This is a genomic window from Nocardia sp. NPDC049935 (assembly GCF_055586645.1).
In genome coordinates, this window is the sequence record NZ_JBVJHV010000001.1 from 48,383 (window position 1) to 104,974 (window position 56,592).

Here is a 56,592-nt window from a genome sequence, read left to right on the forward strand (position 1 = left end):
CCGGTGTTGGGGCGGCCGACCCCGCCACACTCCTTGGGCCGCCCCCGCGGGGGGCAAACAAAACCACTGTGGTGAACCCCACTGGGGCTGCGTCCCCCACCACTGCCCGGTATCAGACTTTCTCGAAGGAGGCTCGCCCCCGATGGCGAACTACACCGCCGCTGACGTGAAGCGGCTGCGGGAGCTCACCGGCTCCGGAATGATGGATTGTAAGAACGCGCTGGTCGAGACCGAGGGCGATTTCGACAAGGCCGTCGAGCTGCTGCGCATCAAGGGCGCCAAGGATGTCGGCAAGCGGGCCGAGCGCACGACCGCGGAGGGCCTGGTCATCGCCAAGGACGGCGTGATGGTCGAGATCAACTCCGAAACCGACTTCGTCGCCAAGAACGCCGAGTTCCAGGCGCTGGCCGATAAGATCGCGGCGGCCGCCGCCGCGGCCAAGCCCGCCGATGTGGATGCCCTCAAGGCCGTGGCCCTCGACGGCGGGACCGTCGACGAGGCGCTGCAGGCGCTGGCCGCCAAGATCGGCGAGAAGCTGGAACTGCGCCGCGTCGTCTCCCTGGACGGCCCGGTCGCGACCTACCTGCACAAGCGGGCGTCGGATCTGCCGCCGGCCGTCGGCGTGCTGATCGAGTACACCGGCTCCGGTGACGCGGCCGCCGAGGCCGCCCGTGCCGCCGCCATGCAGGTCGCCGCGCTCAAGGCCAAGTACGTGACCCGCGACGAGGTGCCCGCCGATATCGTCGAGAACGAGCGTCGTATCGCCGAGCAGACCGCCCGCGAAGAGGGTAAGCCCGAGGCCGCGCTCCCGAAGATCACCGAGGGCCGGGTCAACGGATTCTTCAAGGACGTCGTCCTGCTGGAGCAGCCGTCGGTCACCGATAACAAGAAGACCGTCAAGGCGCTGCTGGACGAGGCCGGTGTCACCGTCACCAAGTTCGCCCGCTTCGAGGTCGGCCAGGCCTGACCTGCCACCCTGTGAACCCCCGCCGCGAGCGCCGCGACGGGGGTTTACTTCTGCGCGGCCGGTCCACCGGCCGGCGCGGTGCCCCCGCCCTCGGGCCCCGACGGCGGTAGGGCAGGATAGAAGCCGCTTTCTGTTCGCCTCGCCCGCCGCGGCGTACCGCGAGGGGCCGCGGAACCGGGTAGCCGCAGCGGCGGCCCCACAGGCGCGACAGCACCACGAATCGATACCGACCGCCGAAGGAGACGCCAGCCGATGACGCACCCGGGGACCGACCGCCCAGGATATCGCCGGGTACTGCTGAAACTCGGCGGTGAGATGTTCGGCGGCGGCATGGTGGGCCTGGATCCCGATGTGGTGCAGACGGTGGCGGAACAGATCGCGGAGGTCGTCTCCACCGGCGTACAGGTGGCGGTGGTGATCGGCGGCGGCAACTTCTTCCGCGGCGCCGAACTCGAGGAACGCGGTATGGAACGCGCCCGTTCTGATTACATGGGCATGCTCGGCACCGTGATGAACAGCCTGGCGCTCCAGGATTTCCTGCAGCAGCAGGGTGTGGACACCCGGGTGCAGACCGCGATCACCATGGGACAGGTCGCCGAACCGTATCTGCCACTGCGCGCCAAACGGCATCTGGAGAAGGGCCGGGTCGTCATCTTCGGCGCGGGGATGGGTATGCCGTACTTCTCGACCGATACGACCGCCGCGCAGCGGGCACTCGAGATCGGCGCCGAGGTGGTGCTGATGGCGAAGGCGGTCGACGGTGTGTTCACCGCCGACCCGCGTCTGGACCCCGACGCCACGATGTACCACGAGGTCACCCACAAGGAAGTGATCGAACGCGATCTGAAGGTCGCCGATGCGACGGCGTTCAGTTTGTGCATGGACAACCAGATGCCGATGCTGGTGTTCAATTTGTTGACCAAGGGCAATATCGCCCGGGCGGTGGCCGGTGAGAAGATCGGCACATTGGTTCGATCCTGATACCGCGGGCCCGCGGGTCATGACGATGACGACGCAGTGGAGGAAACGGTCGTGATTGATGAAGCGCTCTTCGACGCCGAGGAGAAGATGGAGAAGGCCGTCTCGGTGGCGAAGGACGATCTCGGCAGAATCCGTACCGGGCGCGCGAATCCGGGTATGTTCGCCCGGGTCGTGGTCGACTATTACGGAGCGCCGACCCCGATCACCCAGATGTCGAGTATCACCGTGCCGGAACCGCGGATGGTGGTGGTCAAACCCTACGAGCAGGCGCAGCTGGGGCCCATCGAAACCGCGATCCGCAACTCCGATCTGGGTGTGAACCCGACCAACAACGGCGATATTCTCCGTATCTCCATCCCGCAGCTCACCGAGGAGCGGCGCCGGGAACTGGCCAAACAGGCCAGGCAGAAGGGCGAGGACGCCAAGGTCGCCATCCGCAACGTGCGTCGTAAGGCGATGGAGGAACTGGGCCGCATCCAGAAGGACGGCGAGGCGGGCGAGGACGAGGTCGGGCGGGCCGAGAAGGAACTCGACAAGACCACCGCGCGCTACGTCGGCCAGGTCGACGAACTGGTGAAGCACAAGGAAGGCGAGCTGCTCGAGATCTGAGCAGGATCTCGGGTATATCGGCGGTACCGGTGGTGGTACCTTGCGCAGGCGCGCGGGGTCCGGCCGGGACGCGCAGGAGGGTCCGGCGGCACGAGCGGTAGGTGCCGGGCGGAATACGGTGCCGATTCGCAGGGGCACCGGTCGGCGGTTCACGTGACTCGGCGAGGTCGGTGGATGCCGCACAATGAGAACAGCGGACAACGCCCGCTTTCGGGTGGGGAACGAACGGAACGACGACGAGTTGAGCGACGGGACAATCGTGGCCGAGAAAGCCGCCGCGACCGGTGCGGCCCGACCGCAGCCGCCGGCCGAGGGCATATCCGAACCGACACCGGCACCGACCGGTGCGCCCGCGGGCGCCGCATCGGCCGATGCCCCCGCGGAGACGCAACCGACCGGTGTCTCCGCAGGTACCGCACCGGCTGATGCCCCCGCGGAGACCTCCGCCGCGGCCGCGGCGGGCGGCGGAGGCCGGGGGTCGCGCGCCGGACGTAACCTCCCCGCCGCACTCGCGGTGGGGCTGACGCTCGGCATCTCGCTGATCGCCATCCTGCTGTTCGTTCCCAAGGTGTTCATCGGTGTCGCCGGTGTCGCCGTCGGCATCGCGACCTGGGAGGTCGCCAAACGGCTGCGGGAAGCCGATGTGCTGGTTCCCCGCGTTCCGTTGATCGTCGGCGGTCAGGCGGTGTTCTGGCTGGGCTGGCCGTTCGGGGCGGGAGGAGTCGCCGGGTCCTTCGCCGCGACGGCGCTGACCTGCATGGTGTGGCGGCTGTTCGATCACGGTCTGCGGACCGCGCCGCGCAACTTCCTGCGCGATACCGCCATCACCGTGTTCACCCTGGCCTGGATTCCGCTGCTGGCCTCGTTCGCGGTTCTGCTGCTGCTCGAGGATCCCGACGGCAACCTGCGGGTGCTGACGTTCATGATCCTGGTGGTGTGCTCCGATGTGGGCGGCTACGTCGCCGGCGTGCTGTTCGGGCGCCATCCCATGGTGCCCTCGATCAGCCCGAAGAAGTCCTGGGAGGGCTTCTGCGGATCGCTGGTCTTCGCCATCATCGGTGGTCTGCTCACCGTGACCCTGCTGCTCGAGGCCAACTCGATGATCGGTGTCGTGCTCGGTGTCGGCCTGGTGGTCATCGCGACTCTCGGCGACCTCATCGAATCGCAGATCAAACGCGAGCTGGGGATCAAGGATATGGGCACCATGCTGCCCGGCCACGGCGGAATCATGGACCGGCTCGATTCCATGCTGCCGTCGGCCTTCGTGTCCTGGCTGGTGCTCAGCACCCTGATCTGAGCCCGGGGCAGTGGATCAGTCGCGGTGGACCGCCCGCCGCAACTGGATGATCCGCACACCACCCACCAGCGCCATCACCAGGGCTCCGGCGATCACCGAGAGCAGGATCGTCACGCCCAGGGGGAGCGAGAAGCTCCAGAACAGCATCTCCACCTCGGTGCTCTCGGAGTTCTGGATGATGAAGATCAGCAGCACGATACCGAGCAGGGCCGCGACGATCAGCGCGATCCAGGTGATGCCGACGCGGGAACGCCCCAGCTCATAGGGTTCGTGGGAGGCGGGCTCACCCCCGATCGCGGCAGGATCGGTGGAGCCGGGGAAGTCCGGTACGTCCGGCGGCTGGTTCTTCGGCAGCGCGCCGGTGTCGTGGGTTCGGTCGTCAGAGGTCGCCATATGTCGATGATTGCCGACAGCTATCGTCCCCGCACGGATTTCCGGTCAGCCCGTCGCCGCGAGGGCGTCCGGGGCCGGTTCGGTCGGCTCGGCGTGGATCACATCCGCCGAGATGACACACTGGAAGCACTATGACCGCCCCCCTGCCCCTGGTATTCGACGCCCCGCGCCGCGGTATGCCGCCCCGCCATCTCGCCGACCTCGACGCCGACGGTCGCCGGGCCGCGATGGCGGAGCTGGGTCTGCCGAAGTTCCGCGCCGATCAGATCGCCCGCCAGTACTACGGGCGGCTGCAGGCCGATCCGGCCCGGATGACCGATCTGCCCGCGGCGGTCCGCGACACGATCGCCGAGACCTTGTTCCCGCCCCTGCTCACCCCGCTGCGGCAGGTGGTCTGCGATGCCGGGGAAACACGCAAGACGCTCTGGCGTGCCGGTGACGGCACCCTGCTGGAAAGCGTGCTGATGCGTTACCCCGACCGCGCCACGCTGTGTATCTCGAGCCAGGCCGGTTGCGGGATGGCGTGCCCGTTCTGCGCGACCGGGCAGGGTGGGCTGAACCGCAACCTGTCCACCGCCGAGATCGTCGACCAGGTCCGTGCCGCCGCCGCGGACCTGCGCGACGGCGCGGTAGCGGGTGGGCCGGGACGGCTGTCCAATATCGTCTTCATGGGGATGGGGGAGCCGCTGGCCAACTACAAGCGGGTGGTGAACGCGGTCCGCCGCATCACCTCGCCCGCGCCGGACGGTCTCGGTATCTCCCAGCGCAATGTGGTGGTGTCCACCGTCGGCCTGGCCCCGGCGATCCGTAAACTCGCCGACGAGGATCTGTCGGTGACCCTCGCGGTCTCCCTGCACACACCCGACGACGAACTCCGCGACACGCTGGTTCCGGTGAACAACCGATGGCCGGTGCGCGAGGTCCTCGACGCCGCCCGCTACTACGCCGACAAGTCCGGTCGCCGGATATCCATCGAGTACGCGCTCATCCGCGATATCAACGATCAGCCGTGGCGGGCGGACATGCTCGGGTCGAAGCTGCACAAGGCGCTCGGCTCGCGGGTACATGTCAACGTCATCCCCCTCAACCCCACCCCGGGCAGCAAATGGGACGCCAGCCCGAAGCCGGTGGAACGGGAATTCGTCCGCCGGGTGGAGGCACAGGGCGTGCCCTGCACGGTCCGCGATACCCGCGGCCAGGAGATCGCGGCCGCCTGCGGCCAGCTCGCCGCCGAGGGCTGAGCGGAACGAATCGCTGGGGTGGTCCCGTCGAGGTGACCACACCGTTCGACGCGCCGGCGCAGCCGTAGGCCTGCGGCCGGCCCGGTCCGGATAGGAGAACGACGGATGGCCGACCGTGTCGTCGCGATCGTGGGGGCGGGAATCGTGGGGCTGGCGATCGGGCGGGAGCTGGCCCGCCGCCGCCCGGGGGACCGGATCGTGGTGCTGGAGAAGGAGGATCACGTCGGTGCCCATCAGACCGGGCACAACTCCGGCGTGGTGCACGCCGGGATCTATTACCAGCCGGGAAGTTTGAAGGCCGCGCTGTGCACGCGGGGACGGTCGCTGCTGCGGGAGTACTGCATCGAGCGGAGCCTGGCCTACGACGAATGCGGCAAACTCGTGATCGCGGTCGACGAGGACGAGCTACCGCGGCTGGAAGCGCTGGAAGCGCGCGCGGGCGAGAACGCGGTCCCGGGATTGCGCCGGGTGGACCGGAACGGGATCCGGGAGATCGAACCGTTCGCGGAGGGCATCGCGGCCCTGTATTCGCCGCGGACCGCGATCACCGATTTCCGCGGTATCGCGGAATCCTTCGCGGCGGATCTGGTGGAATCCGGTGGTGAGGTGCGATTCGCCAGTGCGGTCGACGGGATCACCCCGCACTCCTCGGGAGTCGAGATCGCCCTGGGCGACGAGCGGGTACGCGCCGACCGGGTGATCCTCTGCGCCGGATTGCACGCCGATACCGTGGCCGGTCTGGCCGGCGCCGAACGCGGTCCCCGGATCGTGCCGTTCCGCGGTGAGTACATGAACGTCGTTCCCGCGAAGGCGGAGCGGGTGCGGGGGCTGGTGTATCCGGTACCGGACCCGCGGTATCCGTTCCTGGGCGTGCATTTCACGCGACGGGTCTCGGGCACCGTGGAGGTGGGGCCCAACGCGGTCCTGGCGTTCGCGCGGGAGGGGTATCGGCGCGGGCAGTTCTCGGCCCGCGATCTCGCGGATACGTTGCGCTGGCCCGGTTTCCGGCGGATGGCCCGGCAGCATTGGCGGACCGGGATCGAGGAGGTGTACGGCTCGCTGTCGAAGTCGGCGTATATGCGCCGGGCGCAGCGCTATATTCCGGATATCGGCGCCGCGGATGTGGTGCGCGGTGGCAGCGGGGTGCGGGCGCAGGCTCTCGATGCCGACGGGACCCTGGTCGACGATTTCCGGATCGACCGCCTCGGCCCGGTCACCGCGGTCCGCAACGCACCCTCACCCGCGGCGACCTCGTCGCTCGCCATCGCCGAATACGTGGTCGACGTCATCGAGGGCAGGAACACCACAGCGCGCTGACAAGCTGCCCGATGCTGCATTCCCTGCACACTGCCACTTTCGAAACGGTATCGCGGTTGACACGAAGTCCGAGGTGGCGGATGATTCGGACCAGTACTTACGGGGAGTGGGTGCTTTTCCGGGAGGGGAAAAATGTTCAGTAGAGCCGTATTTACCTCTGTCCTGTGTGGGTTCGTATCCGTTCTCGGATCATTGGCTACGGAAACGACTGCCGCGGCACACATCCCGTCGGTCGGGCCCCACGATCAGTCGGTCGTTTCAGCGCCGGTCGACACAGGCTGGGAAGACGAGGTGCTCCGGTTGTACAACTCGTACCAAGAATGCAAGCACGCCCTGGATACCGGTGATTTCGGGCCGAATGCGGCTTGCGTTCCGTTGGACACCGGTGTCACGGCTTTGGTCGGCCGGCCACCCACCGCCTGATCGATCGTCGGTCCCTGCGCGGCATTGTAGGGAATCGCCCCCAAATGCTGCGCATGGTGGTGGTATCGCTCGCCTGCCGAGGGCGGCGCATCGCGATCGGTCGCGGGAGATTCGCTGATAGGGTCGAATTCATGGTCTGCGACAGCAGGTTGGCTCACTACCTCCGTGGGATCCGTCTCGGTGCCCACACGAATCATGGTTATCCATTCGATCTCCCCGCTGTGCGCTGGCTGATGCGCGCCGGAGGTCTGCCGCTGGAACCAGGGGTGACCTTTCTGGTCGGCGAGAACGGTAGTGGAAAGTCCACACTGCTCGAGGCCATTGCCGTGGCGGCAGGGCTCAATCCCGAGGGCGGCAGTCAAAATTACCGGTTCGCCACCCGATCCACCGAATCCGATTTGGGTGAGCACCTCATACTGCAGTGGGGTACCACCAAACCTCGCAGCCGTTTCTTCCTACGCGCCGAGTCGTTTTACAATGTCGCCACCGAAACCGAGCGGTTGGGACCGGAGCAGATTGCCGCGATCGGCGGGCGTTCGCTGCACGACCGTTCGCATGGCGAATCATTCGTGGAACTGCTGCGTCATCGGTTCGTTGCGGGTGGGCTGTACCTGATGGACGAACCCGAGGCCGCGCTCTCGCCTCGAGGTTGCATGACCGTTCTCGTCCGCATGTCGGAGCTGGTGAGGCAGGGGGCCCAGTTCGTGGTGGCAACCCATTCGCCAATCCTGCTGGCTCTGCCCGAGGCGACGATCTACCAGATCGACGAGGAAGGTTCGATCGAGACCGTAGCTTTCAGCGAGGCATCGCCGGTGAGCCTGACCCGGGAGTTTCTGGCCCGGCCCGAGCACTACCTGCGACACCTCCTCGACGGAGGCTGAGCGGGTGCCGATTTCGTACCGCCGCACCACGGGAAAGGTTGGCGCCGGCCGGATCTCTTTCCCGGCCGAATAACCATCAGGGAAAAAGCTGGATCGGATTGATGATGTCGGCGGCCAGGGTGAGCATCATGTAGGCGCCACCGATGACCACCGCGACATAGGTGAGCGGTAGGAGCTTCAGATAGTCGACCGGAGCTCCGGGTGCCTGCCCCTTCCATCCGCGTACGGTGTTCCGGAGCTTTTCGTAGAGCACCACAGCGATATGGCCACCGTCGAGCGGGAGAAGTGGTAGCAGATTGAATGCGCCCAAGAAGAAATTCAAGCTGGCCAGCACCATGATGAAAACGTTCCAGTACCCGCGCTCGGCGGTCTCGCCACCGATCTTGCTGGCGCCGTAGATGCTCACCGGAGTTTCGTCATCGCGTTCGCCGCCGGTAACCGCCTCCCACAGATCCGCGACCTTTGCAGGCATCTGGGCCAGCGACTGGAAGGTACGAATGAACATCTCGCCGGTGAATGCGGCCGATGCCGGAATCGCGGAGATCAGACCATACTGGGTGGGTTCTTTGTAGTCTTGGCCCACGCCGACCACGCTGACCTCTCGACCGGGGCCACCGTCTTTCGGGTACCGCATCGCGCGTTCGGGAACGACCTCGATATCCATCGACTGTCCATCACGCTCGACGGTGTAGGTGAACGGCCCGGTTTGTTCCTGCGTGCGGCTCTGGAACTCGTCCCAGGCGCTTACCTCCACGCCGTTGACCGCGGTGACCACATCACCACGCTGGAGACCGGCCCGTTGTGCCGGGCCGGGGCCGGTGCAGGCATCGAGGGTGCCGTCGGGGTGCTGAGTGGCCACGCAGCTCATATTTCCCAGGGCGGTGGCCGGCTGGTTCAGATCGGGCAGGCCCCAGCCGACCGCCAGCACAACGATCAGCAGGAAGCCCAGCACGAAGTTCATCGCGATACCGCCGGACATCACCACCAGGCGTTTCCAGGTGGCCTGCCGGTACATCGCGCGATCGACTTCCTCGGGTTCGAGTTCGTCGAGCGCGGTCATCCCCGCGATATCGCAGAACCCGCCGAGCGGGAGCCATTTGACGCCGTACTCGGTTTCGCCGCGGCGGAACGAGAACATCTTGGGACCGAAGCCGATGAAGTACCGGCGCACCTTCATCCCGGTCGCCTGCGCGGTCCACATATGCCCGCATTCGTGCAGTGCGATCGAAATCGTGATGCCGAGGGCGAACAGCACGAACCCCAACACGAACAGCATGTGGTCTACAGCCCTCCTGCGGTGCGCAGATCAGTGATCCCGGCCCGCACGAAGACCCCAGCGGCCGCGAGCACGTAACCACAGTAACCGCCCGCGCGGACTCCCTCGACCATCTGGGACACGGATTACCGGCCGATGAGGGTGCGGGCCCGGTCACGCGCCCATTCGTCGGCGGCGAGGACCTCGGCGAGTTCGGTGGGTTCGGCGCGCCATTGCCCGGCGTCGCGGACGGCCTGTGCCACGGTGCGCACGATCTGCGGGAAGCGGATCCGGCCATCGAGGAACGCGGCGACCGCGACCTCGTTGGCGGCGTTGTAGACGGCGGTCACACAGCCGCCCGCGGTACCGGCCTCGCGGGCCAGCTCCACCGCTGGGAACACCGTGCTGTCGACGGGTTCGAAGGTCCAGGTCGCGGCGGTGCCGAAATCGCAGGCGGCGGCGGCTCCGGGAACCCGGTCCGGCCAGCCCAGCGCCAGCGCGATGGGCAGTTTCATATCGGGCGGGCTGGCCTGGGCCAGGGTGGAGCCGTCGGTGAAGGTGACCATGGAGTGCACGATCGACTGCGGGTGCACGGTGACCTCGATGCGGTCGTAGGGGATACCGAACAGCAGATGCGTTTCGATGAGTTCGAGGCCCTTGTTCACCAGCGATGCCGAGTTCAGGGTGTTCATCGGCCCCATCGACCAGGTCGGGTGGGTTTTCGCCTCGGCCGGGTTCACCCCGTCCAGCATCTCGGTGGTCCAGCCGCGGAACGGGCCGCCGGAAGCGGTGAGGATCAACCGGTCGACCTCGTCGGCGCGACCGCCGCGCAGGCACTGCGCCAGCGCCGAATGCTCGGAGTCCACGGGTACGAGCTGCCCGGGTTTCGCGGCCCGGGTGACCAGCGAACCGCCCGCGACCAGTGATTCCTTGTTCGCCAGCGCGAGCGTCGCGCCCGATTCGAGCGCGGCCAGTGTGGGCTCCAACCCGAGTGACCCCACCAGCGCGTTGAGCACCACATCGGCCTCGGTGCGACGGACCAGTTCGGTCGCCGCGCCCGGACCGGCGAAGGGCACTCCGAGCGCGGTCGCGGCGGCGGGGTCGGCGACGGCGACGTTGGTGGTGCCGGTGGCGGCCATCTGCGCGGCCAGCAGTTCGGTGTTGCCACCGCCGGCGGCCAGTCCGACGATCTCGAATCTGTCCGGGTTGGCGGCGATCACCTCGAGCGCCTGGGTGCCGATGGAACCGGTGCTGCCGAGCAGGAGGACTCTGCGGAGATCTGACACCCGCCCATTGTCGCCGACCCCGCCCCTGCTGGCTACGACGGGCGGTCGTATGCCACGATATCCGCAGTATCCGTTCTCTCGAGGAGGAGCGATCGTGGCCGCCACGGAAATCGAGCCCACCACCGACAAGGTCATCACCAAGGTGGACCCCGCAGAGGTTCCGTCGGCCGCCTGGGGCTGGAGCGGTGAATCGCACAAGACCTTCCGGGTCGCGGCGGTGGTCGTGATCGTCATCCTGCTCGGCATGCTGATCGGCAATCATTCGGGCAAGGTCGAGGATCTCTACCTGGTCGGCTTCGCCGCCGCCCTGGCCGGAATCCTGATCTACGACGTGATCTACCGGCGTAAACCGCGCTGATCTGCGATTTCTCTGATCGCGCCTACTGTCCCGGGCGTCCGGTGGGTTACGCCCCGGTGACGTGCGGGTGGCGGTCGCCGCTGTTGCCCATGTCTCGGCGGCGCCCCGTCGCGGCCGGACTAGACTCGGCAGCGACCGGCCGGACCAGTACGAAAGTAGGCAGCCGAAAGTGACCAGCACAGTCGGATTGGGGATGCCGACCGCACCTGCTGCGGTGCTCGCACCGCGGCGCAAGACCCGTCAGCTGATGGTGGGCGGTGTCGGTGTCGGCAGCGACCACCCGATCTCGGTGCAGTCGATGACGACGACCAAGACCCACGATGTCAACGCGACGTTGCAGCAGATCGCGGAGCTCACCGCGTCGGGCTGCGATATCGTGCGTGTGGCGTGCCCGCGGCAGGAAGATGCCGACGCGCTACCCCTGATCGCGAAGAAATCGCAGATCCCGGTGATCGCCGATATCCATTTCCAGCCGCGCTATATCTTCGCCGCGATCGACGCGGGTTGCGCGGCGGTGCGGGTGAACCCGGGCAATATCAAGGAATTCGACGGCCGGGTGGCCGAGGTCGCCAAGGCGGCCGGCGCCGCCGGGATCCCGATCCGGATCGGCGTGAACGCCGGATCCCTGGACAAGCGGATGCTGGCCAAATACGGCAAGGCAACCCCGGAGGCGCTGGTGGAATCCGCGCTGTGGGAGGCGGGCCTGTTCGAGGAGCACGGCTTCGGCGATATCAAGATCTCGGTCAAGCACAACGACCCGGTCGTGATGGTCGAGGCATACCGGCAGCTCGCCGCGCAGAGCGACTATCCGCTGCATCTGGGCGTCACCGAGGCGGGCCCGGCGTTCCAGGGCACCGTGAAATCCGCGGTGGCCTTCGGTGCGCTGCTCAGCGAGGGCATCGGCGATACCGTCCGGGTCTCGCTGTCCGCGCCGCCGGCCGAGGAGGTGAAGGTCGGCGACCAGATCCTGCAGTCGCTCAACCTGCGCCCGCGCAAGCTCGAGATCGTGTCCTGCCCCTCCTGCGGTCGTGCCCAGGTCGACGTCTACACCCTCGCCAACGAGGTCACCGCGGGTCTGGACGGGCTCGAGGTTCCGCTGCGGGTGGCGGTCATGGGTTGTGTGGTGAACGGTCCTGGGGAGGCGCGTGAAGCCGACCTCGGTGTCGCCTCCGGCAACGGGAAGGGTCAGATCTTCGTCAAGGGCGAGGTGATCAAGACCGTTCCCGAGGCGCAGATCGTGGAAACTCTGATCGAAGAGGCCATGCGTATCGCCGAGGAGATGGGTGCGGACGCGGGAACCGGGGAACCGGTCGTCAGCGTCGGCTGACGGTCCGGATACGTTCGCCCGCGGGTACCGCGGGCGAACGCGCGCCGCGCCCGTTCGCGCCGGGCGGCGTGCGCTTTCCGGATATCCGTTCCGCGCGGGCGCGGTTCATGGCAGGCTGTTGTAGGTGCGGAGTCTGCTGGAGCCGACCCGGCGCGCGAAAACCGTTCCCGCGCGTCAGCTCGCCAAGCGGGACCTGGCGCAGGTGCTGCGGGTGCTCGACGACGATCCGGTGGCCGCCTGCATGGTCGCTGCCCGGCTACAGGAATACGGTCTGGACAACCGGTACGGCCACGGTGAACTGTGGAGCCACGGCGGTCCGGCCGAATCGCTGTGCTTCTCCGGGGTGAATCTCATCCCGCTGCGCGGTGGCCGCGACGCCCTGCGCGCCTTCGCCGACCGGGCGATCCGGTGGCCGCGCCTGTGTTCCTCCGTGGTGGGCCGCCGGGAACTCGCGCTGCCGCTGTGGGAGATGCTCGCCGACCACTGGGGTCCGGAACGGGAACTACGCGCCACTCAGCCCCTGCTGGCGCTCACCGATACCGCGTTGTCCGCGGCCGACTCCGCGGTGCGGCCGGTCCGGCCCGAGGAACTCGACCGGTATCTCACCGCCGCCATCGCCATGTTCATCGAAGAGGTCGGGGTGGATCCGCGGGCGGGCGACGGCGGTCGCGGCTACCGGCGCCGGGTCGCCGGGCTGATCGAGGCGGGCCGGGCCTGGGCGCGGTTCATCGATGGGGAGGTCGCCTACAAGGCCGAGGTGGGTGCGATGTCCACGCGCACCGGTCAGATCCAGGGCGTCTGGGTACATCCGGACCACCGTGGGCAGGGCCTGGGGACCGCCGGGACGGCCGCGGTGGCGAACGCGGTGCTCGCGACAGGCCGGACAGCCAGCCTCTACGTCAACGACTACAACGAGATCGCCCGGCGCGCCTATCGGGCGGTCGGATTCCGGCAGATCGCGACCTTCACCACCGTTCTGCTGGACTGATCGGAGCAGGATCCGGTGCGCCGCAGGTGATCACCGGTGTTGTGTGATTACCATCGGGGCCGATGACGATCCGTCCGGTAGTCGTAATCGTGCTCGCGGTCGCTGCCCTGGCCTCCGCGGTGACGGCCTGCGGTATGGGCGCCCACGGGCCGATCACCGCCGCACGGGCCTTCGTCGAGGCATTCGGCGCCCGCGATGCCGACGCCGCTGCCGCGCGGACCAACCGGCCCGAGAAGGCCGCCGCCGCGCTGACTTCGGTCTGGGAGGAACTGGCCGCCGAGGAACTGCGTCCGAAGACCGGCGCCGCCCGGATCACCGGTGATACGGCCACCGTCGACTACACCTACGAATGGCGGTTGCCGGGCGACCGCGTCTGGACCTACTCCGGGCAGCTGCCGCTGGTGCGCACCGGCGGCGCCTGGACCGTGCGCTGGAGCGGATCGGCCGTGCATCCCCGGCTCGGCGACACCCAGACCATGGCGCTGTCCATCCGGCCCGCCCCGCAGGCGCGGGTGAACGAGCAGTCCGGCAGCGATGTGCTGGTCCCGGGCACGGTCTCCCGGGTGACCTTCGACGCCGCGGACAGCCCCGATCCGCAACGGGTGGCGGCCGCGCTCGCCGCGGCGCTCGGCGATATCGACGAACGGCTCACGCCGGAGCGGATTCTGGATTCGGCGCGCGGCGCGGAGGGCGCGTACACGGTGATCGTGCTGAACGAAACCGAATTCGGCCGGACCGGCCCGCAGCTCATCGGGCTCCCGGGAGTACGGATCACCCAGGAATGGGATATGACGCCCACCGACCGCGCGTTCGCCCCCGATCTGATGACCCAGATCCGGCGGACGGTGATCGACGACGTGGACGGGCGCGCCGGCTGGCAGGTGGTGGCGCGCAACGCGAACGGCGCCGAGACCGGGGTGCTCTACGAGGTGGCGGCCCGGCCCGCGCCGTCGTTCGCGCTGAGTGTGGACCGGCGGGTGCAGAACGCGGCCCAGCGCGCGGTCGACGGCCGCCGCGAGCAGACCATGATGGTGGTGATCGAACCCTCCACCGGCGGCATTCTCGCGGTCGCGCAGAACGCGGCCGCCGACAGGGACGGGCCGGTGGCCACCATCGGCCAGTATCCGCCGGGGTCGGTGTTCAAGACGGTGACCGCCGCCGCCGCGATATCCGAAGGTCTGGCCACCCCCGATACCGTGCTGGCGTGCCCGAGTTCGATCACCATCGGCGAGCGGATGATCCCGAACTACAACGGATTCACGGTCGGCGACGTACCGATGACCACCGCCTACGCGCGCTCGTGCAATACGTCCTTCGCGAAATTGGCCAGCCGGTTGCCCGGCGACGCTCTGTCCGAGCAAGCGGCGGAATTCGGCATCGGGCCGGAATACACGATTCCCGGCCTGCCCGCGTTCTCCGGATCGGTGCCCGCCGCCGAGGACCGCACACAGCGCACCGAGGACGGTATCGGCCAGGGCCGGGTCGTCACCAGCCCCTTCGGTATGGCGCTGATGGCCGCGACGATCGCGCAGGGCAGTGCTCCCACGCCATTCCTGATCGCCGGCCAGCCCGCCGTGGTGAACGGGGAGCGGCCCGCCCTCGATCCGGAGGTGGTGCGGGGCCTGCGAACCATGATGCGGGAGGTGGTGGTCTCCGGGACCGCGAACCGGATCGCCGATCAGGGCGAGGTGTACGGGAAGACCGGTGAGGCCGAGGTGGACGGCGGTTCCCATTCCTGGTTCGTCGGATACCGCGGCGATCTGGCGTTCGCGACGCTGCTGGTCGAGGGCGGAAGTTCCGATAACGCGGTGGCCGTGACCCGGGATATGCTGGCCGCTCTCGCCGGCGGCGGGTGAACGCTGTGGGTCAGGGGCCGGTGCCGGTGGCCGCGGACGCGGTCGCGAAACGGTGGCCGATATAGGGGATACCGGTATCGGTGGTCACCGCATCGCTGACGCGGGCCGGCGCGACGACCGAGACGGTCCGGTCCGCGACCGGGGCGGACGAGGCGGTATCCGTTCCGAGGATTTCGACCACCCCGGTGCCGCCGAGAATCATCCCGGCGGTGATGAGAGCAACGGTGGAACGCTTCATTTCCGGCTCCCTCCGAATCAGAGGTTCGACAGATAACGAGCTCGGGAGGCTCCTGCGCGACCGGGCTCTGCGGAAGAGTTGTCTGATGATTTGCTGCTCAGGTCAACCTAAGCCGGGGGCGCGTGCCGAGACAAGATGGAAAGCTGAGGAAAATCGATGACGAGCAAATCGTGACCCGCCCCCCGAGATCCGTGATTCTTTCGTTACGGGCCGTTCAGATCTTCTGCAGGCTCGCGGTGAGGTGATGCTGTAGCGGCAGGCCCACCGCGCCCATCTGCAGGGTGTAGTCGATGGTCCGGCCGTGCATATGGATGGTGCGGCTGAGGGCGGTCACCGATTTGGCGGTACTGCTGAGCCCGACGGCGGTCGACTCGAGTTCGAGCCGTACCTCCTCCTCGCCCAGGGTCAGCTTGCCCTCGCAGATCTCGGTGATGCCGGTGGGGTGGGAGAGGATCAGTTCCACCCGGTCGGGGCCGGGACAGCGCAGATAGCCGGTCTCCACATGCAGCGGACGGTTGTCGTCGGCGTGCCGGGTGTGCTGGCGGTAGGTGAGGAAGGGCCGGCCGATATGCCCCACCACGATCTCCTCGAGGTAGCCGAACGGCTCGATCGTCGGGTAATCGCCCTGCCCCGCGCCGCGCCAAGTGCCCAGCAGACCGCTCAACGACGCGATCGCGGGATGCAGCATGGCGGGATTCTGCTCTTCGGCCACGGCGCACAAGCGTAGCCCCTCGGGCACCGATCCGGAATTTCCGGCCGCTCGTCCGCGCGGCGCGCCTATTTGTTCTTCCGGCGGCCGAAGGGCCAGAACGAGCGGCTGCGCCGCCGGGGCAGCGCCGCGTAGACCATCGTCATCTCGGCGAACACACCCGCTTCGCGTTCGCGGTCGGCGCCGAAATCGTCGCGGCCCAGGATCTGGGTGATCGACCCGGGGGCGATGGTCGCGAGGGCGTCGAGCAGGGCGGGGTTGAGGGCGCTGATCGAGATCCGGGTGGTGTCGGGGTCCTCGGCACCCGGTCCGCCGTGACCGAGCAGCATATGACCGATCGCGTGCAACACGATGTGATCGGCGTTGCGGCCGGACGCCGACGCGTCGTAGACGACGATATCGTCGTATTTGCGGGCGATCCACAGACCGTTGCCGCCGCAGCCCAGGTCGGCCAGGGCCGACCGGTGTGCCGGCTGCAGTGAGATCGGCCGCTTGCGGTGTGCGGCCACCTCGGCGAGGTAGGCGTTGAGGTCCCACGGGCTGGGCAGGGGCACCGACCCAGCAGCATCGCCGAACCTGGCGTCCATGCTTGTCATCGGCGCATACGTTACCGATCCCACGGGCGCTCGTCACTTCCACGAATTCCCGGTCGCCGCCGGGGAACACGGCGGCGGACCGGTCCACCGGGGCGCCGCTAGAAGTCGCTCCCCGGGCGCAGGGGTTTGACGTTGTGCGGTTTGTTCCAGAGCGCGGTGAAGGCCCACAGCACCACTCCGACGGCCAGCAGCACACCGGCGATGACGTACTGCTGCGGGTTGCGGTCGGTGAACGGCGTGGCCAGATACGCGCAGCACAGCGCGCCGAGCACCGGTAGCGCGGTCGGGGTGCGGAAATGATGGTGATCCACCTCGTCGCGCCGCAGCACCAGGACCGCGATATTGACGATGGTGAAGACCACCAGCAACAGCAGTGCGGTGGTGCCGCCCAATTCGGGGACCTCGTCGACCACCAGCAGCAGGCCCAGCGCCAGCACCGTGGTGAACAGGATCGCGACATGCGGTGTGCGGCGCGCGAGATTCACCCGGCCGAGGGCGCGCGGCACCACCTTCTGCTTGGCCATGCCGTACAGCAGGCGACTGGCCATGAGCATATTGATCAGCGCCGAATTGGCGACGGCGAACATGGTGATGAACGCGAAGATCTGGGTGGGGAAGCCGGGTGCGCCGATCTCGACCACGTGCAGCAGCGGGGTATCGCCCTCGGCGAGTTCGTCCGGCGGGACCAGTGCCACGGCGGTGATCGAGACCACCACGTAGATGGCGCCGGTGACCAGGAGCCCGGTGAGCAGGATCCTGGGAAAGATCCGGCTCGGCTCCTTGGTCTCCTCCGCCATGTTCACCGAATCCTCGAACCCGACCATGGCGTAGAAGGCCAGGGTCGTCGCCGCGATGACCCCGCCGAAGGCCGACCGGTCGCCGGTGTCGAATTCGAGGACCCGGCCGAAATCGCCGTTGCCGAAGCCGAGCGCCCACAACCCGATACAGATCACGATCAGCAGGCCGGACAGTTCCACACAGGTGAGCAGGACGTTGGCCTTGACGCTCTCGCCCACGCCGCGCAGGTTGATCGCGGCGACCGCCGCCATGAACGCGAGCGCGATGAGGGTGAGTATCAGCCCGTCGCCCACTCCCTCGAATTCGAAGGCCTCGGCGAAATTCGCCGCGAACGCCTTGGCCGCGGTGGCCGCGGAGGTGATTCCGGAACACATCACCGCGAAGGTCACCATGAAGGTCAGGAAATGGATCCCGAATGCCTTGTGGGTATAGAGCGCCGCCCCGGCGGCCTGCGGATACTTGGTGACGAGCTCGAGATAGCTGAAACCGGTGATCATGGCGACGCCGAACGCGACCAGGAACGGGACCCACACCGCACCGCCGACCTCACCGGCGACCCGGCCGGTGAGCGCGTAGATACCGGTGCCGAGGATATCGCCGATGATGAACAGCAGGAGCAGCCAGGGGCCCATGACCCGTTTCAGTTCGGGCTGCTGCTCCGGGTCGGTCCGGGCGCTGACTTCTGCCAAGGGAACCCCTCACTTCCGCGCTGGCCGGTGCGTGCCGTGATCGGACAGGTTCGCTCTTTATACCCATTCGGCCCGGTATGAACTCCTGATTACGGACCGTCCGCGCCGGATCCGCGTGTCAGCACATCGATTCGGCGGCCGCCGCGATGACCTCCGCGGAATCACGCGGGCTCAGGGCCATCGCGCGCAGCTGGTCGAACATCACCCCGAAGCGGCGGATCTCCGAATGCCCCTCCACCAGCGCGTCACCGGAGATGCCCTCGACATACACCAGTTCCGGGTCGGTGGGGTCGGGGAAATCGAGAATCGTGAAGGAGCCCGCCATACCGGGATGCGCGCCGGCGTCGAAAGGCAGGATCTGCAGGATCACGTTCTTGCGTTTGGTGGCCTCGCCCAGCTGCCGGAGCTGACCGCTCATGACCTCCGGGCCGCCGACGACCCGCCGGATGGCGGCCTCGTCGAGTACCACCCACAGCTCCAGCGGTTCCTCCTTGGCCAGCACCGCCGCGCGGTCCATCCGGGCGCGCGCCCGGCGCTCCAGATCGGAGGCCTCCAGTTTCGGCATACAGGTGTCGATCACGGCCATGGCGTACTGCTCGGTCTGCAGCAGTCCGGGAATGAACGAGGTCTGGTAGTGGCGCGCCGACAGCGCCACCGATTCGAAGTTGATATAGGCGGCGTAGACCTCGGAGAGGCTGGCCTCGTAGGGCCGCGACATCCCGGGTTTCTGGGCGTCGGAGAGTAGCTCGAGGGCTTCCTGGCGCCGGGTCGCCTCCACTCCGTAGAGGTCCAGCATCGTCATCAGGGTGCGTCGCTGGGGGCGGGCCTGCGCCGTCTCGATCCGGTAGAGGGTGGTGACATTGATACCGGTGCGGGCGCTGACCTCCTCCTTGCTGAGTTCGGCGTCCTCCCGCATTTCCAGCAGCAGCACCGAGAGCCGGCGCAGACCAGCGGTGAGGACGGTGCGTTTGCCTGCCATGTCAGCCCCTTCGCCGGCGCACGGCGCCGATAGCGGTGCTCGCGCTGCCCCGCGGCCGCGAGCCTGTCGAGCAACCATAACCAGATGGCGGCGGTACCGGCGAGGGAGTGCCCCGAGCCGGCGGGAGCCCTTCTCAGGGAGTGATCTCGCGGCGCAGGACCTTACCGGTGGCGTTGCGCGGGAGCGGCTCTTCGGTGAGCGTCCACCGTTCCGGGACCTTGAAGTAGGCGAGCCGCTGCGCGGTGAACGCCCGGAGTTCCTCGGCGTCGACCGCGGCGCCGGTCACCACCACCGCGGCGACCCGTTGCCCGAGGTCGTCGTCGGGTATGCCGATCACCGCGGATTCGCGCACGGCCGGATGCGCGTCCAGGACGTTCTCGATCTCGGTGGGGTACACGTTCTCTCCGCCTCGCAGGATGAGATCGCTACGGCGTCCGGCCATTCGCAGGCAGCCGTCGCCCAGGGTGCCGAAATCGCCGGTCCGCAACCAGCGTTCGCCGTCGAGGGCGGCGGCAGTGGCCGCCTCGTCGCGCCAGTAGCCGAGCATCACGTACGGACTGCGTACCCAGATCTCGCCCTCGGTGCCGTCGGGGACCGGCCGACCGTCCGGATCGCGGATCTCCACCGCGACACCGAGGATCGGATGGCCGACCGTTTCGGGATCGGCGGCCAGTTCGGCCGGTGTGGCCACGGTGGCCGCCGTACCGCTTTCGGTGAGGCCGTAACTGGTGGTCAGGGCGACTCCGGTACCGGGCAGCCGGGCCCGCAGCCGCTCCTGGAGGGCGGGGGAGGACGGGGCGGCGTTGAGCGAGAGCGAGCCGAGGGCCGACAGATCGTAGCCGGACAGGTCCGTGTCCAGCAGCCGGGCCGCCAGCGTCGGTACCGCACCCCAGTTGGTGACCCGCTCGCGCGCCATCGATCTCAGCACCCGGTCGGGATCGAACGCACCGGTGTGCATGATCACGGCGGCGCCGCTGGCGAGCCGGGGGACGACCAGATTGTGCAGGCTGGCGATATGGAACAGCGGTGAGGTGAGCAGGAACCGCTTGCCGCTCGGCTCACCCGGCTCGCGACCCGCGGCGAGGGCGCCCAGCGCGTCGGTGCAGCGGTGGTAATCGGTGATGGAGAGCAGGTTCCGGTGGGTGTGCACGACGCCCTTGGGCCGGCCGGTGGTGCCGCTGGTGTAGAGCACCACGGCCGGGTCGTCCTCGCCGACCGGCACGATCGGAGCCGGGCCGCGGTGGGCCTCGATCAGGCGGGGCAGGTCCTCCTCCATGGTGAGTATCGGCACGGAGGTCCCGGTGTCCGCCGCGAGCGCGGCCCGCCGGGCGTCGGCGACCAGGACCGCGGGTTCGGTGTGCTCGAGCCCGTAGGCGATTTCCGGGGCAGCCCACCAGGCGTTGTAGGCGACGGCGACCGCGCCGAGGCACTGTGCCGCCCAGAAGGTGATCACCCACTCCGGGGTGTTGGCGGCGAGAATGCCGATCCGGTCGCCCCGCCCGATCCCGTACTGCCGCGCCAGCGCCAGTGCCAGGGACTCGGCGGCACCCGCGTGCTCGGCGAAGGAGAGCCGGGTCCGCTCGGTGACCAGGTAGTCGCGATCACCCCAGGCCCGCGAGGCGTCGAGAAGTTCACGCAGCGATCGGCGCCGGTGCCGGAAAACGGGGAGTGCGGACCCCAGCACCTCTTCGGCCGACATCTCGAACGGCCCGCCCGGGCCGGTGAGCGCGGCGGCCCGTCGCGCGGCGGCGGTCCGGGGGTCGGCGTCAGTGCTCATGAGTCCACATCCTTGTCGGCATTCCTGCACAGAATCCATACCCCATGACAGGGCACGGGCCGCACCCGGTCACCGTCCGTGCGCGTGCACGGGCACGCGGGCGGGACCGGAAACGACGGGAGTGCAGTCCATCCGGGACACGTGGCAAACTTTCGGCAATCCGATCCGGGGTGCCGGTGTCGCGGCCCGGCGCCTCCCGGCCAGCCGGACGGGTGGCGCGAAACGCGTTCGGGCCGGGCCGGGTTCGGCTTCTCGTGGCGGGCGGTGCGGGCGCCGGGGCGGATATCCCGGTGGACCATAGTGTTCGGTATGGTTCCGCGGGTGCGGCGCGGGTTGGTCTCGGCCCGGTTTCGATGTGGTCGCGTAAGGCGTCGTCGCGCCGGGTTCGCAGGTTGTGGCGGGTATCGTTCGGCGCGGCGCGGATTCGGACCGCCGTCGGGAACGAGCTTGGCGGGTACGCGTTTTCGGCGGGACCGCGCCGTGGTTCCGTGAAAAGGGTCGTTAGGCTTGCGCATGACGCTGTTCGCAACATTGCGTACCGAAGTCTTGTGTTCTTGCATCTGTAAGAGCATGATCCAGCTAGCCTTGTTGTGAACAACGATCCGATGTCCGGGAAAACCGAATCGAGAGCCGATCATGTTGGTGCAGAGTGTGATGGTGCCGGGTGAGTTCGAGGGGTGCCGATGAGTGCGCCCACTCTGGGGAGCCTGCCGACCGCGCCGCAACTGCTGTGCGCATTCCAGGGACGACGGGTGCAGGAGCGTGTACTGCTGCGCTTCGCGCACGCGCTGGTCGAACTACACAAGCGCCGCGCGCAGGTTCGGGATATGGCGGAGATCGCCGAGATAGACAGTCGCCGAAGCGAACTCGTGGAAGATATCAACGCCTGGATAACCCGGAAGATGCCGCAGCACCGCAACGGTGCGTCGCTGCACACCGAGAGTCTGGGCGCGGTCATCGATCGGATGGCGAACAGCTGGGTCGCGGCCAATCGGGCGATCGAGGACGACGGAGTGCGGAGTGACCGCACGCATCGGCACTGGTACCACCTGGCCGAACTCGTCGACGGCTACACCGATTTGATCGCCGAGGTGGCGGGCGGTCGGCGCCGGCTACCGGTGCAGTAAGGGTTCGCGTACCCGGCGGAGTGTTCAGTCCACTGGACGCGGACGCTCCGGAACCCGCCGGGAGCGACCACAGGATGTCGAATGGACCGGACCATAGTGTGACCCGATGGCGAACGCTCGGTTAACGATATGGTTCGGGCCAATGGGAGGTAGTTCTGCCATGGGGCAGCGGGATGGCAGCGGAAGTACCGTATCGACGCGCGACGACTACGGCGCGGTATCGGCGGTGTTGTCCGGGGCTCCGGGTCAGACCGGGCCTCCGGCGATGGGCGGGGCCCAGGCGCTGTCGAAGGTCTACCGGGTCCGCGCCGAGATCGACACCATGCTCGGCGAGCTACGGCCCGGCGACCGGGTCCCCGCCGAACGCGAACTGGCCGGACGTTTCGGGGTCGCCCGGGAAACCGTGCGCCACGCGCTCCGGGATCTGGCCGTGGAGGGCCGGATCCGCCGGCAGGGCCGCGGCACCGTACTGGCGCGGCCGAAGGTGGTCCGCCCGCTCGCGCCCGAACCCACCGGCGAAGAAGGCGCGGGCGTGGTCCGCAGCCTGCTGTCCTGGGTGGACGGTCTGGCGGACGCGGAGGTCGCCCGCGATCTCGATCTGCCGCCGCATACCCCGATCATGACCCTGGAACGGTTGCTGCACGCCGACGGGGAACCGATCGCGCTGGAACGCATCGATCTGTCCCTGGACCGTTTCGGATGGCTGCGCGCGGGTTTCGATCCGGTCGGATCGCTGTCGGCGACCATCGGCGGATCGGGTGTCGAATACGGCGGCTCCACCGAACGGATCGAGACCGTACTGGCCGCGCCGCGGGAAGCGGGTCTGCTGAGATGCCGGCCGTCGGTGCCACTGTTCCGAGTGGTCCGCCGGGGTATCGACACCGAGGGCCGGCCCATCGAACGGGTGGCCGCGCTCTATCGCGGCGACCGGGTCGCCTTCGAGGTGAGCACCGCCGGCCGCCGGCGCTGAGCGGAGACACCCGGCGCGGCGCGAACCCTCGTGCCGGGTCGGGATGCGGGCCCCGAGCGGCACGTTCCCGGCGACCCACCCGACGGCGCCGACTACTCTGGACCCATGTCCGTGCGTACCCGCCAGCCGCTGCTCCCCGGAACTCCCACCCCGATCCGTGAGGTCCCCCGCGCGATCGAACGGCCGGAGTACGTCTGGAAGAAGACGGCCCAGGAGGGTTCCGAGCCCTGGGTGCAGACCCCCGAGACCATCGAGAAGATGCGGATCGCCGGGAAGATCGCCGCGCAGGCGCTGGCCGAGGCCGGTAAGGCGGTGGCGCCCGGTGTGAGCACCGACGAACTGGACCGGATCGCCCACGAGTACATGTGCGATCACGGCGCCTATCCCTCGACGCTCGGCTACAAGGGATTCCCGAAATCGTGCTGCACCTCGCTCAACGAGGTGATCTGCCACGGTATCCCGGACAGCACCGTGATCGAGGACGGTGACATCGTCAATATCGATGTCACCGCCTATATCCACGGGGTGCACGGCGATACCAACGCCACCTTCCTCGCCGGTGAGGTCGACGAAGAGGTCCGCCTGCTGGTGGAACGTACGCGGGAGGCGACCGCCCGGGCCATCAAGGCCGTCCGGCCGGGGCGCGCGCTCAATGTGATCGGCCGGGTGATCGAGTCCTATGCCAACCGCTTCGGCTACGGGGTCGTCCGCGACTTCACCGGCCACGGAGTGGGCCCGACCTTCCACAGCGGTCTGGTGATCCTGCACTACGACCAGCCCGCGGTCGATTCGGTCATCGAACCGGGTATGACCTTCACCATCGAACCGATGATCAACCTGGGCGGGATCGACTACGAGATCTGGGACGACGGCTGGACCGTGGTCACCAAGGACCGCGCATGGACCGCCCAATTCGAGCACACGCTGGTGGTCACCGACAGCGGGGCCGAAATCCTGACGCTGCCGTGACCCGGCCCGGCGGCGCGCTGCTGGTCGCCGGAACGACCTCCGACGCCGGTAAGAGCGTCCTGGTCGCCGGTATCTGCCGCATGCTGGCGCGGCGGGGGGTGCGGGTGGCGCCGTTCAAGGCGCAGAACATGTCGAACAACTCGGTCGTCACGCTGGACGGCGGGGAGATCGGCCGGGCCCAGGCACTGCAGGCACAGGCCTGCGGACTGGAGCCGAGCGTCCGGTTCAACCCGATCCTGCTGAAACCGGGTAGTGATCGCCGGTCGCAGCTGGTGGTGCGCGGCCGGGTGGTGGATACCGTCGGCGCCGCGGACTATTTCACGCATCGCACCCGGCTACGCGAGGTCGTGGCCGCCGATCTGGCCGCCTTGCGCGACGAATTCGATGTGGTGATCTGCGAAGGCGCCGGTTCGCCCGCCGAGATCAATCTGCGCGCGACGGATCTCGCGAATATGGGCCTGGCACGGGCCGCGGATCTGCCGGTGCTGGTGGTCGGCGATATCGACCGGGGTGGGGTCCTGGCGCATCTGTTCGGCACGCTCGCGGTCCTCGAACCGGAGGATCAGCGGCTGATCGCCGGATTCGTGGTCAACAAGTTCCGGGGTGATGTCGAATTGCTGCGGCCCGGATTGGACCGGCTGACCGCGCTCACCGGCCGCCCCACCCTCGGTGTCCTCCCGTTCCGCGACGATCTGTGGCTCGACGCCGAGGATTCGCTCGGTACCGTCGCCGGCGCCCAGGTGGGCCGTCCCGCCCCGCCGGTGGGCGGGGAATGGCTCTCCGTGGCGGCCGTGCGGCTGCCGCGGATCTCCAATTCGACCGATGTGGAGGCGCTGGCCTGCGAACCGGGTGTGGCGGTGCGCTGGGTGAGCGATCCGTCGCGGCTGGCGGATGCCGATCTGGTGGTGCTGCCCGGGAGTAAGGCGACCGTGGACGATCTGGCCTGGCTGCGGCGCACCGGGATGGCCGACGCGCTGCTGCGGCGGGCGGAGCGGGGCCGGCCGATCCTCGGGATCTGCGGCGGCTACCAGATGCTGGGCCGCCGGATCGTGGACCCGGTGGAATCCGGGGCCGGTGCGGTCGCCGGGCTGGGGTTGCTGGACCTCGAGATCGAATTCGCGGCCCGCAAGACCCTGTGCCGCAGCACGGCCGTCGGGGCGCCCGGCACTGGTACCGCGGATATCGCGGCGGCCGGATATGAAATCCATCACGGCCTGGTGCGGCGTACCGCCGAACCGGCGTGGCTGCGTATCACCGGCCGGGCCGCGCCGGAACCGGGTGCGGCGGCGCCCGGCCCTGTGGCGGACGGCCCGGCCGACGAGGGCAGCGTCCGCGATGCGATCTGGGGCACCCACCTGCACGGACTCCTGGAATCCGATGAATTCCGCCGCACCTGGCTCACCGAGGTCGCCCAGCGCGCGGGGCGCACCGGGTTCACCGTCGCCCCCGGGACCCGGGTCGCGGCGATCCGGGCCGCCCAGCTCGATCTGCTCGCCGATCTGGTGACGGCCCATCTCGACGTGGCCGGGCTGGAACGGCTGCTCGGCGCGGGCGCACCGGCGGGCCTGCCGGTCGTGACCTCCACTGTCACCGCGCTGTCCGGGGTGCGCTGACCGGATGCGCCGGGCGGGTGATACCGGGACGAGACCGTCCGGGTCACGATCGCCGGGCGGTTTGCCGGCGGCAGACCCACGCCGTGGGTCGGCGGTGTAGCGTCAAGCGCCATGGAATCTCGGCGCATCGCCTTCGGTGACCGGGGCTGGACGGTGCGGGTGGACGGGCCGGTGACCCAGCACAGTGTGTTGCTGCTCCCCGATTCCGGCGACCCGCCGGATGTGTACGACCGGGTCTGTGCCCGTCTGCACAGCTCCGACCTGCGGACCATCGCTTTCGAGACCGCGGACGGTCTCGATACTGCGGGTGTGTACGCCGTGCTGGACGAACTCGGGGTGTCCTGGGTGAACGTCGCGGGCCGCGGGGCCGGATCCAGCGTCGCCTGGCAGGTCTGCGCGACCGGCTTCGGCCGGTTCGTCAGCCTCGTCGTGGCCGATCGCGGTCATCCGGCGGTACCCGACGACTCCGGCGCGGTACTGGAACCCGGCTGCCCGGCGGTGGAACTGCCCACCACCGTGCTGGTGACCAAGGGCCTGTCACGGCAGGTCGCCGATACCTCCGGGCGTCATGTGTACGGCGAGTTCCGGGTGGTGGATATCGACGTCGACAATGTCGCGGCCGAGGCCGATCAGGAGTTCGCCACCGAGATCGTGCTGCGCACGAGTATGTGGTGAGCCTCCGGCGGCCGGGTCACTGCGGCCGCGCGGGGCCGCTGCCCAGCCAGTCCAGCCAGTTGTCGAGCTCTTGGAACGCCTCGGTGCGTGGGCCCTCCGCGGAGAGGAACACATCGTGGCGGGCGCCGTCGATGGGCACGATATTCGTGCGATCGCCCAGGCATCCCGACCAGCGCTGGATCTGCGCGACGTCGAGCACGGCGTCGGCTACATCGACCGCGGGACCGTATTCGCGGGCGAACCTGGTGAGTTTGGAACGCAGCAGCAGCGCGGGAACGCCGATATCCAGTCCGCGATGCAGCCGCGCCTGCCCCAGCCGGATGGCCCGCAGCCAGCCGACCCGCACGGGGAAGCCCTGGCGCGGCTTCCAGTCCAGGTCGTAGTCCCATTCCCCGGCCAGGCTCTGGTGCAGGCTGTCGCCGTAGGCGCTGGATTTCCCGAGCGGCAGCGCGGACTTGGCCCGGAACCGGCCGACGGTTTTGATCACCTGGGTACCGACGGTGCGGAAATACGCGGGTCCCTGCAGATCGAACCAGGGGCTGTTCAGGATCAGCCCGCTGATCCCGGCCGCCGCGGCGCCGCGGGCGCGCTGCAGGCGGTCCAGCCACAGCGAGGCCACCAGACCCCCGGTCGAATGGGCCACGACCAGCACATTCGCGCCGGTCTCCGCGCGGATCAGCCGCAGCGACTCGTCCAGCTCCCGGTCGTAGAGCGCCAGATCGCTGATGAAGTGCGGGGTCTGCCCGGGCCGCAGGGACCGGCCGCATTTACGCAGGTCCAAGGCGTAGAAGTGGTGTCCGCGGGCGGTGAAGTGCGCGGCCACATGCCGCTGGAAGAAGTAGTCGGTGAACCCGTGCAGGTACAGCACCGCGTCCCCGGTGCGCGCGGTGTCCGCCGGTAGATGCCGGACCAGGGTGGCGACGGCCTCGCCCTCGCCGTCGGGATCGGGCCCGAGCTCCAGGACCCGGTATTCGTACCCGTCGCCGAGGACGTCCGGTTGCCAGTCCCCGGCCTGCTCCGGCGCGCGGGTATCGGCCCGGGATTCGTTCGTCACGCCGTCCAATCTAGGCGACCGCGGGCCTCCGGGCGGGGCGGGATGTGACGGACGAGACTGCTCCAGCGGAGGAATCTACGTCACAATCGCCGCCCTGGCTGCGGATTCCGCGCGTGTCGAGGTGCACAATTGGCAGTAGTGAACGACGGGTAACCTACATTCGGCCGAGCCCGCCCGGGCTCATCCGCCGCCCGTACACAACTGCACACGCGCCCGTGCCCCAGCGGTCCGTATCCATCGCCGGATACCCCGGCCGCGCACCAGGACAAGGAAGTCGAACACCCGTGCCGAACGCTGCCCAGACTGAAAAGACCGATGTAGTCCTCATCGGTGCCGGCATCATGAGCGCCACTCTCGGCGCGCTGCTGCGCCAGCTGCAGCCGGACTGGTCGATCACGGTGTTCGAGCGGCTCGACGCCGCCGCGGCGGAGAGCAGCGACCCGTGGAACAACGCCGGTACCGGGCATTCCGCGCTGTGCGAACTGAACTACAGCCCGCAGAAGCCGGACGGTTCGGTCGATATCGGCAAGGCGGTCGATATCAACGAGCGGTTCCAGGTCTCGCGGCAGTTCTGGGCCTACGCGGTGGAGAACGGCATCCTGGGCGACCCGTCCCGGTTCATCAACCCCATCCCGCACGTCAGCTTCGTGCACGGCGCCGACGATGTGGAGTACCTGCGCAAGCGCTACGAGGCGCTGTCGCGGCATCCGCTGTTCGCCGGGATGGAGTACATCGACAGCCCCGACGAGTTCGCGCGCCGGCTGCCGCTGATGGCCCGCGGCCGGGATTTCTCCGATCCCGTCGCCCTCAACTGGACCGACGCGGGCACCGATATCGATTTCGGTTCGCTCACCAAGGAACTGCTCGCCTATATCGGCTACTCGGGCGGGGAGATCGCCTTCGGGACCGAGGTCCGCAATCTGAGCAAACAGCGTGACGGCAGCTGGAAGGTCACGGTGCGCAACACCCGTACCGGCCGGACCCGCACCCTGGAGAGCAAGTTCGTCTTCGTCGGCGCCGGTGGTGGCGCGCTGCCGCTGCTGCAGAAGGCCGGTATCAAGGAGATCCGCGGATTCGCCGGGTTCCCGGTATCGGGCCAGTTCCTGCGCTGTACCAACCCGGACCTGATCGGCCGCCACGAAGCCAAGGTGTACGGCAAGGCCGCGGTCGGCGCACCGCCGATGTCGGTACCCCATCTGGACACCCGCGTCATCAAGGGCAAGCCCGGGCTGCTGTTCGGCCCGTACGCCGGCTGGACCCCGAAGTTCCTCAAGGACGGCAGCAACGCCGATCTGTTCAAATCGATCAAACCCGGCAACCTGCTGCCGATGCTGGGTGTCGGCGTCACCGAGATGGGACTGGTCAAGTACCTGGTCACCGAGCTGATGAAATCGCAGGCCGGCCGGGTGTACACCATGGAGGACTTCATCCCGCGCGCCGAGGGCCGTGACTGGGAGCTCATCACCGCCGGACAGCGGGTGCAGGTGATCCGCCGTAAGGGCGCGGGCGGGGTGCTGGAACTGGGTACCGCTGTCATCGCGGCGGAGGACGGATCCATCGCGGGTCTGCTGGGCGCCTCGCCGGGCGCCTCGACCTGCGTTACCGCCATGCTCGATGTGCTGGAACGCTGTTTCCCGGCCGAGTACGCGGCGTGGACCCCGAAGCTGAAGGAAATGGTTCCGTCGCTGGGTGTGAAGCTCTCGGAGAACCAGGGACTGTTCGCCGAGGTCTGGGACTGGACCGGAAAGGCGCTGCAGCTCACCGAGACCGGTGCGCACGCCACCGTCGGGGCCGGCGCCTGACGACACCTCACACCGACGGCCCGCGGGAGTTCTCCCGCGGGCCGTCGCGGCGTGTTCCGGCCTGTGGGAGGGATGACGCGGGTGCGCGTGCATCTCGCGCCGAGGTGTGATAGCAAAGCCCGATGATGTCTACGGTTGCACTCCGACGGTCATGGGCGCAGGATCTCGACACCCCGACCCTCTACGAGCTGCTGAAGCTGCGGGTGGAGGTGTTCGTGGTCGAGCAGAAATGCGCGTACCCGGAGCTGGACGGGCAGGATCTGCTGCCGGAGACCCGGCATCTGTGGCTGGACGACGAGGGCGAGGTGATCGCCACCCTGCGACTGCTCGAGGAGCACGACGACGGGGTGAAATCCTTCCGGATCGGCCGGCTGTGTACCGCGGTGGAGGCCCGGGGCCACGGATACACCACGCGGTTACTGCAGGCCGCGCTGGCGGAGACCGGATCGCATACGGTCCGCCTGAACGCGCAGACCTACCTGATCGACCTGTACACCAAGCACGGGTTCGAGGTCGACGGGGCGGAGTTCATCGAGGACGGTGTGGCCCACGTGCCGATGCGGCGGGGCTGACCGGGAATCGTCCGGCACCGGACGACGGCGGGGGTCGGCCGGACCTCCGCCCGCCACGTCCTAGAGTGGGTCCGTGTCCTCTACCGAAATCGCCCGGCCCGCGCACCGCCCGCCCGCATCCGAGAACGCCGAGGCAGGGTTCCCGTTTTCGGCGGTGGTGGGGCAGGAGCGGCTGCAGCTGGCACTGATCCTGTGCGCGGTGCACCCCGGTATCGGCGGTGTCCTGGTCCGCGGTGAGAAGGGGACCGCGAAATCGACCGTGGTGCGCGCTCTGGCCCGGTTGCTGCCGCCCGTGCTGGACGAATCCGGCGCCCGGCCCGCGCGCCTGGTGGAACTGCCGGTCGGCGCCACCGAGGACCGGGTCGTCGGATCGTTGGACCTGGAACGGGTGCTACGCGACGGTGAACAGGCATTCCGGCCGGGCCTGCTCGCCGCGGCCCACCACGGCGTCCTGTACGTGGACGAAGTGAATCTGCTGCACGACCATCTGGTGGATGTGCTGCTGGACGCCGCCGCGATGGGGCGGGTGCATATCGAACGCGACGGTATCTCGCATTCGCATCCGGCGCGGTTCGTCCTGGTGGGGACGATGAACCCCGAAGAGGGGGAACTGCGGCCCCAGCTGCTCGACCGATTCGGCCTGACCGTGGACGTGGCCGCCTCGCGTGACGTCGACGTCCGGATGGCGGTGGTGCGCCGCCGCCTCGACTACGAAGCCGACCCGGCCGGTTTCGCGGCCGCCTACGCGCCCGCCGACGCCGAGATCGCCGAGCAGATCCTGGGCGCGCGGGACCGGCTGCCCGGCGTCGGGCTCGACGATGTGGAATTGCGGCGGATCGCCGCGGTCTGCGCCGCCTTCGATGTGGACGGGATGCGCGGCGATCTGGTGGTGGCCCGCACCGCCACCGCGTACGCCGCCTGGTGCGGGCGCAACGCGGTCACCGCCGAGGACGTCCGCGTCGCCGCCGAACTCGCGCTGCCGCACCGGCGCCGGCGCGACCCCTTCGACGAACCGGGGATCACTCCGGAACAACTCCACGACGCCATGAACGATGCGGCCGAGCAGGCCGGTGATCACGCCGAATCCCCGGAGCCGCCGGCGGCGGACGACCGCGCCGAGTCCGATGCCGCGCCCGGCGACGACGGCCCCGACGACGACCCCGACGGCCCCGGCGGCGGGGTGCCCGAACCGGACGGCGGAGATACCGGGAACGCCCGCGACTCCGAAGGGTCCGGGGGCACCGGCCGGACCTCGGCGCCCGCGGCATCGCCGGTGGCGCCGCCGCGGTGGGAGGTTCCGGGCGTCGGCGAAGGCGCGCCCGGGCGGCGTTCCCGCGCGCAGACCCGGCAGGGCCGGGTGGTGAACACGACCGCTGATCCGTCCACCGGGCTGTATCTACTCGGCACCCTGCGGGCGGCCGCGCCGCAGCAGTCGGCCCGCGGCCGTAGTTCGGGGCCGCTGCGCCTGGCCGCGCAGGATCTGCGCGGGGCGTATCGCGAAGGGCGCGAGGGGAATCTGGTCGTCTTCGTGGTGGACACCTCCGGATCGATGGCGGCCCGCGACCGGCTCTCGGCGGTGACCTCGGCGATCGTCACCCTGCTGCGTGACGCCTACCAGCGCCGCGACAAGGTCGCGGTGATCTCGGTGCGCGGCAGCGAGGCCGAACTGGTGCTGCCGCCCACTTCCTCGACCGATATCGCGGTCCGGCGGCTGGCCGGGCTGCGCACCGGTGGGAAGACCCCGCTGGCGGCGGGGTTGCGCAAGGCCCGCGATGTGGTCCGGCGGGAGCGGGTCCGCGATCCGCAACGGCGCCCGATGCTGGTCCTGCTCACCGACGGCCGCGCCACCGGTGGAACCGATCCGGTGCCCCGCGCCCGGTTCGCCGCCGCCGGGCTCGCCGCCGACGGCGTCACCTCCGTCGTCGTCGATTGTGAGCGCGGCATGATCCGGCTGGGACTGGCCGGTGAACTGGCGGGGGCGCTGCGCGCTCCGGTGGTCCGGCTGGCCGAGCTGACCGGTGCTGCGGTGGCGGATGTGGTCCGGACCGGTGCGCCCGGTGGTGGCGCGCGGGCAGCCTGACCCGGCCCGCGGCGAATCGTTCGAGAACCGAGGAGAACCCAGATGCCCAAAGGGGTGCCGGAGAATGTGCCCGAGGACGGGCTCACCACGCGTCAGCGGCGTAATCAGCCGGTGCTCGCCGTCCATACCGGCCCGGGTAAGGGAAAGTCCACCGCCGCGTTCGGGATGGCGTTGCGGGCCTGGAACCAGGGGTTCGATCTCGCGGTGTTCCAATTCGTCAAGAGCGCGAAATGGAAGGTGGGGGAGGAGGCCGCGTTCCGGGAACTCGGCCGGTTGCACGCGGATACCGGAGTCGGCGCGCCCGTGCAGTGGCACAAGATGGGCGAGGGCTGGTCGTGGACCCGGAAACAGGGCTCCGACGAGGACCACGCGGTCGCCGCGCTGGCGGGCTGGCGGGAGATCGCCCGCCGCCTCGAGGCGCAGGAGCACCGCTTCTATGTGCTGGACGAGTTCACCTATCCACTGAAGTGGGGGTGGGTGGATATCGACGAGGTCGTCGAGACCCTGCGCGACCGGCCCGGTAACCAGCATGTGGTCATCACCGGGCGCGACGCGCCCGCCGCCCTGGTCGAGGCGGCCGATCTGGTCACCGAGATGACCAAGGTCCGCCACCCCATGGATGCCGGGCGCAAGGGCCAGCGGGGGATCGAATGGTGAGGCCCGGGTCCGGAGATCCTCGGCGAGAAGCCTTTTCTCATCGGGTGGGTAGTCGTCCGGACGTCGGGCGATGACCGCCACCGCTCCCGGTATCGTCCTGGCCGCGCCCGCGTCCGGAAGCGGTAAGACCACGCTCGCGACCGGTCTGATCGGCGCGCTGCGGCGGGCAGGTCATAGGGTCGCGCCGTTCAAAGTGGGGCCGGACTATATCGACCCCGGCTATCACGGGCTGGCCGCCGGCCGGCCCGGCCGCAACCTCGACACCGTCCTGGTGGGCCGGGAGCGGATCGCTCCGCTGTACCGGCACGGCGCCCGCGACTGTGATCTCGCGGTGGTCGAAGGGGTCATGGGCCTGTTCGACGGCCGGATCGACGAACACAGCGCCGACCCGGTCGCCGAGGGGTCCACCGCGCAGGTCGCCGGTCTGCTGGGCCTGCCCGTCGTCCTGGTGGTCGATGCCCGCGGCCACAGCCAGAGCCTGGCGGCGCTGCTACACGGTTTCGCCACCTTCGACTCCGGCGTTCGGCTCGGCGGAGTCGTGCTGAACCGGGTCGGCAGTCCGCGCCACGAGCAGGTGTTGCGGGCGGCCTGTGACAGGGTCGGGCTGCCGGTCCTGGGGGCGCTGCCGCGGCTGGCCGAACTCGAGGTGCCGTCGCGCCATCTGGGCCTGGTCCCGGCGGTGGAGCACGGTATCGCGGCGGTGCGAGCGGTCGAGGCGATGACCGATCTGGTGGCCCGTCATATCGACCTCGCCGCGGTCGCCGCACTCGCGGTGCCGCCCACCGCCGGGCCGGTGTGGGACGCCGACGCCGAAATAGATTCCGCTGCGGCAGAATCCGAGGGAAAAGCGTGGGGCGGGTCCCGGCCCGTGATCGCTATGGCCGGTGGCCCCGCCTTCACCTTCGGCTACGCCGAGCATCGCGAACTGCTCACGGCCGCGGGTGCCGAGGTCGCGGTGTTCGACCCACTCGACGACGGCCTGCCACCCGGGACCGCCGGGCTGGTGCTGCCGGGCGGGTTCCCGGAAGAACACGCGGAAACCCTGGCGGCCAATACCGCCCTGCGCAGTGCGGTGGCGGAGCAGGCGCGGCAGGGGTTGCCGATCCACGCGGAATGCGCCGGGCTGCTGTACCTCACGAAATCCCTGGACGGTCATCCGATGGCCGGGGTGGTGGATGCCGTCGCCGAGTTCGGCCCCCGGCTCACCCTGGGCTATCGGGAAGCGGTCGCCCTCGCCGATTCGGTGCTGTGGCGGGCCGGCGAACGGGTGCCCGGGCACGAATTCCACCGGACCCGCCTGCGCGAAGCGGGTACCCGTGCTCCCGCCTGGGCATGGCGCACCGCCGGGGGGCAGGTACGCGAGGGCGCCCTGGCGTATCGGGTCCACGCCTCCTATCTGCACACCCATCCCGCCGGAAACCCGGCGGCGGCGAACCGGTTCGTGGCGGCGGTCCGCGCCTATCAGGGCGGCCGGATCACGGGTGTCCCTACCCGGTGAGCGGACCCGGGCCCGCGCCCCGTCCGCCGGAGGGACTCGCGGTGGGGCTCGGCTTGCGACCCGGCACCGCGGGTGAGCAGATCCTCGCCGCCCTGTCCGAAGCACTGGCCGGGCACCGGATCTCGTGTTTGGCGACCCTCGACCGGCGCGCCGTTGAACCCGGCCCGCGTCACGCCGCCGCCCGGTTGGGTGTGGCGCTGCACGGGTTTTCGGCCGCGGAACTCGCGGCGGTCACGGTGCCGAATCCGTCGGAACGGGTCCGGGAGGCGCTGGGCGTGCCCGGCGTCGCCGAGGCCGCCGCGCTGCTGGCCGGAACCGGGCCGCTGCTCGTCTCGCGCCGGGTGGTCGCGGGCGTGGTGATCGCCGCGGCCGCGGAGCGCCGGGCCCGGTAGCCGGGCCCGGCCACCGGATCAGGGCGCGACCGACAGCAGGTCCGCGAAACCGGTCGGGTCGTGCCGTCCGACGCTGGCGTGCTCGAACAGGCCCCAGCCTTCGGCGTCGCCGCAGCGGGCGTGCGCGATATGGTCGGTGACACCCCACGGGATCCGCCCGCCGATCGCCGGATCGGTGAGGTCGTAGCTGTTGGCCCACGACCAGTCCCGGCCCTTCCACTGCCCGTGCTGCCAGTCCGGGTCGCCGCCGTAACCGCAGCCGATATGCAGCGGAATTCCGGTGACCGTGCGGATATCGATGGTCAGCGGTTTGCCGTCCGGGGTACGCAGTTCCAGGCTCGCGGTCTCGGGATGGCGGGTGCCGGAACGGTAGTCGATGGTGATCCGCGGCCAGCCCAGCTGTTCGACCGAACCGTCCGGGAACACCCGGACGGCATCGTTGAGGCTGCGGTACCCGTCCGGGCTCTCCTGGATGATCACCACCACCGCGAAATCGTCGAAGCGCAGCGGGACGTACAGCCACCAGAACCCGCCGGCGCCCTCGGCGGCCGCACGGCCGGGCGGTTCGGCCTCGCCGACCGGGCGGATACCCCAGGACCGATCCCGGGTACCCGTCCAGATCGCCGGATCGACCGCGATGTCCTCGCCGCGCAGCGCGATCGTGCCCTCCCAGGCGCCGACCTGCGCGAAGCGGGAGGCGTCCAGGGTAGGTCTGTTACCGGCGAGCATGACGTGCGGCTGTTCCTGGACAGCCGGGAACGCCCCGGTCCAGGTGATGTCCAGCCCCAGGTCTTCGTGGTCGCACACCACCCGGACCCGGCGCAGCGGTTCCACGACCTCGATCCGGTAGCCGCCGACCGCCATGTCCAGGCCGCGGTCGGTGCGGGCGTCGGAGAAGCGCACCGAGGTGATCTCGTCGCCGCGGCGCAGTGCCGCGTAGGCGTCGACCACACCGAGGTTCGGGTAGACCCCGAATCCGGTCACCAGCATGAGCGCGCCGTCGCGGTTGTGCGCGTTGAAATAGCTGCGGTCGTAGAAGTTACGGTCACTGGACGCGGCCCGGGCGATGGGCAGCGGTGTCTGGTGGATCGGATACTCGTCCAGCGGACCCGGTGCGGTCGCGGGGCGGTTGCCGGTGATATCGCTCATGTCAATCCCATCGGTAGGTGCCGTCGAGCATGGCCTCCAGGGTGGCCCGATGCATGATGTAGTCGTCGCGGTCGGCCGGGGCGGTGTCCTCGCCCATATGGATCATGCGGCGTTTGATCCGGGCCATCACGATGGCGTGCCGCAGGGCCGCGTAGGTCAGATGGAAATCCAGATCGCGCACGGTATGCCCGCTGATCCGCTCGTACTCCGCCACGACCTCGTCGCGGCGCAGGAAATCCGGGAGACCCGGGAAATCGAAACCGGTCGCGATGTCCTGGAAGAACCTGTGCAGGAAGATCATCCAGGCCAGATCGAGTTCGCGCGGGCCCAGCGCGGCCATCTCCCAGTCCAGGACGGCGATCGGGGTGAAGCCGTCGTAGATGATATTGCCGGGCCGGGCGTCGCCCCAGCTCAGCACATCCGGGCCGGGATCGCGGGGAAAGTTGTCCTCCAGCCAGGCGAAGGCCCGGTCGATGAGCGGGATCTCGAAACCGTCGTCCGCGAGCGCCCAGGCGTACCAGGCCCGCTGGGCGTCGAGATGGCGGCGCAGCGCGGTACCCGGACCGTCCAGCTCCGGAAAGCGCTGTGCCGGTGTGGGAACGGCGTGGATACGGGCCAGGATATCGACGGTGTTGCGGGTCAGTTCGGCGCGCTCGCCGGGCGTGGCGTCGTAGAGCCAGCCGGCGAACACGTAGGGCGGGTTGTCGCCGGGGATGCGCCCGTCCACCCGGTCCATGACGAAGAACGGCGTACCGCCCACCGCGGTCCCGTGCTCCATCCACCGCAGCCGCGGAACGGGTACATCGGTGGCCGTGGCGATCTCGTCGATGATCCGGTACTGCTGCGCCAGATCGTAGGTCTCGAAAACCGGGAACGCGTCCTGCTCGGGCGGCATCCGGGCGACGAACGATCCCCGGTCCGGCGTACCGCCCACCACCCACTGCGCGTCGAAGAGCACCGTGGCGCTGGACAGACCGCCGGCCTCGGGGCGCTGCAGCGCACTGATCACCGGTGGTTCGTCGGCGCCCACCCGGGTGCCCAGCCACTCCGAGAGCTGCACCGCGAGCGTGTCCAGGTCGCGTTCACTGGTGGTGAGCCGCATATGTTCGGTGTGGTCTACTTCGTCGGGCATCATCGTCCTCCTGACGCCATCCGGCCTCGGCGCGGTGGCCTCCGGCAGCAGGGAGCGCTGGTGGCAGGGCCGCCGCGTGTCGCAGACTGTAACGCGTTTCAGTCCGCGGCGGAGTCGATTCGGCCCACTGTGCGGGCTCCGGAATCGGCGTATCGCCGCGCGGGCCGGTCGCGGCGACCATAATCCTCGGCACGGCCGGGTGACGGCGCGGCCGGGAGTTTCGCGGGAGGTCGGTACATGTCCGAGATATCCGGCCGGCACCTCGCGGCGCGGTCCGGCGACGATCCCCGGCGCCGGATATGAACCGTCTGCGCGAGGTTCTCGCCTACACCGCCGCGGCCGTGCTGTTCCTGGTGCTGGGTGCCGCGATCCGGCCGCTGTTCCTCGACGACCCCGCTCCGCCGCCCGTGCTCACAGCGGTCGAAACCGGGTTCGTGCAGGATATGGCCGCCCACCACCACCAGGCGCTGATGATGGCGCAACGCCTCGACCCCGGCGCGGATCCGGCGGTGGTGCGGCTGGCCCAGCAGATCGACGACACCCAGCGCGCCGAGATCGGCACCCTGCTCGGGTGGCTGCGGCTGGCCGGGGCTCCGGCGGCGAATTCCGATCCGATGGACTGGATGCCGGCCGGCGCGCACGATCACCACTCCGCGCCCGCCCCGGCGGCGCCGCTCATGCCCGGGATGGCGACCCAGGACGAACTCGACTCCCTGTCCGCCGCGCGCGGCCGGTTCGCGTCGGTGCTGTTCCTGCAGCTGATGCAGCGGCACCACGAGGGCGGTATCGCCATGGCCCGGGCGGCCGACGCGCTGCTCACCGGCGGCGCGGTGAAACAGATCGCGCGGGAGATGATCACGAGTCAGACCCAGGAGGCCGGGCTGATGGCACTGCTGCTGGCCGAAGTCGGTGCGCCCGCGCCGGGTTGAGCGGAATGATCACGGCGGCGGGCGGGTTGCTCCGAGAATGAGCCGGATCGTGCTACCCGATACCTTGAAGACCCTTCTCGACACTCGTGTGTTCGTCACCGTCGGCACCCTGGGCCGCGACGGCGCCCCGCATCTGACGGTCACCTGGATCGACCGCGACGGAGACGAGTTGCTCTACTCCACCACCACCGATCGGGTGCAGGGTAAGAACCTCGCCCGTGACCCGCGGATCTCGGTGCTGATCAGCCCGCCGGACAATCCGTACGTCTACGCCGAGATCAAGGGCACCGCCACGCTCACCCCCGACCCCGATCTGGCTGTCGGGAACCGGATCTCGCTCAAATACACGGGCAAGCCCTACGCCGAATTCAATCCCGCGTCGGTGCACGACGGCCCCCGGGTGGTAGTGCGGATAACCCCGTCCAAGATCACCGGACGGTTGTAGCGCCTCCGTCAGGCGGCCTGGGCCTCGTCCTGCGCGTGCTGGGCCCGGGCCACCTCCTGGGCGGTATAGCGCAGGGTGAGCGCGATCAGGCCCACCAGCAGCGCGCCTCCGGCCGCCACCAGCAGGGCGAGCGTGTACCCGTCGCCGAGCGCGGTGATCTCGGCCGCCGTCATCTCCGCGGGTTTGCGGTTCGTACCGCCCTCGGAGAGGGTGCGTGAGGCCGCCAGCGGAGTGAGTACGCCGATCGCGATGGGGGTGCCCAGGTTCAGGAACATCTGGCCGATCGCCGACAGCGGGCCGATCTCGTCCGGCGGCACCCCGACCAGCACGCACAGCGGGATCAGCACCATGGCGATACCGATACCGAAACCGATCACCAGGAACAGCGGCAGCAGCGTGGTCCAGTAGCCGACGTCGGCATCGAGTGTGGAGCCGTAGCCCAGGCCCGCCACCAGCACCACGGCGGCGCCCACCAGCAGCCCCCGAGGGGCGATATGCAGGGCGAGCCGGGTGGTGATCGCGCTGCCCACCCCGACGCCGACGGTGAACGGGATGAACGACACCCCGGCGACCAGCGGGCTGTAACCCACCACGTTCTGGACGAAGAGGCCCGCGAAATAGGTGGTGGCGCCCAGGACGCCACTGGCGAGCAGGATCACCACGAAGGTGGCCACGCGGTCGCGGCTGTCGAACAGTGACCACGGCAGCAGGGGATTGTCCACATAGCGTTCGGACAGCACGAACACCGGCAGCAGGATCGCGCCCGCGATCAGGGTGCCGTAGACCAGCGGGCTGCTCCAGCCCAGTTCCGGTCCCTCGGTGGCGCCCCAGACGATCAGGGCGCAGGCCAGGGTGCCGAGGAACGCGCCGCGTACATCCAGGGTGAGCCGGTGATGGTCGGTATCGCGCAGCGCGAACAGCGCGCCGGCGACGATCAGGATGCCGATGGGCACATTGATCAGGAAGATCCATCGCCAGCTGGCTTCGGTGAGCGCGCCGCCGATCACCAGCCCGCCCACCGAGCCCAGCGCGACCATCGAACCGAAGATCGCGAAGGCCTGGTTACGGACTTTGCCCGGGGCGAAGGTGCTGGCGACCAGTGCGAACGCGGTGGGGGCGGCGAGCGCGGCGCCGGTGCCCTGGAAGGCCCGGGCGGCGACGAGCATCTGCTCGCCCTGCGCCAGCCCGCACAGCAGCGAGGCCAGCGTGAACAATCCGACGCCGAGCACGAACATGCGGCGGCGCCCGAAGGAATCCCCGATACGGCCACCGAGCAGCATGAGGCCCGCGAAGGGCAGCCCGTAGGCGGTGATGGTCCAGGCGCTGCCCGAACTGGACAGGCCCATCTCCTCCTGCAACCGGGGCAGCGCCAGGATGACCACGGTGCCGTCCAGCACCACCATCAGCTGTAATCCACTCAGCACGAGGATGGCCAGGCCGAAGGCCCGCTTCGTCACTGGATACTGCACGGCTGGTGGGTTATCGAGCACAGTGGGTCACTGTAACCGACCGTCGCCCGCTGTCACGGGGGCGGCGGTGAACCCCGCTGTGGGGCCGATCACTACGATCGCCGGCGGCCGGATGCCCTCGGCGCGCACCCGCTCGGCCACATCGGCCAGGGTCGCGCGGACGACCCGCTGGCCACGCAGGGTTCCCTCCTGGATCACCGTGGCGGGGGTTTCGGCGGGCCGGCCGCCGTCGCGCAGCGCCGTCGCGAACTGCTCGATCCGTTCCACCGCCATCATCAGCACCAGGGTGCCGCGCAGTTTCGCCAGCGCGGGCCAGTCGACCAGCGAATCCGGGTGATCCGGGGGGATATGCCCGCTCACCACCACGAATTCATGGGTCACCCCGCGATGGGTGACCGGAATTCCCGCCGCCGCCGGAACCGAGATGGGGCTGGTGATACCGGGCACGACCGTCACCGGAACCCCGGCGTCCACGCAGGCTTCGAGTTCCTCGTAACCCCGGCCGAAGACGTAAGGGTCGCCACCCTTGAGCCGGACCACGAACTTACCCGCCCGCGCACCGGCGACCAGCGCCTCGTTGATCGCTTCCTGCGCCATGGCGCGGCCGTACGGGATCTTGGCCGCGTCCACGACCTCCACATCGGGCCCGAGTTCGGCCAGCAGCTCCGGCGGCGCCAGCCGATCGGCGACGACCAGATCGGCGCGGGCCAGCAGCCGCCGACCGCGCACGGTGATCAGGTCCGGGTCGCCCGGCCCGCCACCGACCAGCGCCACACCCGGTGTCATCGGGGTCGCGTCGTCGGTGACCACGCCCGACTGCAACGCCTCCAGCAGCGCGGTGCGGACGGCGGCGGACCGCCGGTGCCGTCCACCGGCCAGGACGCCGAGGCTCATCCCGTCGTAGCGCGCGGTGGCCGGAGTGACCGCGGTTCCGGATTGGGCGTGATCGGCGCGGACACAGAAGATCCGCCGCCGGGTGGCCTCCGCGACCACGGCGGCGTTGGTCTCCGGTTCATCGGTGCAGGCGATCGCGTACCAGGCCGCGTCGAGGTCCCCGTCGGTGTAATCCCGCAGGACCAGCGAGATCTGCCCGCCCGTGGCCATCCCCTCGACCGCGGGGGTGGCCTCCCGGGCGATCACCGTCACCTCGGCGCCCGAGGCGATGAGCAGGCCCAGGCGGCGCTGCGCCACGCTGCCGCCCCCGACGACGACGACCCGTCGTCCGTTCAGGTCGAGTCCCACCAGGTAGTTCGAATCCCCGGCGGCGAGGTTGTCGGTATCGGCTGACGTGTTCGGCACAAGGCTGGAGCCTACGTTCCGGGTGAGGCGCCGAGCCCACCCGCCCGCCGGTGTCAGGTCAGCACGATCAATTCGGTGTCGGACGCCACTTCCACCCGCAGGCCCGACTTCCCGGCGACCCGCGCCAGGGCACGCACGTCACCCGGTTCGGCCCGGGTCAGCACCAGGGCGCGGGCCAGCAATCCTTTGTGATGTTTGTTGAAATGGCTCACCACGGTCCGTGAACCGTCCTCGTGTTCGGTGAGCACGGTCGCGGTGATCGCGCCCGGGATCCGGCCGAGTTGCTGATAGGTCCCCGACCGCAGATCCACCACCAGGTCACCGGCGGTGGCCTCACACAGTGCCGGGATCAGCCGGTCGCGCCAGACGGCGGCCAGGGTGGGGCGGCCGGGAAGTTTCGAGCCGCCCGACAGCCGGTACGCGGGAATGGGGTCAGCGGCCCGGACCACGCCGAACAGCGCCGATCCGATGGCCAGCCGCGCGTCCGCCTTCGCGCGCTGCGCCCGCGTGAAGGAGGCGGCGTCGAGGGCGTCGTAGAGCACTCCGGTGTAGCGCTGCAGCGCGGGCCGCGTGGGCGCGGTGCGCAGCGCGGCATTGCGCGCCAGTTCCGGTTCGGCGTTCTTGCCCAGCCCGAGCGCCGCCCGTGCGGCGGCCGGATCCGCCGACAGCTTCGTCAGATCGTCCACCAGCCCGTCCCGGATCTCGGTGAGCGAGCCGAACGCCAGCGCCCCCAGATCGAGCGGGCCGCCGGTACCGCCGTCGGATTTGGTCTCGGAGGGAGGTAACAGCACCAGCACGAGCGGTTACGCTACCGGGCCGCGGGCCGCCCGGGTCAGCGGACCGCGTCGAGGAAGGTCCGGGTGCGCTCGTGTTCGGGCGCGGTGAAGATCTGCTCGGGCGGGCCCTCCTCCAGGATCCGGCCGTGGTCGAACATCAGCACCCGGTCGGAGACATCGCGGGCGAAACCCATCTCGTGGGTCACGATGAGCATGGTGATATCGGTCGTCTCCGCGAGTTCGCGCAGCACATCGAGCACCCCGCCGACCAGTTCCGGGTCCAGCGCGGAGGTCACCTCGTCGAGCAGCATGACCTTCGGATCCATGGCGCAGCAGCGCGCGATCGCCACCCGCTGCTGCTGGCCGCCCGACAGCTGGGAGGGATGGGCTTTCGCCTTGTCCGAGAGGCCGACCATCTCCAGCAGGTCCAGGGCGCGCCGGTTCGCCTCGTCCCGGGATTTCCCCAGGACATGGATCGGGGCCTCGGTGATGTTCTCCAGCACGTTCATATTCGGGAACAGATTGAACTGCTGGAATACCATTCCGACCTGTTTGCGCACCTCACGCAGATGTTTCTCCCGCGCGGGCACCAGTTTCGCGCCGCGCTGTTCGTGCGTGAGCAGCTCACCGTCGACCCGGATGGTGCCGCCGCTGACGGATTCCAGGGTCATCAGCAGCCGCAGGATGGTCGTCTTCCCGGACCCCGACGGCCCGATCAGCGTCACCTTCTCGCCGCGCCGGACCGTGAAGTCGAGATCGTCGAGCACCACCAGATCGCCGAAGCGTTTGACCACGCCGTCGAATTCGATCATCGGTGCGGCATCGCCGGTGGTCTCGCCGGCCGGTTCGCCCGGGACCGGGTCAGTAGTAGGCAAGTCGCTTCTCCAGTCTTCTGATCAGCACCGAGGTCGGATAGCTGGCCACCAGGAAGAACACGCCGGCCAGCGTCATCGCCTCGAGATACGCGTAGTGCCGGGCGCCGAACTGCTGCGCGGCGGTGACCAGTTCGACCACGGTGATGGCGAACAGGAACGGGGTGTCCTTGAACATCGACACCGCGTTGGTGCCCAGCGCGGGCAGGCTCGCCCGGATCGCCTGCGGCAGGATCACCGCCCGCCAGGTGCGGGCCGGGGGCAGCGAGAGCGCGCGGGCCGCCTCCCATTGGCCGGGCGGCACCGATTCGATACCGGCCCGGTACACCTCGGCCAGATATCCGGCGTAGTGGATGCCGAGTACCACGACTCCGATCTGCAGGGCCGAGAACTGCGGCAGCAGGCTGTAGGCGAACAGCAACTGCACCACCAGCGGAGTGAACCGGATGAACTCGCTCACCCCGTGCACCGGTGCGGCGATCCAGCGCGGCGCCGACCGCCGGACTATCGCCACCAGCAATCCCAGCGCCGCCGCGATCGCGAATCCGAGCACCGTCGCGAGCAGCGTGATCCGGAAACCGTCCCAGAGCACGGGCAGTGCCTCCGCGGCCCGCTCCCAGCTCCATTCCACACTCATGGTGCCTCCTTCGGTGCCGGTGCATGCCGTCCGCGGAGGCCGGAGCGTAGCCGGAGGTATCGCATCATGGCGCCACCTTCCGCCGGTCGGGCGCGGCCACCGTATCCAGCGATTTATCCGGTGCCAGTCGCAACACTTCGCGCATCGAGGGGCCGCGTCCCAGTTTGTGCTTGGCGCGCGCTTCGAGCAGGTTCATCCCGAGCGTCAGCAGATAGGCGATCACGAAGTAGATCAGCAGCCCGATACCGAAGGCGAACAGTGTGTCGCCGGTGCTCTGCCGCAGCTTCCCGATCTCGAAGGTCAGGTCCTGCAGCGTGATGTAGGAGGCGAGCGCGGTGCCTTTGAGCAGATGGACCAGCAGATTCGCCAGCGGCGGCAGCATCAGGGCCCAGGCCTGCGGGAACAGCACCCGGCGCAGCCGCTGCCACGAACTGAATCCCAGTGCCACGGCGGCTTCGGTCTGGGCGCGCGGTACCGAGTTCAGCGCGCCCCGGACCACTTCCGCGCCGTAGGCGCCGTAGTTCAGCCCGAGCGCCAGGATGCCGCAGAACACCGGATCGAGTTGATAGCCCAGCAGTGGCAGCACATAGAACAACCAGAAGATCTGCACCAGCAGTGAGGTCCCCCGGAAGAATTCGATCAGCACCCGGGCGGGCCCGCGGACCGCGAGGCTGTGCGCCCGGGCCGTCGTACCCAGCGCCAGCGCGAGCGCGAAGGCCAGCAGCGCCCCGCCGGCGGTGAGTTCGAGGGTGACCAGGATTCCGTCGCGGATCCGGGGCAGCGCGTCGGTGAGGGCGTCGAGATTACTCACCGGCGGCGTCTCCCCACCGGTCCGGTCGGACCGGGAAGGAGATCCGCCGCTGTCGAATTGTGTTCCGGCACGATCAGATATCGCCTGCGCACAGCTTGGCGGTGGTCAGGTTCGGATCGGGCAGTTCCTCTTCGGTGAAGCCGTAGTCACCCACGATCGACAGGTACTTGTCCTTATCCGAGGTGATCTTGCGCAGCTCCGCGTTGTAGGCGTCGAGCAGATCCTTGTCGTCGGTGCGGAACACCGTGCCGCCCGCGCCGATCTGCGGTTTGCCGTCGATCTCGGCGACGAACGATTTGGTGACCTCCACCCCGGCGTCGGGGTTGTGATCGGCCAGCCAGTTCAGCGAGATCGCGGTGAGCGCGAAGACATCGGAACGGCCGGAGGTCACCGCGTCCATCCCGTCCTGCGGGGTCGCGACCTGGGTGGCCTGGATACCGAGGGATTGCGCGTAGTCGGATTCGATCGCGCCGGTCATGGACGCCATCTTCGCGCCCTTGTCCTTGATGGACTGCATATCGGTGAGGCCGAGCGGGTTGCCCTTCTTCACCATCAGCGCCGTGGTGTACATGAACTCCGGTTCGCTGAACGCCGCCTGTTCGCAGCGCTGCGGCAGGATCGACATCCCGGCGCTCACCGCGTCGAACCGCTGCGCCTGCAGGCCCGGGATCAGGGCGCCGAAATCGGTCTGGACGCCTTCGACCGTCTGGATGCCGAGATTGCGGAAGATCTCCCGGTGCAGTGCCACCGTCGCACCGGTGAGCTGACCGTTCTCCTCGAACGAGTAGGGCGCCTCGCCCGCGAATCCGACGGTGACGGTCCCCTTGTCCTTCAAGGACTGCAGGAGTTCGCCGCTGGGGGTCGTATCGGTCTTGGTGCATCCGGCCAGCGTCGCCGCGACCAGCACGGCTCCCGCGAACAATGCTGTACTGCGCGCCCTTGATTTCTTGGTTCCCACCACGGCCGACCTTTCCACGAGGGCGCTGACTCGAGTGCCGGGCACCTGTCCCGAGCGATTCCTCATCTATACACGCAGGTCAGCATCCTTTTTCAGTTTGCCCGGGATATCGGAGAATCCCGGTGAGCCGACTGTATCGGCGCCACGGTGCGACTATCGGCGCCGAAATGAATTCGCAAACAGAAGTTCAAAATACATTGATAAGATTGTTATGATTACGTGTTTGTTCTGTTATTGGCGGCAGGCGCCGTGCCGCTTCCCGGACCGGCCGGAAAACGCCTCCGACCGGTGCCGACACCCCGCCGGGCGTGTTGCCGGGAACGCGATGGCGACCGCGACCCGGCAGGGGCTACGCTGAGCAACCGTGATCACCCGCCTGTCCCGACTTTTCCTCCGTACGTTGCGCGACGATCCCGCCGACGCCGAGGTGCCCAGCCACAAGCTGCTGGTGCGCGCCGGCTATGTGCGCCGTATCGCGCCGGGTGTGTACTCGTGGCTGCCGCTGGGCCTGCGGGTGCTGCACAAGGTGGAGGAGGTGGTGCGCGAGGAGATGAACGCCATCGGCGCGCAGGAGATCTCGCTACCCGCGCTGCTGCCGCGTGATCCGTACGAGGCCACCAACCGCTGGACCGAATACGGCGATGCCCTGTTCCGGCTGCAGGACCGCAAGGGCGCGGACTATCTCCTCGGCCCCACCCACGAGGAACTGTTCGCGCTCACCGTGAAGGGCGAATACAACTCCTACAAGGACCTGCCGGTCACGCTCTACCAGATCCAGGCCAAATACCGCGACGAGGAACGGCCCCGGGCCGGCATTCTGCGGGGCCGCGAATTCATCATGAAGGACTCCTATTCCTTCGACCTCGACGAGGACGGCCTGAAGGCCAGCTACAACGCGCACCGCGAGGCCTACCAGCGAATTTTCGACCGGCTCGGTGTGAAGTACGTGATCGTCGCGGCGACCTCGGGCGCCATGGGCGGTAGCGCTTCCGAGGAATTCCTGGCCGACAGCCCGGTCGGTGAGGACACCTACGTCCGCTGCCTCGAATCCGGATACGCGGCGAACGTCGAGGCGGTGGTGACCCCGGCGCCCGAGCCCCTCCCGATCGAGGGACAGCCGGAGGCCGTCGTCCACGACACCCCCGACACCCCGACCATCGCCACCCTGGTGGACTGGGCGAACGAGGCCGGTATCGCCGAACGCTACGGCCGCCCGGTCACCGCGGCGGACACCCTGAAGAACGTGATGGTCAAACTGCGTCACCCCGACGGCAAGACCGAGATCGTCGGTATCGGTGTCCCCGGCGACCGTGAGGTGGACGACAAACGGCTGGGTGCCTCGGTGGAACCCGCCGAGGTCGAATTGCTCACCGACGCCGATTTCGCCGCCAACCCCTTCCTGGTGAAGGGCTACATCGGCCCGAAGGGGCTGCAGGCCAACGGCGTCCGCTATCTGGCCGACCCGCGGGTGGTCACCGGAACCGCCTGGATCACCGGCGCCGACGCCCCGGGTAAACATGTGGTCGGCCTGGTCGCCGGTCGTGATTTCACCCCCGACGGCACCATCGAGGCCGCGCAGGTCCGCGACGGCGATCCCTCGCCGGACGGCCGCGGCACCCTGGTGTCGGCGCGCGGTATCGAGATCGGCCATATCTTCCAGCTCGGCTACAAGTACACCGATGCCTTCGAGGTCGACGTACTCGGCGAGAACGGCAAACCGGTCCGCCTGGTCATGGGCTCCTACGGTGTCGGCGTCTCCCGGATGGTCGCGGTGATCGCCGAGCAGCAGCACGACGACAAGGGTCTGCGCTGGCCCGCCGAGGTCGCGCCCTACGACGTGCACGTGGTGATCGCGAACAAGGACGCCGCCGCGCGGGAGGGCGCCGAGCAGGTGGTCTCCGGCCTGCACGCGCAGGGCCTGGATGTGCTCTTCGACGACCGCACCGCCTCGCCGGGCGTCAAGTTCAAGGACGCCGAACTGCTCGGTATGCCCTATGTACTGGTGATCGGCCGCGGCTGGGCCGAGGGCACGGTCGAACTGCGGGACCGGTTCAGCGGTGCGACCACGGAGATTCCGGCCGGCGACGCGGTATCGGAGGTCGTCGCGCGGCTTCGCGGCTGACGCCCCCGGGTTCGCCTCGGTCCACCTCGGCAGCCGGGAACGGGTCCGCCGCCGGTGTAGCGACTTCCGGGCCTCGCCTCGACCACCGGCCGTTCACGGATGAGCGGAATGATCGGCGGGCGTCAGGGCAGCGCTGCCTCGATCAGCTGCCGGGCCGCGTCACGGACCGCGGTGGGCGATTCGGTCGCGCCGGTGATGGAGTAGGCGACGATCGCACCCTCGTGCAGGCTCAGCAGTTGTACCGCGACCTTCTCGTGCGCGTCGACTCCGGCCGCGGTCAGCAGTTCGTCGAACAGATCCAGCAGCCACTGCTTTTCGGCGACGATCACCTTGCGGCCCGGATGGTCGGGTTCGGGGAGTTCGGCGAAGGCATTGATGAAACTGCATCCCCGGCTGCTGTCCGGTAGCCATTCGGGCAGGACGTCGAACGGGACCAGCACTCGTTCGGCCGGGTCGGCGCGTTCGGCGAGCCGGGTGCCGATCAGTGCGCGCCAGCGCTGATCGCGGCGTTCCAGATAGGTGACCAGTAGACCGTCCTTGGAGCCGAAACGGTCGTAGAGGGTCCGTTTGGTGACCCCGGATTCGGCGGCGATCGTATCCACACCGACCGCGTGGATACCGCGCGTGTAGAAGAGCTCGGCCGCGGTGTCCAGGATGCGCTGAGCGGCGGGCGTCAGCGTGTTCTCGTCGTACGCGGTGGCGGACATCCGCACCTCCTTGCATTCACAGACCTGTGTACCTATTCTAGCGAGTGAGGTACTTTACAGGTCTGTGTAGTGGAGGTGGATCATGCGACGACCGATACAGCGCCTCGGCCGGGTCGTTCCGGAATGGGTTCGTGATTTCGCGCGGGGCGTGCACATGGCGAACGGAATCCGGCACGGAGTGCCGGCCGGGAGCGGTTCCCGCCGCGGTCCGCGGTGGGCGGGCGGAAGCGCGCCGGAGCGGTCGGTGGAACGGACTTCCGGGGGTGTCCGGCGGTGTGGGGGTGCCGCCGCCGTCGGCGCGGCCCCTGCCTGAGCGGGGCGGTCCGGAAGCCGGAAGAAGCCCGGCCGCCGAGAGTACGGCGACCGGGCTTCTGTGGGGCGGGATCGACCCCTTCGGATGTACTACTTGTGGGGCACCCCGGTGACCAGACCGCCGTCGACCACGAACTCGCTGCCGGTGGAATAGGACGATTCGTCGCTGGCCAGGAAGAGGATGAAGGTCGCCACCTCTTCCGGCGCGGCGGGGCGGCCCATCGGAATGGTCACCAGATCGTCGGGAATGCCCTCGGTCATCGGCGTGCGGATGAGGCCCGGATGGACCGAGTTCACCCGGATTCCGTGCGGGGCCAGTTCCAGCGCGGCGGATTTCGCCAGGCCGCGCACGCCCCATTTCGAGGCGACGTAGCCGTGCGCGAACGGGGCGCCCCGCAGGCCCTCGATCGACGAGACATTGATGATCGACCCGCCGCCGGCGGCGATCATCGGTTCGACGGCCACCCGCATACCCAGGAAGGTGCCGACGAGGTTGACGTCGAGTACGGCGCGGAACTTCTCGAGCGAGAGTTTCTGCAGCGGCGCGCCGTTGACGATGCCCGCGTTGTTCACCAGGACGTCGAGTTTCCCGAACTCCCCGGTGGCGGTGGCGACGGCGGCCTCCCACTGGTCGGGCTGGGTCACGTCCAGCGGCACGTAGCGGGCGGCGCTGCCGAGTTCATCGGCGAGTGCCTTGCCCTCGTCGTGGAGCACATCGCCGATGACCACTTTCGCGCCCTCGGCCACCAGCAGTTTCGCATCGGCGGCGCCCATGCCCCGCGCGCCGCCGCTGATGAGGGCAACTTTGCCGTCTACACGTCCCATGGCGGTGACGCTACCATGAAACTGGAACACGTTCTAGACACTGTTCCGGAAGAGTGCTCGGTGCCGGAAGGTGGCGGCGGAACAGGGTTTTCGCCGCTCCCGGCCTTTACCTAGGAGAATCATGGTCCAACGCGTCGTCCTCGTCGGCACCGGTAATGCCGGACGGATCGCCCTGACCCAGCTGATCGGCGACCCCAGGTTCGAACTGGTGGGGGTGGGCGTATCCACCCCGGAGAAGGTCGGCGTGGACGCCGGTGAACTGGCCGGGCTCTCCGTCACCACCGGGATCACCGCTGTCGGCGATCTCGATGCGCTGCTGGCCACGAAACCGGACTGCGTCGTGTACTGCGCGATGGGCGATACCCGGCTGATGGAGGCGATGGGCGATATCCAGCGCTTCCTGGAGGCCGGGGTGAACGTCGTCGGCACCGCGCCCGGCCTGCTCATGTACCCGTGGGGGACGCTGCCGTCGAAACTGTTCGCCCGGGTGGAGGCAGCCGCCACGGCCGGTAACGCGAGCCTGTTCGTCAACGGTGTCGATCCCGGCTTCGTCAACGATCTGATCCCCTTCGCCCTGGCCTCGACCTGTCAGCGCGTCGAACAGGTGCGATGCCTGGAGATCGCCGACTACGCGACCTACGACGGGTCCACCGTCATGTTCGATGTGATGGGGTTCGGGCTACCGCTCGACCAGACGCCCATGCTGCTGCAGCCCGGCGTCCTGGGGATCGCGTGGGGGCCCGGGATGCGGGCGCTGGCGGCCGGGCTGGGGGTCGAGATCGACGAGATCACCGAGACCTGCGAACGTGAACCGGCTCCGGAGAGCTTCGAGATCGCGGTCGGGGAGGTGCCCAAGGGCAGCCAGGCGGCGCTGCGCTTCGAGATCACCGGTCATGTGGCCGGGCGGCCGGCGATCGTGGTGGAACACATCACCCGCCTGCGCGACGATCTGCGGCCCGACTGGCCGCGACCGGCGCAGGCCGGGGGCTCCTACCGGGTGGAGATCACCGGGGAGCCGTCCTACGCCGTGGATATCTGCCCCACCAGCCGCAACGGCGATCACAACTACGCCGCGATCCTGGCCGGAGTGGGCCGGGTGGTCAATGCCATACCTGCCGTGATCGCGGCCGAACCCGGTATCCGCACCACCGCTGACCTGCCGATGTACACCGGGCCCGGGCTCACCCTCGCGGACTGACCGCGGCGCATCCGCCCGCGGATTCGGCGCCGGTCGCAGGCCGCGCCTAAGCTCGGATGGCGGAGCGGCCGAGCCTCGGCTCGGCGCCGATACCAGGGAAGGTTGCGCTGAATGTATGAGCCCGACCGGTCCGGCCACCGTGAGCCGAACCTGTCCGAACTACGCGAGCGCGCCGCGCACGGTGACTCCGATGCCGTCGCGCAGTTGCTCGATATCGGGGACGAACGCACCGATGCCGTGGACCTGAGCGATTTCGATCTCGGAACCGAGGAGGCGGCGGCCGCCGATACCGAACGGTAGCCGTAGGGTGGACGGCCATGGGAACCGCTCCGGCCGTCACACCGGAACGAACGTCTGTCCCCGGAACCGGGTCCGCGGCGCGTGCCGGCCGGCTCGGTGAGCTGACGCGCAGGTGGGCGGATCACCCGGGGCGCGCCGTCCTCGTGATCGCGCTGGCCGCGATCGCCGCGCAACTCGTCGTCCGCGGGCTGGTACTCGCGAACGGGTACTTCTACTGGGACGATCTGATACTGGCCGGCCGCGCCGGGACCCTGCCGCTGTACGCTCCGGAGCTGCTCCTGCACGAGCACGACGGGCATTTCATGCCGCTGGCCTTCGCGGTGTCCTGGCTGGTCACCGCGGTCGCGCCGCTGGAATGGGGGATGGCGGCGGCGGTGACGCTGCTCATGCAGGCGGCGGCGTCACTGGCGGTTCTGCGGTTGTTGCTGACGCTGCTGGGACCACGCCGGGCGCTGATCGTCCCGCTGATCTTCTATCTCTTCGGTCCGCTCACCCTGCCCGCCTTCGCGTGGTGGTCGGCGGCCCTCAATGCCCTGCCGCTGCAGTTCGCTCTCGCCTGGGTGGCCGCCGACGCACTGCGCCTGGATCGCACCGGTGCGCGCCGATACGCGGTCTCGGGAATCCTCGTCTCGGCCGTGGCCCTGCTGTTCTTCGAGAAGGCGGTGGTGGTGCCGTTCGTGGCCTTCGCCGTCGTCGTGCTGTGCCGGTACGTGGACGGGCGCGGCCCCGGATTCGGGGCGGTGCTGCGGCGCGGGGCGGTGCTGTGGGCCGGTGCGGGCGTCGTCCTGGCCGGTTGGGCGGTGACCTACTACGCCGTGGTCGGCCTCACCCACGGGGAGGGCGGTTCGGCCGATATCGCCTCCATGCTGCCGCGAGCGGCCTGGGCGGGAGTCGTGACCGCCCTGCTCGGCGGACCGTGGGGCTGGGAGCGCTGGGTCCCCTCGGCGCCGTGGGCGGTCGCGCCGGACCTGACCGTGTGGGTGGCGTGGGCGCTGTTGGCGGTGGCGGTGGTGCTCACCGTCCGCGCGCGCCGTGTGGTCTGGCCGGTGTGGGTGGCGGCGGCGGTGTATCTGCCCGCCGTGCAGATCCCGGTGGTGCTGATGCGGGCCGGGCCGAACACGGTCGACGAACTCATGATGTCGCTGCGCTACCTCGCCGACGCCTCGGTGGTGCTCACCGCGGCCGGAGCGCTGATACTGCGCGCTTTCGCGGCCCCGGGCACGACGGGCCGGGACGCGGAGGAGGTGTCGGGGTCCGGGAGCGCGGGGCCGCCGGAGCGCGAGGGCGCCGTGCCGGTGGCCGACGCCCCGGCGCGGCGTGGGCGGGGGCCGGTTTCCGTGGCCGTGGTGGCGGTGGTGTTCGTGGTCAGCAGTCTGTGGTCGACCTGGTCGTTCACCCGGATCTGGTCGGAGAATCCGACGAGAACCTATCTCACGAACGCGACAGCGGAATTCGCACACTGGGACGGCACGCCCCTGCTGGCACAGGAGGTGCCGTGGACCGTGCTGAACCCCACCGCCTATCCCGACAACGAGGCGAGCCGGGTGCTCTCGCCGGTGGCGCCGCCGGGGGCATTCGCCGAGGCGACCGACCATCTCCGGATGATCACCGACACCGGCCGATTCGCCGAGGCGCGGGTCTGGTGGAACCGCGGGATCCGGCCCGGGCCGGATCCCGGCTGCGGGTACCGGATCTCCGGTGGTACGCCGGTGCGCCTCGCGCTGGACGGTCCGATGATCGCCCACGAATGGACCGCGCAACTCAACTACTTCGCCGACCGGGACGGGGAGATCGCGGTCGGCTTCGACAGCGGGCACAAGGCCGCGGTGCCGCTGCGGGCCGGTCTGAACACGGTGTACGCGCGGATCGTCGGCAGCGGTTCGGAGTTGCTGGTGGACAACCGCACTCCGGGTCTGCAGGCGTGTATCGGCACCGGTCCGGTCGGTGTCGCCTCCCACGACTGAAGCGACCCGGACGTCCCGGAAGGGCGCTTCCCAGATGCGGTGATACGCCGGGCGCGACGGCGGTGGTTACCTGTCACGGTGTCGAGGTGGTGTCCGGGTCCGCGCCACGAGACCGCCGCGGCGCCGGTGCCGGTCCCCGAATCCGGCGTGATGGATGGGTGTGGCGGCCGGTGCTCCCGGCGGGAACGGTGAGGCGGTGCCGATGTCCGAAGACTATTCCGGTGGTGCGTATCCCGCCGAGGGCGCGACCGTGGATTCGGTGACCGGACAGCTCGCGGCCCGGCTGGGAGTGGCCGGCGAGAGCGCCGGAGAAGTGTTGCGGCGCAAGGTCCGGGGCGCGGCCGGGGGAGCCGAGACGATCGCGCTGCTGGTGGAATCCGACGCCGACGGCGCCCGCCGGATCGAGAGCACCGGCGGCGATGCCCGGGCGGACTATGTCGCCGGAACCCTCGGCGCCGATCACCCGGGCTCCGGGGACCGGGCTCCTCGCGAGCCGGTGACCGACTCCGCCCCGCCTCCGGGTCCGGAGCCGGCCTCCGCGGGCGGGTCCGAGGTGTCCGCGACCGGTCCGGCGCCCGGCGATCCGCCCCCGTCCGCGCCGCCACCCGAAGTCACCCATGAAGGCGGAGTGGACAAGCCGGCGGCGACGGGTGCGGGTCCCGATGAACCCGGACCCGCGCCGGCGACCCCCGAATCCCCGGCCCCGCCGTCGCCCGAGGCCGCCGGCACCCCGGCCGCGCCGTTGCCCGAGGCCGCCGCGCCGGCGACGACTCCGCCGGGTTCTTCCGCGGCTCCGGCACCCCCGCCCGGCCCAGGATTGCCGGCGGATCCACCCCCGCCACCCGATACCCCGCACCCGGACCTCTCCGACTCCCGGGTGTCCGATTCGAGCGCGGGGTCCGCGGTGGCCGGCCAGACCCCGTGGACGGCCGGTCAGATGCTCGCCGGCGCCGACCCGAGCGCCGGGCAGCCCTCCGGTTCTACGCCGTGGAACGCCGGTGCCGGCTCATCCGGTTCCGGTATGCCCTATCTCCCCGGTATGCCGGGCGGGCTGGGTTCGCTGACCCCGCAGGAACGGCCGCCACGGGGCAGCGCGCCCTGGTCGCGGGGACGTGCCGAGCGGAATCCGGAGGGCACCGTATTCCCGCGGCCACGGGCCGAGGAACGGGCGGGCCGGCCCGATTGACGACCCATGGCCGCTCCGGCTCGCGTCAGGGCTGCCCCGGAAACGCGACGGTGGCCGGCTGGGTGCCGCGCACGGACTGCCAGGCCGCGCGCCGCCCCGCGCTCTCGGTGAGTGCGTCGACCGCGATCCGGCGGGTGGCCTCCCGCTCGGCCCGCTCGACCACCGCGCGCCACGCCACCGTGCCGTCGGTCTCGACGATGACGGCCAGGCGCGCGGCCGAATCGGAATCGGTGACCTCCAGCGGCGCGGTGTAGGCGGGTTCCGGCGGCGGAGCGGTACCGCCGGAGGCGGTGAGCGCGTCGGCCGTCGCGTCCCGCCGGGCGCGATGCGCCGCGGTGTGCTGGGAAACGAGCCGGCGCAGCTCGGGGCCGGTGTGGGCGGCGATCACGCCGTAGGCGTACACCGCCGCGTATTCGGCGGTCAGGGCGTCGGTCAGCGCCTGTCGTTCGGTGCTCATACCAGCAGCACCCCCACCTGCACCGCGCACGCGGCGCTGATCGAGGCGAGCAGGCCCGCGCGGTAGCCGGACTGCGTGACGGCCAGGTCCGCGGCCGCCCGCTGCGACGAGCCGAGCTGATCGCGTAGAGCGTCGATACTCGGCGGGGCGGCCGGGGCCGGGGTGGTCGTGGGCGCGGGGGTCTGCACCAGCGGTGTGGTGCCGTCGCCGTAGACCCCGATGGCCCGGTCGATCTCGGTGCGCAGCGCGTCGGCGTGCGCCGTGCGTTCCGCGGCGATCGTGGTCAGGGCGGGCCCGCGCGCGGGGTCGATGGTGATCGCGGCGGTGGCCGCCGCGGCATCCGACCGTGCCGAGTACTCCTGGGCGGCCAGGACATCCGGTTCGGTGATCGGGTCCTCGGCGCAGGCGGCGAGCGCGGGGATCGCCAGCAGTCCCATCGCGCCGCCGCCCGCGACGCGCAGCGCCGCACGACGGTTCAGGCGGTGGGGACGGGAAATGTCTCGGTCGGGCAGGGGGTCGCGGGAACACCCGGCCGCGGGCCGGTGGGTAACGCGCTCGGTCACCGGGACATCGTGCCAGATTCCCGGTCCCGCCCCGGTACGGGCACCGTTCGCGGGAACTTACCGCCGACCGCTGGACGTTTACCTCCTCGCCGCGCGTTAGGCTTGGTCACCGGCACCGATTATTTCCGTCCGCGTAACAACTGAACCAGGAGCTGCCCATATGCCGATGCCGACCGAGGAGAGGGTGAGCCGGCTCGTCGCCGGACTCGTCGCCGGTCGAGGATTCGATCTCGAGGGTGTCGAGGTTTCCACCGCGGCGGGGCAGACCCGGGTGCGGGTGATCGTGGACAGCGATGAGACCGCGGACCTGGACAGTATCGCCGAGCTGAGTTCGCAGGTGTCGGAATGCCTGGACGACGCGGACGACGAATTCGGTGCCACCCGGTACCTGCTCGAGGTGACGACCCCCGGAACCGACCGTCCGCTCACCGCGGACCGGCACTGGCGGCGGGCCCGCGGCCGCAAGGTCAAGATCACGCCGCGCGCGGGTGTCGCGCCGCCCGAACCCGGCCTGCCGACGCCGTATGAGGCACGCGTCGGCGTACTCGAGGGGGAGCGGATCACGCTGGTGCTCGGCGGTAAACGCGCGCCGCACCCGGTCGCCGTCGCCCTGCGGGATATCGACCGCGCCGTGGTCGAGGTGGAGTTCTCCCCGCCCGGCGCCCGTGAACTCGAACTCTCCGGAGGGGTTGCCCCCGGACGCCCACCCGCGGGAGCGGACGCCCCCGGCGCCGCCGAACCCACCGGAACCACCGTCGCCGCGTCCGATTCGACCGAAGGGACCATGGAATGAACATCGAAATCGAAGCCCTGCGCGCTATCGTCGCGGATAAAGGGATCTCGATCGAGACCGTGATCTCCGCAATCGAATCCGCGCTGCTCACCGCCTACAAGCACACCGACGGCCATCAGCCCAACGCCCGGGTCGAAATCGATCAGCGCACCGGTGTGGTGCGGGTGATGGCCACCGAACTCGACGCCGAGGGCGCGGTGGTCTCCGAATGGGACGACACCCCGGAGGGCTTCGGCCGGATCGCCGCCACCACCGCCCGCCAGGTGGTGCTGCAGCGGCTGCGCGACGCGGAGAACGAGAAATCCTTCGGTGAGTTCTCGACCCACGAGGGCGATATCGTCGGCGGCGTGGTGCAGCGCGACGCGCGCGCCAACGCCCGGGGCACCGTGGTGGTGCGGATCGGCAGCGAACTGCACGGCGCCGAGGGGCTGATCCCGTCGGCGGAGCAGGTGCCGGGGGAGAACTACGAACACGGCGACCGGATCAAGTGTTACGTGGTCGGGGTCTCCCGGGGGCAGCGCGGTCCGCAGATCACCCTGTCGCGTACCCATCCCAATCTGGTGCGCCGGCTGTTCGCCCTCGAGGTCCCCGAGATCGCGGACGGTTCGGTGGAGATCGTGGCGGTCGCCCGCGAGGCCGGGCACCGCTCCAAGATCGCGGTGCGGTCCACCGTGCCCGGGGTCAACGCGAAGGGCGCCTGTATCGGCCCGATGGGGCAGCGGGTGCGCAATGTGATGAGCGAGCTGGCCGGCGAGAAGATCGACATCATCGACTACGCCGACGATCCGGCGACCTTCGTGGGCAATGCCCTGTCGCCGTCGAAGGTGGTATCGGTCACAGTGGTGGATCCGGACGCGCGCGCGGCCCGGGTGATCGTGCCCGATTTTCAGCTCTCGCTGGCCATCGGCAAGGAGGGGCAGAACGCGCGCCTCGCGGCCCGGCTGACCGGCTGGCGCATCGATATCCGCAGCGACGCCGCGCCCGATGCCGGGGGCCCGGTCCGGACGGAGGTGCACCGCCGTTGAGCCGTGTCCCGTTTCCGGTCCGCGCCGCCGCGTCGCCCCGCGACCAGCGAACACGCCGCGCCGACTCGGCTCCGGCGCCGTCATCGGGGGCGGGGTTGGAGCGCACCGAGCGGTCAGCGGTAGAGTGGTGTGAGGTTCGGTACGAGTCTTCGGTCACCGGACACGATCGCGGTGGTGAATCCGCGGCGCCGCGGCGCCGGGTGATGCCACTGCGGACGTGTGTCGGATGCCGGAAACGAGAACCGGCCACCGAACTGCTGCGGATCGTGGCGTGCGGGCGAACCACCGG

The 56,592-nt window shown here is 69.4% G+C and carries 55 protein-coding genes (1 of these 55 running past the window's edge); 32 read left to right on the forward strand and 23 right to left on the reverse strand.

What is annotated here, in order from left to right; translation table 11 throughout:
* Positions 1–142: 142 nt before the first annotated feature.
* The 4 genes from tsf (at position 143) to ACZ6SF_RS00255 (ending at position 3,854) form a co-directional block, all read left to right on the forward strand.
* The gene (gene tsf / locus ACZ6SF_RS00240; RefSeq protein ID WP_466059311.1) at positions 143–967 is read left to right on the forward strand and encodes a translation elongation factor Ts; all 825 of its coding nucleotides are present in this window, start codon (positions 143–145) and stop codon (positions 965–967) included.
* A gap of 252 nt (positions 968–1,219) precedes the next feature.
* Positions 1,220–1,948 carry a UMP kinase gene (gene pyrH, locus ACZ6SF_RS00245; RefSeq protein WP_466059313.1) on the forward strand — a complete coding sequence of 243 codons (729 nt, stop codon included), beginning with the start codon at positions 1,220–1,222 and terminating at the stop codon, positions 1,946–1,948.
* Positions 1,949–1,999: 51 nt separating this feature from the next.
* Positions 2,000–2,557: a ribosome recycling factor gene (gene frr / locus ACZ6SF_RS00250; protein ID WP_466059315.1), complete on the forward strand. Its 558-nt coding sequence runs from the start codon at positions 2,000–2,002 to the stop codon at positions 2,555–2,557.
* A 241-nt stretch (positions 2,558–2,798) separates the two neighbouring features.
* Positions 2,799–3,854 carry a phosphatidate cytidylyltransferase gene (locus ACZ6SF_RS00255; protein WP_466061285.1) on the forward strand — a complete coding sequence of 352 codons (1,056 nt, stop codon included), beginning with the start codon at positions 2,799–2,801 and terminating at the stop codon, positions 3,852–3,854.
* Between the two features lie 15 nt (positions 3,855–3,869).
* Here ACZ6SF_RS00255 and ACZ6SF_RS00260 read toward each other — a convergent pair whose 3' ends face one another.
* Positions 3,870–4,247, reverse strand: coding sequence for a LapA family protein (locus ACZ6SF_RS00260; protein WP_466059316.1), 378 nt, complete (start codon positions 4,245–4,247; stop codon positions 3,870–3,872).
* Between the two features lie 131 nt (positions 4,248–4,378).
* Between ACZ6SF_RS00260 and rlmN the strand changes: the two genes are divergently transcribed.
* The 3 genes from rlmN (at position 4,379) to ACZ6SF_RS00275 (ending at position 8,109) form a co-directional block, all read left to right on the forward strand.
* Entirely contained in the window at positions 4,379–5,488 is a 1,110-nt protein-coding gene (rlmN, locus tag ACZ6SF_RS00265; protein WP_466059317.1) for a dual-specificity RNA methyltransferase RlmN, read from the forward strand.
* A gap of 105 nt (positions 5,489–5,593) precedes the next feature.
* Complete coding sequence (lhgO, locus tag ACZ6SF_RS00270; protein ID WP_466059319.1) at positions 5,594–6,805, forward strand: L-2-hydroxyglutarate oxidase; 1,212 nt, start codon at positions 5,594–5,596, stop codon at positions 6,803–6,805.
* A gap of 467 nt (positions 6,806–7,272) precedes the next feature.
* Positions 7,273–8,109, forward strand: coding sequence for an AAA family ATPase (locus ACZ6SF_RS00275; RefSeq protein WP_466059321.1), 837 nt, complete (start codon positions 7,273–7,275; stop codon positions 8,107–8,109).
* 76 nt (positions 8,110–8,185) lie between these two features.
* Here ACZ6SF_RS00275 and ACZ6SF_RS00280 read toward each other — a convergent pair whose 3' ends face one another.
* Positions 8,186–9,385, reverse strand: coding sequence for a M50 family metallopeptidase (locus ACZ6SF_RS00280; RefSeq protein ID WP_466059323.1), 1,200 nt, complete (start codon positions 9,383–9,385; stop codon positions 8,186–8,188).
* A gap of 125 nt (positions 9,386–9,510) precedes the next feature.
* A complete protein-coding gene (dxr, locus tag ACZ6SF_RS00285) occupies positions 9,511–10,650 on the reverse strand; it encodes a 1-deoxy-D-xylulose-5-phosphate reductoisomerase (RefSeq protein ID WP_466059324.1) in 1,140 nt (379 codons plus the stop codon).
* 94 nt (positions 10,651–10,744) lie between these two features.
* Between dxr and ACZ6SF_RS00290 the strand changes: the two genes are divergently transcribed.
* The 4 genes from ACZ6SF_RS00290 (at position 10,745) to ACZ6SF_RS00305 (ending at position 15,179) form a co-directional block, all read left to right on the forward strand.
* The gene (locus ACZ6SF_RS00290) at positions 10,745–11,008 is read left to right on the forward strand and encodes a DUF2631 domain-containing protein (protein ID WP_466059326.1); all 264 of its coding nucleotides are present in this window, start codon (positions 10,745–10,747) and stop codon (positions 11,006–11,008) included.
* Positions 11,009–11,177: 169 nt separating this feature from the next.
* Positions 11,178–12,335 carry a flavodoxin-dependent (E)-4-hydroxy-3-methylbut-2-enyl-diphosphate synthase gene (gene ispG / locus ACZ6SF_RS00295; protein WP_466059328.1) on the forward strand — a complete coding sequence of 386 codons (1,158 nt, stop codon included), beginning with the start codon at positions 11,178–11,180 and terminating at the stop codon, positions 12,333–12,335.
* A gap of 124 nt (positions 12,336–12,459) precedes the next feature.
* Entirely contained in the window at positions 12,460–13,323 is an 864-nt protein-coding gene (locus ACZ6SF_RS00300) for a GNAT family N-acetyltransferase (RefSeq protein ID WP_466059329.1), read from the forward strand.
* A gap of 62 nt (positions 13,324–13,385) precedes the next feature.
* The gene (locus ACZ6SF_RS00305; RefSeq protein WP_466059331.1) at positions 13,386–15,179 is read left to right on the forward strand and encodes a penicillin-binding transpeptidase domain-containing protein; all 1,794 of its coding nucleotides are present in this window, start codon (positions 13,386–13,388) and stop codon (positions 15,177–15,179) included.
* 10 nt (positions 15,180–15,189) lie between these two features.
* Here the strand turns inward: ACZ6SF_RS00305 and ACZ6SF_RS00310 are convergent, their stop codons facing one another.
* The 6 genes from ACZ6SF_RS00310 to casG all read right to left on the reverse strand — a co-directional run bounded on the left by ACZ6SF_RS00310 (position 15,190) and on the right by casG (position 20,965).
* The gene (locus tag ACZ6SF_RS00310; RefSeq protein WP_466059332.1) at positions 15,190–15,417 is read right to left on the reverse strand and encodes a hypothetical protein; all 228 of its coding nucleotides are present in this window, start codon (positions 15,415–15,417) and stop codon (positions 15,190–15,192) included.
* Between the two features lie 214 nt (positions 15,418–15,631).
* Positions 15,632–16,105, reverse strand: a complete 474-nt coding sequence (locus ACZ6SF_RS00315) for a peroxynitrite isomerase (RefSeq protein WP_466061286.1) — start codon at positions 16,103–16,105, stop codon at positions 15,632–15,634.
* Positions 16,106–16,194: 89 nt separating this feature from the next.
* Positions 16,195–16,722, reverse strand: a complete 528-nt coding sequence (locus tag ACZ6SF_RS00320; protein WP_466059333.1) for a hypothetical protein — start codon at positions 16,720–16,722, stop codon at positions 16,195–16,197.
* Between the two features lie 98 nt (positions 16,723–16,820).
* Positions 16,821–18,152 (reverse strand): APC family permease, encoded by a 1,332-nt coding sequence (locus tag ACZ6SF_RS00325; RefSeq protein WP_466061287.1) that lies wholly within the window; start codon positions 18,150–18,152, stop codon positions 16,821–16,823.
* Between the two features lie 175 nt (positions 18,153–18,327).
* A complete protein-coding gene (locus ACZ6SF_RS00330) occupies positions 18,328–19,188 on the reverse strand; it encodes a helix-turn-helix domain-containing protein (protein ID WP_466059334.1) in 861 nt (286 codons plus the stop codon).
* Positions 19,189–19,321: 133 nt separating this feature from the next.
* Positions 19,322–20,965, reverse strand: coding sequence for a steroid-24-oyl-CoA synthetase (gene casG / locus ACZ6SF_RS00335; RefSeq protein ID WP_466059336.1), 1,644 nt, complete (start codon positions 20,963–20,965; stop codon positions 19,322–19,324).
* Positions 20,966–21,648: 683 nt separating this feature from the next.
* Here casG and ACZ6SF_RS00340 point away from each other — a divergent pair.
* The 5 genes from ACZ6SF_RS00340 (at position 21,649) to ACZ6SF_RS00360 (ending at position 26,319) form a co-directional block, all read left to right on the forward strand.
* Positions 21,649–22,092, forward strand: coding sequence for a DUF4254 domain-containing protein (locus tag ACZ6SF_RS00340; RefSeq protein WP_449998686.1), 444 nt, complete (start codon positions 21,649–21,651; stop codon positions 22,090–22,092).
* A gap of 160 nt (positions 22,093–22,252) precedes the next feature.
* Complete coding sequence (locus tag ACZ6SF_RS00345) at positions 22,253–23,062, forward strand: GntR family transcriptional regulator (RefSeq protein WP_466059337.1); 810 nt, start codon at positions 22,253–22,255, stop codon at positions 23,060–23,062.
* Between the two features lie 105 nt (positions 23,063–23,167).
* Entirely contained in the window at positions 23,168–24,031 is an 864-nt protein-coding gene (map, locus tag ACZ6SF_RS00350) for a type I methionyl aminopeptidase (RefSeq protein WP_466059339.1), read from the forward strand.
* Entirely contained in the window at positions 24,028–25,644 is a 1,617-nt protein-coding gene (locus ACZ6SF_RS00355; protein WP_466059341.1) for a cobyric acid synthase, read from the forward strand. Before map ends, ACZ6SF_RS00355 begins: the two co-directional genes overlap by 4 nt.
* Before the next feature lie 111 nt (positions 25,645–25,755).
* Positions 25,756–26,319, forward strand: a complete 564-nt coding sequence (locus ACZ6SF_RS00360; protein WP_466059343.1) for an alpha/beta hydrolase — start codon at positions 25,756–25,758, stop codon at positions 26,317–26,319.
* 16 nt (positions 26,320–26,335) lie between these two features.
* Here ACZ6SF_RS00360 and ACZ6SF_RS00365 read toward each other — a convergent pair whose 3' ends face one another.
* The gene (locus ACZ6SF_RS00365; RefSeq protein ID WP_466059344.1) at positions 26,336–27,373 is read right to left on the reverse strand and encodes an alpha/beta hydrolase; all 1,038 of its coding nucleotides are present in this window, start codon (positions 27,371–27,373) and stop codon (positions 26,336–26,338) included.
* A gap of 341 nt (positions 27,374–27,714) precedes the next feature.
* Between ACZ6SF_RS00365 and mqo the strand changes: the two genes are divergently transcribed.
* The 6 genes from mqo (at position 27,715) to ACZ6SF_RS00395 (ending at position 34,374) form a co-directional block, all read left to right on the forward strand.
* The gene (gene mqo, locus ACZ6SF_RS00370) at positions 27,715–29,175 is read left to right on the forward strand and encodes a malate dehydrogenase (quinone) (protein ID WP_466059345.1); all 1,461 of its coding nucleotides are present in this window, start codon (positions 27,715–27,717) and stop codon (positions 29,173–29,175) included.
* A 122-nt stretch (positions 29,176–29,297) separates the two neighbouring features.
* Complete coding sequence (locus ACZ6SF_RS00375) at positions 29,298–29,747, forward strand: GNAT family N-acetyltransferase (RefSeq protein WP_466059347.1); 450 nt, start codon at positions 29,298–29,300, stop codon at positions 29,745–29,747.
* A gap of 88 nt (positions 29,748–29,835) precedes the next feature.
* Entirely contained in the window at positions 29,836–31,827 is a 1,992-nt protein-coding gene (locus tag ACZ6SF_RS00380; RefSeq protein WP_466061288.1) for a VWA domain-containing protein, read from the forward strand.
* 42 nt (positions 31,828–31,869) lie between these two features.
* The gene (gene cobO / locus ACZ6SF_RS00385; protein WP_466059349.1) at positions 31,870–32,484 is read left to right on the forward strand and encodes a cob(I)yrinic acid a,c-diamide adenosyltransferase; all 615 of its coding nucleotides are present in this window, start codon (positions 31,870–31,872) and stop codon (positions 32,482–32,484) included.
* Between the two features lie 70 nt (positions 32,485–32,554).
* On the forward strand, positions 32,555–33,982 hold the full coding sequence (locus ACZ6SF_RS00390) for a cobyrinate a,c-diamide synthase (RefSeq protein ID WP_466059350.1): 1,428 nt from the start codon (positions 32,555–32,557) through the stop codon (positions 33,980–33,982).
* Positions 33,979–34,374 carry a cobalamin biosynthesis protein gene (locus ACZ6SF_RS00395; protein ID WP_466059352.1) on the forward strand — a complete coding sequence of 132 codons (396 nt, stop codon included), beginning with the start codon at positions 33,979–33,981 and terminating at the stop codon, positions 34,372–34,374. Before ACZ6SF_RS00390 ends, ACZ6SF_RS00395 begins: the two co-directional genes overlap by 4 nt.
* Before the next feature lie 18 nt (positions 34,375–34,392).
* On the opposite strand, the gene ACZ6SF_RS00400 is transcribed toward ACZ6SF_RS00395, so the two are convergent.
* Entirely contained in the window at positions 34,393–35,523 is a 1,131-nt protein-coding gene (locus ACZ6SF_RS00400; RefSeq protein ID WP_466059354.1) for an Rv3169 family protein, read from the reverse strand.
* 1 nt (position 35,524) lies between these two features.
* Positions 35,525–36,655: a phosphotransferase family protein gene (locus ACZ6SF_RS00405; protein WP_466059356.1), complete on the reverse strand. Its 1,131-nt coding sequence runs from the start codon at positions 36,653–36,655 to the stop codon at positions 35,525–35,527.
* A gap of 299 nt (positions 36,656–36,954) precedes the next feature.
* On the opposite strand from ACZ6SF_RS00405, the gene ACZ6SF_RS00410 reads away from it, so the two are divergent.
* Both ACZ6SF_RS00410 and ACZ6SF_RS00415 read left to right on the forward strand, forming a co-directional pair.
* Entirely contained in the window at positions 36,955–37,584 is a 630-nt protein-coding gene (locus ACZ6SF_RS00410; protein ID WP_466059358.1) for a DUF305 domain-containing protein, read from the forward strand.
* Positions 37,585–37,621: 37 nt separating this feature from the next.
* Positions 37,622–38,029, forward strand: coding sequence for a PPOX class F420-dependent oxidoreductase (locus tag ACZ6SF_RS00415; protein WP_466059359.1), 408 nt, complete (start codon positions 37,622–37,624; stop codon positions 38,027–38,029).
* An 8-nt stretch (positions 38,030–38,037) separates the two neighbouring features.
* Here ACZ6SF_RS00415 and ACZ6SF_RS00420 read toward each other — a convergent pair whose 3' ends face one another.
* The 7 genes from ACZ6SF_RS00420 to ehuB form a co-directional block, all read right to left on the reverse strand.
* A complete protein-coding gene (locus ACZ6SF_RS00420) occupies positions 38,038–39,519 on the reverse strand; it encodes an MFS transporter (protein ID WP_466059361.1) in 1,482 nt (493 codons plus the stop codon).
* A gap of 6 nt (positions 39,520–39,525) precedes the next feature.
* Positions 39,526–40,797: a uroporphyrinogen-III C-methyltransferase gene (gene cobA, locus ACZ6SF_RS00425; protein ID WP_466059363.1), complete on the reverse strand. Its 1,272-nt coding sequence runs from the start codon at positions 40,795–40,797 to the stop codon at positions 39,526–39,528.
* Positions 40,798–40,850: 53 nt separating this feature from the next.
* Positions 40,851–41,594, reverse strand: coding sequence for a peroxide stress protein YaaA (yaaA, locus tag ACZ6SF_RS00430; protein ID WP_466059364.1), 744 nt, complete (start codon positions 41,592–41,594; stop codon positions 40,851–40,853).
* Between the two features lie 35 nt (positions 41,595–41,629).
* Positions 41,630–42,385, reverse strand: a complete 756-nt coding sequence (gene ehuA / locus ACZ6SF_RS00435) for an ectoine/hydroxyectoine ABC transporter ATP-binding protein EhuA (RefSeq protein ID WP_466061289.1) — start codon at positions 42,383–42,385, stop codon at positions 41,630–41,632.
* 49 nt (positions 42,386–42,434) lie between these two features.
* Entirely contained in the window at positions 42,435–43,082 is a 648-nt protein-coding gene (ehuD, locus tag ACZ6SF_RS00440; RefSeq protein WP_466059366.1) for an ectoine/hydroxyectoine ABC transporter permease subunit EhuD, read from the reverse strand.
* A 64-nt stretch (positions 43,083–43,146) separates the two neighbouring features.
* Positions 43,147–43,893: an ectoine/hydroxyectoine ABC transporter permease subunit EhuC gene (gene ehuC, locus ACZ6SF_RS00445; RefSeq protein ID WP_466059368.1), complete on the reverse strand. Its 747-nt coding sequence runs from the start codon at positions 43,891–43,893 to the stop codon at positions 43,147–43,149.
* 73 nt (positions 43,894–43,966) lie between these two features.
* On the reverse strand, positions 43,967–44,851 hold the full coding sequence (gene ehuB / locus ACZ6SF_RS00450) for an ectoine/hydroxyectoine ABC transporter substrate-binding protein EhuB (protein WP_466059370.1): 885 nt from the start codon (positions 44,849–44,851) through the stop codon (positions 43,967–43,969).
* 364 nt (positions 44,852–45,215) lie between these two features.
* Between ehuB and ACZ6SF_RS00455 the strand changes: the two genes are divergently transcribed.
* Entirely contained in the window at positions 45,216–46,973 is a 1,758-nt protein-coding gene (locus ACZ6SF_RS00455) for a proline--tRNA ligase (protein ID WP_466059372.1), read from the forward strand.
* Positions 46,974–47,095: 122 nt separating this feature from the next.
* Here ACZ6SF_RS00455 and ACZ6SF_RS00460 read toward each other — a convergent pair whose 3' ends face one another.
* Positions 47,096–47,680 (reverse strand): TetR/AcrR family transcriptional regulator, encoded by a 585-nt coding sequence (locus ACZ6SF_RS00460; RefSeq protein ID WP_466059374.1) that lies wholly within the window; start codon positions 47,678–47,680, stop codon positions 47,096–47,098.
* A 402-nt stretch (positions 47,681–48,082) separates the two neighbouring features.
* Positions 48,083–48,817 (reverse strand): glucose 1-dehydrogenase, encoded by a 735-nt coding sequence (locus ACZ6SF_RS00465; RefSeq protein ID WP_466059375.1) that lies wholly within the window; start codon positions 48,815–48,817, stop codon positions 48,083–48,085.
* 121 nt (positions 48,818–48,938) lie between these two features.
* On the opposite strand from ACZ6SF_RS00465, the gene ACZ6SF_RS00470 reads away from it, so the two are divergent.
* From ACZ6SF_RS00470 to ACZ6SF_RS00485, 4 genes are all read left to right on the forward strand, one after another.
* Positions 48,939–50,015 carry an NAD(P)H-dependent amine dehydrogenase family protein gene (locus tag ACZ6SF_RS00470; RefSeq protein WP_466059377.1) on the forward strand — a complete coding sequence of 359 codons (1,077 nt, stop codon included), beginning with the start codon at positions 48,939–48,941 and terminating at the stop codon, positions 50,013–50,015.
* Positions 50,016–50,126: 111 nt separating this feature from the next.
* Positions 50,127–50,315 (forward strand): hypothetical protein, encoded by a 189-nt coding sequence (locus tag ACZ6SF_RS00475; protein ID WP_466059379.1) that lies wholly within the window; start codon positions 50,127–50,129, stop codon positions 50,313–50,315.
* A gap of 17 nt (positions 50,316–50,332) precedes the next feature.
* Entirely contained in the window at positions 50,333–52,279 is a 1,947-nt protein-coding gene (locus ACZ6SF_RS00480) for a hypothetical protein (RefSeq protein WP_466059381.1), read from the forward strand.
* A 202-nt stretch (positions 52,280–52,481) separates the two neighbouring features.
* Complete coding sequence (locus tag ACZ6SF_RS00485) at positions 52,482–53,465, forward strand: hypothetical protein (RefSeq protein ID WP_466059383.1); 984 nt, start codon at positions 52,482–52,484, stop codon at positions 53,463–53,465.
* A gap of 25 nt (positions 53,466–53,490) precedes the next feature.
* On the opposite strand, the gene ACZ6SF_RS00490 is transcribed toward ACZ6SF_RS00485, so the two are convergent.
* Positions 53,491–53,922 carry a ferritin-like domain-containing protein gene (locus ACZ6SF_RS00490; protein WP_466059385.1) on the reverse strand — a complete coding sequence of 144 codons (432 nt, stop codon included), beginning with the start codon at positions 53,920–53,922 and terminating at the stop codon, positions 53,491–53,493.
* Positions 53,919–54,485 carry a hypothetical protein gene (locus tag ACZ6SF_RS00495; RefSeq protein ID WP_466059386.1) on the reverse strand — a complete coding sequence of 189 codons (567 nt, stop codon included), beginning with the start codon at positions 54,483–54,485 and terminating at the stop codon, positions 53,919–53,921. The genes ACZ6SF_RS00490 and ACZ6SF_RS00495 overlap by 4 nt, the downstream gene beginning before the upstream one ends.
* Positions 54,486–54,645: 160 nt before the next feature.
* On the opposite strand from ACZ6SF_RS00495, the gene rimP reads away from it, so the two are divergent.
* From rimP to ACZ6SF_RS00510, 3 genes are all read left to right on the forward strand, one after another.
* A complete protein-coding gene (gene rimP / locus ACZ6SF_RS00500) occupies positions 54,646–55,278 on the forward strand; it encodes a ribosome maturation factor RimP (protein ID WP_466059388.1) in 633 nt (210 codons plus the stop codon).
* A complete protein-coding gene (gene nusA / locus ACZ6SF_RS00505; protein ID WP_466059389.1) occupies positions 55,275–56,303 on the forward strand; it encodes a transcription termination factor NusA in 1,029 nt (342 codons plus the stop codon). The genes rimP and nusA overlap by 4 nt, the downstream gene beginning before the upstream one ends.
* Before the next feature lie 203 nt (positions 56,304–56,506).
* Positions 56,507–56,592 carry the 5' end (the start) of a YlxR family protein gene (locus ACZ6SF_RS00510; protein WP_466059391.1) on the forward strand. It continues 199 nt past the right edge of the window, so only the first 86 of its 285 coding nucleotides appear in the window; it begins with the start codon at positions 56,507–56,509; its stop codon lies beyond the right edge, outside the window.

Bases quoted from the DNA above. Each gene is read 5' to 3' on its own strand.
- tsf (WP_466059311.1), top strand. From the start codon at position 143: ATGGCGAACTACACCGCCGCTGACGTGAAGCGGCTGCGGGAGCTCACC.
- pyrH (WP_466059313.1), top strand. From the start codon at position 1,220: ATGACGCACCCGGGGACCGACCGCCCAGGATATCGCCGGGTACTGCTG.
- ACZ6SF_RS00260 (WP_466059316.1), bottom strand. From the start codon at position 4,247: ATGGCGACCTCTGACGACCGAACCCACGACACCGGCGCGCTGCCGAAG.
- rlmN (WP_466059317.1), top strand. From the start codon at position 4,379: ATGACCGCCCCCCTGCCCCTGGTATTCGACGCCCCGCGCCGCGGTATG.
- lhgO (WP_466059319.1), top strand. From the start codon at position 5,594: ATGGCCGACCGTGTCGTCGCGATCGTGGGGGCGGGAATCGTGGGGCTG.
- ACZ6SF_RS00275 (WP_466059321.1), top strand. From the start codon at position 7,273: ATGCTGCGCATGGTGGTGGTATCGCTCGCCTGCCGAGGGCGGCGCATC.
- ACZ6SF_RS00280 (WP_466059323.1), bottom strand. From the start codon at position 9,385: ATGCTGTTCGTGTTGGGGTTCGTGCTGTTCGCCCTCGGCATCACGATT.
- ACZ6SF_RS00305 (WP_466059331.1), top strand. From the start codon at position 13,386: ATGACGATCCGTCCGGTAGTCGTAATCGTGCTCGCGGTCGCTGCCCTG.
- ACZ6SF_RS00310 (WP_466059332.1), bottom strand. From the start codon at position 15,417: ATGAAGCGTTCCACCGTTGCTCTCATCACCGCCGGGATGATTCTCGGC.
- ACZ6SF_RS00315 (WP_466061286.1), bottom strand. From the start codon at position 16,105: ATGCTGCATCCCGCGATCGCGTCGTTGAGCGGTCTGCTGGGCACTTGG.
- ACZ6SF_RS00320 (WP_466059333.1), bottom strand. From the start codon at position 16,722: ATGACAAGCATGGACGCCAGGTTCGGCGATGCTGCTGGGTCGGTGCCC.
- ACZ6SF_RS00325 (WP_466061287.1), bottom strand. From the start codon at position 18,152: ATGGGCCCCTGGCTGCTCCTGCTGTTCATCATCGGCGATATCCTCGGC.
- ACZ6SF_RS00330 (WP_466059334.1), bottom strand. From the start codon at position 19,188: ATGGCAGGCAAACGCACCGTCCTCACCGCTGGTCTGCGCCGGCTCTCG.
- casG (WP_466059336.1), bottom strand. From the start codon at position 20,965: ATGAGCACTGACGCCGACCCCCGGACCGCCGCCGCGCGACGGGCCGCC.
- ACZ6SF_RS00340 (WP_449998686.1), top strand. From the start codon at position 21,649: ATGAGTGCGCCCACTCTGGGGAGCCTGCCGACCGCGCCGCAACTGCTG.
- ACZ6SF_RS00345 (WP_466059337.1), top strand. From the start codon at position 22,253: ATGGGGCAGCGGGATGGCAGCGGAAGTACCGTATCGACGCGCGACGAC.
- map (WP_466059339.1), top strand. From the start codon at position 23,168: ATGTCCGTGCGTACCCGCCAGCCGCTGCTCCCCGGAACTCCCACCCCG.
- ACZ6SF_RS00360 (WP_466059343.1), top strand. From the start codon at position 25,756: ATGGAATCTCGGCGCATCGCCTTCGGTGACCGGGGCTGGACGGTGCGG.
- mqo (WP_466059345.1), top strand. From the start codon at position 27,715: ATGAGCGCCACTCTCGGCGCGCTGCTGCGCCAGCTGCAGCCGGACTGG.
- ACZ6SF_RS00375 (WP_466059347.1), top strand. From the start codon at position 29,298: ATGATGTCTACGGTTGCACTCCGACGGTCATGGGCGCAGGATCTCGAC.
- cobO (WP_466059349.1), top strand. From the start codon at position 31,870: ATGCCCAAAGGGGTGCCGGAGAATGTGCCCGAGGACGGGCTCACCACG.
- ACZ6SF_RS00390 (WP_466059350.1), top strand. From the start codon at position 32,555: ATGACCGCCACCGCTCCCGGTATCGTCCTGGCCGCGCCCGCGTCCGGA.
- ACZ6SF_RS00400 (WP_466059354.1), bottom strand. From the start codon at position 35,523: ATGAGCGATATCACCGGCAACCGCCCCGCGACCGCACCGGGTCCGCTG.
- ACZ6SF_RS00405 (WP_466059356.1), bottom strand. From the start codon at position 36,655: ATGCCCGACGAAGTAGACCACACCGAACATATGCGGCTCACCACCAGT.
- ACZ6SF_RS00410 (WP_466059358.1), top strand. From the start codon at position 36,955: ATGAACCGTCTGCGCGAGGTTCTCGCCTACACCGCCGCGGCCGTGCTG.
- ACZ6SF_RS00415 (WP_466059359.1), top strand. From the start codon at position 37,622: ATGAGCCGGATCGTGCTACCCGATACCTTGAAGACCCTTCTCGACACT.
- ehuA (WP_466061289.1), bottom strand. From the start codon at position 42,385: ATGATCGAATTCGACGGCGTGGTCAAACGCTTCGGCGATCTGGTGGTG.
- ehuD (WP_466059366.1), bottom strand. From the start codon at position 43,082: ATGAGTGTGGAATGGAGCTGGGAGCGGGCCGCGGAGGCACTGCCCGTG.
- ACZ6SF_RS00460 (WP_466059374.1), bottom strand. From the start codon at position 47,680: ATGTCCGCCACCGCGTACGACGAGAACACGCTGACGCCCGCCGCTCAG.
- ACZ6SF_RS00465 (WP_466059375.1), bottom strand. From the start codon at position 48,817: ATGGGACGTGTAGACGGCAAAGTTGCCCTCATCAGCGGCGGCGCGCGG.
- ACZ6SF_RS00470 (WP_466059377.1), top strand. From the start codon at position 48,939: ATGGTCCAACGCGTCGTCCTCGTCGGCACCGGTAATGCCGGACGGATC.
- ACZ6SF_RS00475 (WP_466059379.1), top strand. From the start codon at position 50,127: ATGTATGAGCCCGACCGGTCCGGCCACCGTGAGCCGAACCTGTCCGAA.
- ACZ6SF_RS00480 (WP_466059381.1), top strand. From the start codon at position 50,333: ATGGGAACCGCTCCGGCCGTCACACCGGAACGAACGTCTGTCCCCGGA.
- ACZ6SF_RS00485 (WP_466059383.1), top strand. From the start codon at position 52,482: ATGTCCGAAGACTATTCCGGTGGTGCGTATCCCGCCGAGGGCGCGACC.
- ACZ6SF_RS00490 (WP_466059385.1), bottom strand. From the start codon at position 53,922: ATGAGCACCGAACGACAGGCGCTGACCGACGCCCTGACCGCCGAATAC.
- rimP (WP_466059388.1), top strand. From the start codon at position 54,646: ATGCCGATGCCGACCGAGGAGAGGGTGAGCCGGCTCGTCGCCGGACTC.
- nusA (WP_466059389.1), top strand. From the start codon at position 55,275: ATGAACATCGAAATCGAAGCCCTGCGCGCTATCGTCGCGGATAAAGGG.